55 protein-coding genes (2 of these 55 running past the window's edge) are annotated in these 56,209 nt (G+C 60.2%); 27 read left to right on the top strand and 28 right to left on the bottom strand.

Going from position 1 to position 56,209, the window contains the following annotated elements; genetic code table 11:
- The 5 genes from BLP99_RS08995 to BLP99_RS08975 form a co-directional block, all read right to left on the bottom strand.
- Positions 1-1,282, bottom strand: the 5' portion of a protein-coding gene (locus BLP99_RS08995) for a UvrD-helicase domain-containing protein (protein WP_092180203.1). It extends 701 nt beyond the left edge of the window; the window shows 1,282 of its 1,983 coding nt (coding positions 1-1,282); the start codon lies at positions 1,280-1,282; its stop codon lies off the left edge, out of view.
- Positions 1,267-3,210 carry an ATP-dependent nuclease gene (locus tag BLP99_RS08990; protein WP_092180201.1) on the bottom strand — a complete coding sequence of 648 codons (1,944 nt, stop codon included), beginning with the start codon at positions 3,208-3,210 and terminating at the stop codon, positions 1,267-1,269. The genes BLP99_RS08995 and BLP99_RS08990 overlap by 16 nt, the downstream gene beginning before the upstream one ends.
- Positions 3,211-3,277: 67 nt before the next feature.
- Complete coding sequence (locus tag BLP99_RS08985; RefSeq protein ID WP_092180199.1) at positions 3,278-3,745, bottom strand: hypothetical protein; 468 nt, start codon at positions 3,743-3,745, stop codon at positions 3,278-3,280.
- Between the two features lie 241 nt (positions 3,746-3,986).
- A complete protein-coding gene (locus BLP99_RS08980; protein WP_092180197.1) occupies positions 3,987-4,352 on the bottom strand; it encodes a DUF6124 family protein in 366 nt (121 codons plus the stop codon).
- Between the two features lie 496 nt (positions 4,353-4,848).
- A complete protein-coding gene (locus BLP99_RS08975; RefSeq protein ID WP_092180195.1) occupies positions 4,849-5,415 on the bottom strand; it encodes a helix-turn-helix domain-containing protein in 567 nt (188 codons plus the stop codon).
- Between the two features lie 150 nt (positions 5,416-5,565).
- Between BLP99_RS08975 and BLP99_RS08970 the strand changes: the two genes are divergently transcribed.
- The 5 genes from BLP99_RS08970 (at position 5,566) to BLP99_RS08950 (ending at position 9,163) form a co-directional block, all read left to right on the top strand.
- Positions 5,566-6,348: an aldolase gene (locus BLP99_RS08970; RefSeq protein WP_092180193.1), complete on the top strand. Its 783-nt coding sequence runs from the start codon at positions 5,566-5,568 to the stop codon at positions 6,346-6,348.
- A gap of 19 nt (positions 6,349-6,367) precedes the next feature.
- A complete protein-coding gene (locus BLP99_RS08965; RefSeq protein WP_092180191.1) occupies positions 6,368-7,255 on the top strand; it encodes a dihydrodipicolinate synthase family protein in 888 nt (295 codons plus the stop codon).
- A 77-nt stretch (positions 7,256-7,332) separates the two neighbouring features.
- Complete coding sequence (locus BLP99_RS08960) at positions 7,333-7,593, top strand: DUF2024 family protein (protein WP_072388213.1); 261 nt, start codon at positions 7,333-7,335, stop codon at positions 7,591-7,593.
- A gap of 1 nt (position 7,594) precedes the next feature.
- Positions 7,595-7,861: a Rho-binding antiterminator gene (locus tag BLP99_RS08955; RefSeq protein WP_072388215.1), complete on the top strand. Its 267-nt coding sequence runs from the start codon at positions 7,595-7,597 to the stop codon at positions 7,859-7,861.
- A gap of 216 nt (positions 7,862-8,077) precedes the next feature.
- The gene (locus BLP99_RS08950; protein ID WP_072388217.1) at positions 8,078-9,163 is read left to right on the top strand and encodes a sensor domain-containing diguanylate cyclase; all 1,086 of its coding nucleotides are present in this window, start codon (positions 8,078-8,080) and stop codon (positions 9,161-9,163) included.
- On the opposite strand, the gene BLP99_RS08945 is transcribed toward BLP99_RS08950, so the two are convergent.
- Genes BLP99_RS08945 through BLP99_RS08935 form a run of 3 tightly spaced genes read right to left on the bottom strand, consistent with a single transcriptional unit; the run spans position 9,147 to position 14,708 of the window.
- Positions 9,147-11,516 (bottom strand): TonB-dependent receptor, encoded by a 2,370-nt coding sequence (locus BLP99_RS08945; protein WP_092180189.1) that lies wholly within the window; start codon positions 11,514-11,516, stop codon positions 9,147-9,149. The two genes, BLP99_RS08950 and BLP99_RS08945, sit on opposite strands and share 17 nt — an antisense overlap.
- Before the next feature lies 1 nt (position 11,517).
- On the bottom strand, positions 11,518-13,920 hold the full coding sequence (locus BLP99_RS08940) for a hybrid sensor histidine kinase/response regulator (RefSeq protein WP_083714526.1): 2,403 nt from the start codon (positions 13,918-13,920) through the stop codon (positions 11,518-11,520).
- A complete protein-coding gene (locus BLP99_RS08935; protein ID WP_072430852.1) occupies positions 13,920-14,708 on the bottom strand; it encodes a response regulator transcription factor in 789 nt (262 codons plus the stop codon). The genes BLP99_RS08940 and BLP99_RS08935 overlap by 1 nt, the downstream gene beginning before the upstream one ends.
- Positions 14,709-14,919: 211 nt before the next feature.
- On the opposite strand from BLP99_RS08935, the gene BLP99_RS08930 reads away from it, so the two are divergent.
- Positions 14,920-16,065, top strand: coding sequence for a hypothetical protein (locus tag BLP99_RS08930; RefSeq protein ID WP_143007940.1), 1,146 nt, complete (start codon positions 14,920-14,922; stop codon positions 16,063-16,065).
- 16 nt (positions 16,066-16,081) lie between these two features.
- Here the strand turns inward: BLP99_RS08930 and BLP99_RS08925 are convergent, their stop codons facing one another.
- Entirely contained in the window at positions 16,082-16,627 is a 546-nt protein-coding gene (locus tag BLP99_RS08925; RefSeq protein ID WP_092180185.1) for a DUF4256 domain-containing protein, read from the bottom strand.
- 59 nt (positions 16,628-16,686) lie between these two features.
- Positions 16,687-17,889, bottom strand: a complete 1,203-nt coding sequence (locus BLP99_RS08920; protein ID WP_072388224.1) for a hypothetical protein — start codon at positions 17,887-17,889, stop codon at positions 16,687-16,689.
- A 149-nt stretch (positions 17,890-18,038) separates the two neighbouring features.
- On the opposite strand from BLP99_RS08920, the gene BLP99_RS08915 reads away from it, so the two are divergent.
- Entirely contained in the window at positions 18,039-18,443 is a 405-nt protein-coding gene (locus BLP99_RS08915; RefSeq protein ID WP_072458669.1) for a DUF488 domain-containing protein, read from the top strand.
- Positions 18,444-18,524: 81 nt separating this feature from the next.
- On the opposite strand, the gene BLP99_RS08910 is transcribed toward BLP99_RS08915, so the two are convergent.
- On the bottom strand, positions 18,525-18,896 hold the full coding sequence (locus BLP99_RS08910) for a PH domain-containing protein (protein WP_072388228.1): 372 nt from the start codon (positions 18,894-18,896) through the stop codon (positions 18,525-18,527).
- 175 nt (positions 18,897-19,071) lie between these two features.
- Here BLP99_RS08910 and BLP99_RS08905 point away from each other — a divergent pair, with 175 nt between their 5' ends.
- Both BLP99_RS08905 and BLP99_RS08900 read left to right on the top strand, forming a co-directional pair.
- Positions 19,072-20,067, top strand: a complete 996-nt coding sequence (locus tag BLP99_RS08905; RefSeq protein ID WP_072430793.1) for a TRAP transporter substrate-binding protein — start codon at positions 19,072-19,074, stop codon at positions 20,065-20,067.
- A gap of 252 nt (positions 20,068-20,319) precedes the next feature.
- Positions 20,320-22,227, top strand: a complete 1,908-nt coding sequence (locus tag BLP99_RS08900; protein ID WP_092180183.1) for an alkaline phosphatase D family protein — start codon at positions 20,320-20,322, stop codon at positions 22,225-22,227.
- A 184-nt stretch (positions 22,228-22,411) separates the two neighbouring features.
- Here the strand turns inward: BLP99_RS08900 and BLP99_RS08895 are convergent, their stop codons facing one another.
- Complete coding sequence (locus tag BLP99_RS08895) at positions 22,412-23,146, bottom strand: YiaD family glycine zipper/OmpA-like lipoprotein (protein WP_072388234.1); 735 nt, start codon at positions 23,144-23,146, stop codon at positions 22,412-22,414.
- 142 nt (positions 23,147-23,288) lie between these two features.
- A complete protein-coding gene (locus BLP99_RS08890) occupies positions 23,289-23,741 on the bottom strand; it encodes a winged helix-turn-helix transcriptional regulator (protein ID WP_092180181.1) in 453 nt (150 codons plus the stop codon).
- Between the two features lie 104 nt (positions 23,742-23,845).
- On the opposite strand from BLP99_RS08890, the gene BLP99_RS08885 reads away from it, so the two are divergent.
- Positions 23,846-25,078, top strand: a complete 1,233-nt coding sequence (locus tag BLP99_RS08885; RefSeq protein WP_092180179.1) for an MFS transporter — start codon at positions 23,846-23,848, stop codon at positions 25,076-25,078.
- Here BLP99_RS08885 and BLP99_RS08880 read toward each other — a convergent pair.
- The gene (locus BLP99_RS08880) at positions 25,044-26,219 is read right to left on the bottom strand and encodes an aspartate aminotransferase family protein (protein WP_092180243.1); all 1,176 of its coding nucleotides are present in this window, start codon (positions 26,217-26,219) and stop codon (positions 25,044-25,046) included. The genes BLP99_RS08885 and BLP99_RS08880 overlap by 35 nt on opposite strands.
- 99 nt (positions 26,220-26,318) lie before the next feature.
- Between BLP99_RS08880 and BLP99_RS08875 the strand changes: the two genes are divergently transcribed.
- The 5 genes from BLP99_RS08875 (at position 26,319) to BLP99_RS08855 (ending at position 30,373) form a co-directional block, all read left to right on the top strand.
- Positions 26,319-27,245 (top strand): LysR family transcriptional regulator, encoded by a 927-nt coding sequence (locus BLP99_RS08875; protein WP_092180177.1) that lies wholly within the window; start codon positions 26,319-26,321, stop codon positions 27,243-27,245.
- Between the two features lie 66 nt (positions 27,246-27,311).
- Positions 27,312-27,929: a hypothetical protein gene (locus tag BLP99_RS08870; RefSeq protein ID WP_072388242.1), complete on the top strand. Its 618-nt coding sequence runs from the start codon at positions 27,312-27,314 to the stop codon at positions 27,927-27,929.
- Complete coding sequence (locus tag BLP99_RS08865; protein WP_092180175.1) at positions 27,922-28,662, top strand: hypothetical protein; 741 nt, start codon at positions 27,922-27,924, stop codon at positions 28,660-28,662. Before BLP99_RS08870 ends, BLP99_RS08865 begins: the two co-directional genes overlap by 8 nt.
- A gap of 124 nt (positions 28,663-28,786) precedes the next feature.
- Entirely contained in the window at positions 28,787-29,530 is a 744-nt protein-coding gene (locus tag BLP99_RS08860; RefSeq protein ID WP_092180241.1) for a DUF72 domain-containing protein, read from the top strand.
- 138 nt (positions 29,531-29,668) lie between these two features.
- Complete coding sequence (locus tag BLP99_RS08855) at positions 29,669-30,373, top strand: hypothetical protein (protein WP_072388246.1); 705 nt, start codon at positions 29,669-29,671, stop codon at positions 30,371-30,373.
- A 178-nt stretch (positions 30,374-30,551) separates the two neighbouring features.
- Here BLP99_RS08855 and cyoE read toward each other — a convergent pair whose 3' ends face one another.
- The 7 genes from cyoE to hmpA form a co-directional block, all read right to left on the bottom strand.
- On the bottom strand, positions 30,552-31,439 hold the full coding sequence (gene cyoE / locus BLP99_RS08850; RefSeq protein ID WP_003178131.1) for a heme o synthase: 888 nt from the start codon (positions 31,437-31,439) through the stop codon (positions 30,552-30,554).
- Positions 31,440-31,450: 11 nt separating this feature from the next.
- On the bottom strand, positions 31,451-31,786 hold the full coding sequence (gene cyoD / locus BLP99_RS08845; RefSeq protein WP_072388248.1) for a cytochrome o ubiquinol oxidase subunit IV: 336 nt from the start codon (positions 31,784-31,786) through the stop codon (positions 31,451-31,453).
- Entirely contained in the window at positions 31,787-32,413 is a 627-nt protein-coding gene (locus BLP99_RS08840; protein ID WP_072388250.1) for a cytochrome o ubiquinol oxidase subunit III, read from the bottom strand.
- A 3-nt stretch (positions 32,414-32,416) separates the two neighbouring features.
- A complete protein-coding gene (gene cyoB / locus BLP99_RS08835; protein ID WP_072388252.1) occupies positions 32,417-34,447 on the bottom strand; it encodes a cytochrome o ubiquinol oxidase subunit I in 2,031 nt (676 codons plus the stop codon).
- Positions 34,448-34,450: 3 nt separating this feature from the next.
- A complete protein-coding gene (gene cyoA / locus BLP99_RS08830) occupies positions 34,451-35,398 on the bottom strand; it encodes a ubiquinol oxidase subunit II (RefSeq protein WP_072388254.1) in 948 nt (315 codons plus the stop codon).
- Positions 35,399-36,192: 794 nt separating this feature from the next.
- A complete protein-coding gene (locus BLP99_RS08820; RefSeq protein ID WP_072388256.1) occupies positions 36,193-36,702 on the bottom strand; it encodes a disulfide bond formation protein B in 510 nt (169 codons plus the stop codon).
- Positions 36,703-37,031: 329 nt separating this feature from the next.
- Positions 37,032-38,213 carry an NO-inducible flavohemoprotein gene (hmpA, locus tag BLP99_RS08815; RefSeq protein WP_072388258.1) on the bottom strand — a complete coding sequence of 394 codons (1,182 nt, stop codon included), beginning with the start codon at positions 38,211-38,213 and terminating at the stop codon, positions 37,032-37,034.
- A gap of 151 nt (positions 38,214-38,364) precedes the next feature.
- Here hmpA and norR point away from each other — a divergent pair, with 151 nt between their 5' ends.
- The 5 genes from norR to BLP99_RS08790 all read left to right on the top strand — a co-directional run bounded on the left by norR (position 38,365) and on the right by BLP99_RS08790 (position 43,491).
- Positions 38,365-39,921 carry a nitric oxide reductase transcriptional regulator NorR gene (gene norR, locus BLP99_RS08810; RefSeq protein ID WP_072430787.1) on the top strand — a complete coding sequence of 519 codons (1,557 nt, stop codon included), beginning with the start codon at positions 38,365-38,367 and terminating at the stop codon, positions 39,919-39,921.
- A gap of 237 nt (positions 39,922-40,158) precedes the next feature.
- The gene (locus tag BLP99_RS08805) at positions 40,159-41,061 is read left to right on the top strand and encodes a chemotaxis protein CheV (RefSeq protein WP_072388262.1); all 903 of its coding nucleotides are present in this window, start codon (positions 40,159-40,161) and stop codon (positions 41,059-41,061) included.
- Between the two features lie 148 nt (positions 41,062-41,209).
- Complete coding sequence (locus BLP99_RS08800; RefSeq protein WP_072388264.1) at positions 41,210-41,545, top strand: hypothetical protein; 336 nt, start codon at positions 41,210-41,212, stop codon at positions 41,543-41,545.
- Positions 41,546-41,622: 77 nt separating this feature from the next.
- Positions 41,623-42,372 carry a YkgJ family cysteine cluster protein gene (locus BLP99_RS08795; RefSeq protein ID WP_072388747.1) on the top strand — a complete coding sequence of 250 codons (750 nt, stop codon included), beginning with the start codon at positions 41,623-41,625 and terminating at the stop codon, positions 42,370-42,372.
- A 147-nt stretch (positions 42,373-42,519) separates the two neighbouring features.
- Positions 42,520-43,491, top strand: coding sequence for a 2-hydroxyacid dehydrogenase (locus tag BLP99_RS08790; RefSeq protein WP_072388266.1), 972 nt, complete (start codon positions 42,520-42,522; stop codon positions 43,489-43,491).
- A 76-nt stretch (positions 43,492-43,567) separates the two neighbouring features.
- On the opposite strand, the gene BLP99_RS08785 is transcribed toward BLP99_RS08790, so the two are convergent.
- Positions 43,568-44,470, bottom strand: coding sequence for a DMT family transporter (locus BLP99_RS08785; RefSeq protein WP_072388268.1), 903 nt, complete (start codon positions 44,468-44,470; stop codon positions 43,568-43,570).
- 135 nt (positions 44,471-44,605) lie between these two features.
- Between BLP99_RS08785 and BLP99_RS08780 the strand changes: the two genes are divergently transcribed.
- From BLP99_RS08780 to fecA, 4 genes are all read left to right on the top strand, one after another.
- Positions 44,606-45,493, top strand: coding sequence for an AraC family transcriptional regulator (locus tag BLP99_RS08780; protein ID WP_072388270.1), 888 nt, complete (start codon positions 44,606-44,608; stop codon positions 45,491-45,493).
- Between the two features lie 116 nt (positions 45,494-45,609).
- A complete protein-coding gene (locus BLP99_RS08775; protein WP_072388272.1) occupies positions 45,610-46,098 on the top strand; it encodes a sigma-70 family RNA polymerase sigma factor in 489 nt (162 codons plus the stop codon).
- Between the two features lie 4 nt (positions 46,099-46,102).
- Positions 46,103-47,050: a FecR domain-containing protein gene (locus BLP99_RS08770; protein WP_076405530.1), complete on the top strand. Its 948-nt coding sequence runs from the start codon at positions 46,103-46,105 to the stop codon at positions 47,048-47,050.
- A gap of 151 nt (positions 47,051-47,201) precedes the next feature.
- On the top strand, positions 47,202-49,541 hold the full coding sequence (gene fecA / locus BLP99_RS08765) for a TonB-dependent Fe(3+) dicitrate receptor FecA (RefSeq protein WP_092180172.1): 2,340 nt from the start codon (positions 47,202-47,204) through the stop codon (positions 49,539-49,541).
- A 97-nt stretch (positions 49,542-49,638) separates the two neighbouring features.
- On the opposite strand, the gene BLP99_RS08760 is transcribed toward fecA, so the two are convergent.
- Complete coding sequence (locus BLP99_RS08760) at positions 49,639-50,046, bottom strand: HPF/RaiA family ribosome-associated protein (RefSeq protein ID WP_092180170.1); 408 nt, start codon at positions 50,044-50,046, stop codon at positions 49,639-49,641.
- A gap of 495 nt (positions 50,047-50,541) precedes the next feature.
- On the opposite strand from BLP99_RS08760, the gene BLP99_RS08755 reads away from it, so the two are divergent.
- On the top strand, positions 50,542-50,859 hold the full coding sequence (locus BLP99_RS08755; protein WP_072388280.1) for a DUF3509 domain-containing protein: 318 nt from the start codon (positions 50,542-50,544) through the stop codon (positions 50,857-50,859).
- A gap of 39 nt (positions 50,860-50,898) precedes the next feature.
- Here the strand turns inward: BLP99_RS08755 and BLP99_RS08750 are convergent, their stop codons facing one another.
- A complete protein-coding gene (locus BLP99_RS08750; RefSeq protein WP_072388282.1) occupies positions 50,899-51,399 on the bottom strand; it encodes a phosphate-starvation-inducible protein PsiE in 501 nt (166 codons plus the stop codon).
- Between the two features lie 301 nt (positions 51,400-51,700).
- Here BLP99_RS08750 and BLP99_RS08745 point away from each other — a divergent pair, with 301 nt between their 5' ends.
- A complete protein-coding gene (locus tag BLP99_RS08745) occupies positions 51,701-51,961 on the top strand; it encodes a YebG family protein (protein WP_072388283.1) in 261 nt (86 codons plus the stop codon).
- Between the two features lie 87 nt (positions 51,962-52,048).
- Here BLP99_RS08745 and BLP99_RS08740 read toward each other — a convergent pair whose 3' ends face one another.
- Positions 52,049-53,068 carry a Glu/Leu/Phe/Val dehydrogenase family protein gene (locus tag BLP99_RS08740; protein WP_092180168.1) on the bottom strand — a complete coding sequence of 340 codons (1,020 nt, stop codon included), beginning with the start codon at positions 53,066-53,068 and terminating at the stop codon, positions 52,049-52,051.
- A gap of 185 nt (positions 53,069-53,253) precedes the next feature.
- Here BLP99_RS08740 and BLP99_RS08735 point away from each other — a divergent pair, with 185 nt between their 5' ends.
- Entirely contained in the window at positions 53,254-54,057 is an 804-nt protein-coding gene (locus BLP99_RS08735; RefSeq protein WP_072388285.1) for a SirB1 family protein, read from the top strand.
- Positions 54,058-54,151: 94 nt separating this feature from the next.
- On the opposite strand, the gene maiA is transcribed toward BLP99_RS08735, so the two are convergent.
- The 3 genes in view from maiA to hmgA are tightly spaced (at most 11 nt apart) and all read right to left on the bottom strand, a layout consistent with a single transcriptional unit that may run on beyond the window.
- The gene (gene maiA, locus BLP99_RS08730) at positions 54,152-54,787 is read right to left on the bottom strand and encodes a maleylacetoacetate isomerase (protein ID WP_072388286.1); all 636 of its coding nucleotides are present in this window, start codon (positions 54,785-54,787) and stop codon (positions 54,152-54,154) included.
- Between the two features lie 11 nt (positions 54,788-54,798).
- Positions 54,799-56,103, bottom strand: a complete 1,305-nt coding sequence (fahA, locus tag BLP99_RS08725; protein WP_092180166.1) for a fumarylacetoacetase — start codon at positions 56,101-56,103, stop codon at positions 54,799-54,801.
- Between the two features lie 3 nt (positions 56,104-56,106).
- On the bottom strand, positions 56,107-56,209 hold the 3' end of the coding sequence (gene hmgA / locus BLP99_RS08720; protein WP_072430781.1) for a homogentisate 1,2-dioxygenase. 1,202 nt of this gene lie beyond the right edge of the window; only the last 103 of its 1,305 coding nucleotides appear in the window; its start codon lies beyond the right edge, outside the window; its stop codon occupies positions 56,107-56,109.

Genomic DNA, 56,209 nt, shown 5'->3' with positions numbered 1-56,209 from the left:
TTGACTCAAACAAACTAATCAAGAGACAAACATCACTGTACTGAAGTGCAGCCAGATACTCTTCCAGCCTATCATTTATTGAAATACTGAATCGTTCGTTAAACACATCAAACAAAACACCAAAGCCTGCCTTTCTGGAAATCGCCTTATTAGTAAGAATAAGAGTCTTCTGGTTTTCAGCTTGCGAAGCGGCCTCTATTAGTCGATTTACCTTTTCAAAGTATTCCGCTTTTATAGCCGCATCGCTAAATGGGCCGGGCCTATCATTGCAAATTGCATAGTAGAGCTTAACAGTACCCTGCCTCTCACTAGGGAGTTCCTCAACCCCATCGATTACTTTTAAAGCCACCTCTTGAGTTAAATCATCAATTCTGAGCTTATTAATAAACTCGACAACCTGAGCTGAGCAACGATAATTATCAGGCTTATTTATCTTACGCAGATCTTTCCGCGCTATATATTTCTCGACATCTCCAACACCATCTTCGTAGATACCCTGCATTGAATCTCCAAAAAGTCCTAACGTCTTATCGGGCCTATTTTTCACAGCATTGACAAAAGCTTCGATTACGCCAGGATTTGTATCTTGATACTCATCGATAAATATATAATCATACTTATCAAACAGAATACGAAGTAACTTTGGTTTTTTCAAAAGAAGACATGATATCGTTATCAAGCCATCATGGCCAAAGCTCAGCTCGTCGAAGCGATTGAAGGGCGACTCGTTATAGAATATTTCATAATGCGGAACTGCCTTTATTCGACCGAGTATAAAAAAATTAAAATCATTAATTTGCGCATTCAACTCTTCGATATGGCTTACAGAGTCCTTATCGAACACACGCTTCCCTGGACACTTTAAAATTTTCTCTCCTTTTATTGCAAAAAGTGAGTCAGCAAATTTTTCATATGCCTTCTTGTATCTTTTATGCTCAGCGTCGCCCTCAGGAATAAAAAACTCCTGCACCATTCGTATTCTGAATATTTCAAAAATCACGGATTGTATATCTAAGGTATAATTTTTTATTAAACCACTCAAAAAAGAATGAATTGTGGAGATTTTATGTTGACCGCCGACCCGCTTCGCAATTTCTTCTGAGGCCAGGTTAGTATGAGTAATACAGACCGCTGATCGGTCTGGAAACTTTTCCGTTATGTGAGATAAAACCACTTTTAAAGACTCAGTCTTCCCGCTCCCCGCGCCCCCCTGCAATACAAAGTCGATACCACTATTAACGCAGTGAAGGACTTCTGATATAGGACTCATTTCGCCAACCATTTTATCCCCTCCTCAATATATAAAGGTGTCTTCCACTGAACCGTTTCACTAGCCAGTGCTAAAAACAATAACGAGGAGGCAAATGCCGACTTTTTCTCCAACACCTTATCTACAAGCTCATAAGGAGTTCCCACATCGTTTATTAAGTCTACGTTTTTCAATCCCTGCAAATGCTCTATGTTATTTTTTATCAAATCCAAATTAATATTTACAAATGCATCTTCAAAACTTCGCCCATGATACCCATTTTCAGTTTTTTGATAGGCTATAAACGGACTAAAATCAGCTACCTGCAGGCTGTGATTTTTAAGATCCTCAAACCATGCCTGAAACTTTTCAACCTCAGTGAAATCCGGAGAGTTTAGATAATGCCTTATGGTTGCGTTGCTCGTGTGAGTGCCTTCGCTTACACAACAAGCAACATACCCGCCTTTCCTGCCGCCCTCTCCTTCTTTGTAAATGGTAGTATCAATATCAGTTATGATAAGAGCTTTAATCCCGATAAACTCTATAAAGTGTTTAAATGATTTTGCATTGGCCCCAGCTTCCAAGATTGTAATATTCTGGGAAGACAGTGGAACTTTCAATTCATCAGCGCCATGCAGCTCATCAAAACGACTTACAAAATAATCCCACAGAACCCTTTCCGTCAGCCCTTCTATAAAGACTACTTTACTTGCAAAAAACAGCTCACACGCACTAAGAGTTAGGTACTGCGTTATGAAATTGAAAGAGTCAGTATCACGACCATATTTCCTCTCAAGCTCGGAATAGAAATTCTTAATCTCGACTTCACCATTGGAAACTTTGAAATATCTTATATCTTCAAAGTTACACTGAGATACAATATGTGATGAGTGAGTAGTTATTACCGTCTGAAGATTATCGATCTCTGACAAAATTGATTTTATTTTGGTCGAAAAAACATATTGAATTTGCGGATGTGTATGCGCCTCTGGCTCCTCAATAAAAAGTAAATTTATTTGACACTTACTCTTATTAAATGACTCTTTCCTTATCTCGATAGCCAGTAACAAATAAAGAATATTCATATGACCCAACCCGTTATAGGTCTCGGGTAGAAAGCTACCATCCCCCCCATACACTACTTGCGAACAATTATCTAACACCTCTTTAGACTCTAGATTAGAGACAACCTTAATATTGTCAATAGCAAGAAATTTTTTTGCCCCGGCCAAAAATGGATTAAAAAATTCCTCGTACTTTTTTTCAAGCCCCTCATCCATCCCAATCAATAGCTCATTAATTGGATCGAAGTGCTCTTGATCATCATTTGCCTTATTAAAATACTGGGTGGTTAGCTTTGATAGAATTTTTTTCCCTCCTTCAGAACTAGCAACATCTCTTCGTGCATGGATAATTTCAAAATTTATTAGTGCTCGAACCAAGCTTATGTCTTTTTGCACAAGAGCCTGTCTATTTTTCGTTACATCTTCGTCCTCCAAGAACGCATACACTCTATTAACCAAGTACTTATACAAATTCTTTTTTATATAGCGCTCTTTGCAGCTAGTTACCAATTCAAGATCTCGGACAAGCCGCTCAGCATCTATAGAACATTCAAAAAGTATCTTTACTATATTATTACCATCATCTAAGTCGAGAATAAAATCTGAGATTTGCCTCAGATCATCCTCCCCATTGAATTCAATTTCGAGAGTCATTTGGATTGCCAAATTATCGACCTTCCCTCCATACTGTATTGCTAGTATTTGTTTCCGGAAGCCTATCGGAAAATCGTCGAATGTGAACTTTATGGAAGGCTCGTAAAATCGTTCAAAAAGAACCAAAAAAGAAGTTTTACCGCTATTATTTCGCCCTATCAGCAATGATAAATCACGACGCATTTCTAAAATAGCATCTGTTAACATCCTAAAATTTTTGACACCAATTTTAATAATTCTCATCACATCAATCCATGAATAGAAATAAATACTACAAACTTAATCAAACAAAACCACTATTAGCCGCCACTTATGGCTCACTCAAACCAGATTTTTTAATTCTAGTGCATGTTGGTAACTCAACATAGATCACCTGTTTATCTCGACCGACCAACAAACCGGCGATGAGGAAGATCACACCTAGGAAGAAGCCAACGAATCCTAGAAAGCCACTCACCAAGGTGCCGCCAATCGCGGTTCCAACAGTTTCCGAGCCTGAGTGAGCGCCATTAATGGCTATATGGCTACCAGTAAAAACAATACCAGCCGAGGGGAGCATGAATGCAGCGATGCCCGAAGTAACCAAAAGTCGACGCCATGCCTTGCCAGCAGTGGGGGCGGAGACAGCTATTGCAAGTGCAAGAATCCATGTTACGAAGAAAATAATCTCGCCAGCCCCTCCACCAACTCTCGGTGATGCCGCCCCGGTAATGGCCACAACTGTCGAAACAAGAATGGTTAATATCAACCCCGCGACCAACTCTGCAAGAATCTTCATCCTGAACTCCTGTCTGCACCGCGCCGAATATGACCGACTGAGGTATAGCAGCAAAACGCCACTGCTGCCCTGCGGAAATTTGTCACAGCTAGCTTGCAGGAGAAAAGCTCGCATGCATGGAGAATTCAGACCTCTTGGGGCCTCGGGTTTGCTGGGGCGCTAAGCCTCTCTCGGATACAAAAAAAGGCCTTGCTGGGGCAAGACCTTTTTTTCAATCCAGGCAGCACGTAATACTGTTGTCCTACCTCACCTCAACAATATCCAACGCCCGATTCGCCAACAGCTCACTCACCTCAATCACCTGCAAAATCCCCAACGCAACCCGCCGCCTCGAACCATCCAAATCAAACGCCAAATCATTGATCATGGCATTAGCCGAAGCCAGATTCTCACTGAGATTCGCAAGCAAACACTCAGAATCAACCTCCGGATCAATCCGAAAAATGGAGTCCGACTTGTCAGACGTTTCGCTCTTAGGCTTGGGCTTCAAGTAGTAATCCAACGCACGGGTAGCCGCGTCGTCGAGCTTTTTGTTGCGAGCAGACTGGGCACGGGATGTAGGTTCGTCTGTATCTGTAACTGGAGGATTCGGTGTAACTTTGACCATGGTCTTAACTCTCTGGTTGAGGCCACGACCCGTTCGCTGCTAAACGAATTGGGAGGCAGCTGTACGCAGGTTAGCAGACCGACGAGTTAAGAAATCGGCGCGTCCGAGGACGCCCTGCGCACAGCCACCATCAAGTGCAGGAATGGGGATTCCTGTCTGATGACGCGTTGTGCGACTTAACTCGGCGAGCTGCTAAACCCGATCACTGACCATCAGTGACAGGTCCAAAACTACCGACGCAACCCCAGGCGCACAAGCCGGCGGATTCTGGCGTAGTTGTAGGCAAAGGCGCAAGGCGCTGTGGCTTGGCGGGCCTTCGTCGCTGGTGTCTGTCGGTCTTTACTGACAGGCGCCACTCGATGGCCCGAGCAGATGCTCGATGCCGTTCAATGAGGCTGTCGGAAGATTTGTGGCGGGGCGGTCATTGGAGGGGGCTGCTGCGCAGCCCAGCGGGAGCAAGCTCCCTCGCCACGTTGGTTACCTGCGATTGGAGCCACTAGTCGCCCTCGCCCTTCTCCGCCGACTCATCGCTGTGCACCACCACCAGCAACTGCGCCTGAACATCCCCCACCGAACGCAACCGATGAGGCTTCTGCGCATTGAAATGCAGCGCATCACCACGGTTCAGCAGCACGCGCTCGTTCATGAAGTCCACTTCCACCTGGCCCTCGTGCACGAACAGGAACTCCTCTCCGGTGTGTTCCTTGAACGCGTGATGCGCGGTGAATTCGGCCGCTGGATAGAGGATGAAGGGCAGCAGGCTGCGCTCGGACACTTGGTGGGCCAATACCGCGTATTCGGAGCTGCCGCTGCTCGCCGCCAGGGATTGGCGGTCTTCGCTGCGCACCAGGCTGTAGCTGTCGAGGGAGACGGTTTCTTCGGAGAACAGCTCCTCGACTTTGACGCTCAGGGCCTTGGCGAGCTTGAGCGCCGTGGCGATGGAGGGCGTGCTCAAGCCCCGTTCCACCTTGGACAGGTAGCTCTTGGTCATCCCGGTTTTTTCGGCCAGGACGTCCAGTGTCATGCCGAGTTTTTTCCTGAGCAATTTCAAGCGAATGGACATAGGTAACCAACATTTCCAGAGAAACGGACAATCTGCGATTGCAAATGACACTTTGTGTCATATAGTCTATTTAGTGTCATTAGCACCTTCCTTTCACAGCTTCCATGACGCGGATCAAGAACGGTCAAAGAACGAATCAGGAGAACGGATATGAGCAAGACACTGGCGACGCCCAAGGACCAGTTGGTCCAGCATGCTGTTAACCAGATGCAGAAAACACTGCCGGATAATACGTGGACTGTACGACAAAAGCTGGCCCTGACCTGCCGCATCCTGTTCGAGAACGGTCACGACTCAGGGCTGGCGGGGCAGATTACCGCGCGCGGGCCACAACCGGGCACCTATTACACCCAGCAATTGGGCCTGGGCTTCGATGAAATCACCGCTGGCAACCTGTTGCTGGTCAATGAAGACCTCGAGGTGTTGGAGGGCCATGGCATGCCCAACCCGGCCAATCGCTTTCACACCTGGGTCTACCGCGCCCGGCCGGATGTGAATTGCATCATTCACACCCACCCGACCCACATCGCCGCGCTGTCGATGCTGGAAGTGCCGCTGCAGATTTCCCACATGGACCTCTGCCCGCTGTACGACGACTGCGCCTTCCTGGAGGGCTGGCCGGGTGTGCCGGTGGGCAACGAGGAAGGCGAGTTGATCGCCGGTGCCCTGGGTAACAAGCGCGCCATCCTGCTTTCCCACCACGGCCAGTTGTCCACCGGTGCCACCGTGGAAGAAGCCTGCAACATCGCCCAACTGATCGAACGCGCCGCGAAGCTGCAATTGCTGGCCATGGCCGCCGGCGAGGTGAAACCGATCCTGCCTCACCTGGGCCGCGAAGCCCACGACTGGATCTCCCGGCCCAAGCGCCACGCGGCCGCCTTCAACTACTACGCCCGGCAGACCCTGCGTCAACACGCCGATTGCCTGAACTGAACCCACCTGGAGCGAAGCCATGTCTACCCCCAACATCCACGGCATCATCGGCTACACCATCACGCCCTTCTCCACCGACGGCCAGGGCTTGGACCTGGACGCACTGGGCCGGTCCATCGACCGTCTGATCGACAGCGGCGTGCACGCCATCGCGCCCCTGGGCAGCACCGGCGAGGGCGCCTACCTGAGCGACGCCGAGTGGGACCAGGTCAGCGAGTTCAGCATCGCCCGCGTCGCCGGCCGGGTGCCCACCGTGGTCAGCGTGTCTGACTTGACCACCGCCAAGGCGGTACGCCGCGCACGCTTTGCCCAGGCGAAGGGCGCCGATGTGGTGATGGTGTTGCCGGCTTCATACTGGAAATTGAGCGAGGCGGAAATCCTCGCGCACTACCAGGCCGTCGGCGCCAGCATCGACCTGCCCATCATGCTCTACAACAACCCCGCCACCAGCGGCATCGACATGTCGGTGGAGCTCATCCTGCGGATTTTCAACGCGGTGGATAACGTCACCATGGTCAAGGAAAGCACCGGCGACATTCAGCGCATGCACAAGCTGCAATTATTGGGCGAAGGCCAGGTGCCGTTCTACAACGGTTGCAACCCCCTGGCGCTGGAAGCCTTCGCGGCCGGCGCCAAGGGCTGGTGCACCGCCGCGCCGAACCTGATCCCGCAGCTCAACCTCGACCTGTACGCCGCCGTCCTGGCCAACGACCTGAGCCAAGCCCAGGCGTTGTTCTATCGTCAATTGCCACTGCTGGACTTCATCCTCAAGGGCGGGTTGCCCGCCACCATCAAGGCCGGTTTGCGAACTCTTGGCCTGGAGGTCGGCGATCCGCGTCTGCCGGTTTTTCCATTGGATGAGGCGCGTAACCAGCAACTGCAGGCGATGTTGAAACAACTGCTCTGATTCGCTCTGACTTCGCGACGGACAGGTGGCGCCCCAACCTGTCCGCTCGCTCCATTGGCTGTCACCGGGAGAACACCATGACCCTCAAAGTCTATGACACCCACGTACGCACCCAAGACGGGCGCTACCTGCATTTCGATGTGCTGATAGACCGTAACGACCAGGCATTCGCCCAAGCCTGCGCGCGACGTTTCCTCGCCGAACAGGGTATCGAAGACCAGGACATCATCTTGAACGACTGCCGCTTCTGCCATGTCGAGCCGGGCAACCCCGCAGTAGACGAGGCCATCGCCCGGCAAGGTTTCTTCATCCTCAAGCTGCAAGGTTGCGAGGCCTGACATGAGCACCTATCGACCGCTGGACTGCGACCTGCATGACTACCTGGAAATTGCCTGCCTGTACGGCTACACGCTGGAGATCGAACTGACTGACGGCCAACGCCTGACAGCGCGTGCGATCACCACGCGTACCGCCCCCACGCGAGAGGAATTTCTCGAGGTGGAAACTGCCGATGGGCACCAGGAGATTCGCCTCGATCGGTTGCTGGCGATTACGCCGCAGGATCGCAGCGCTCGGTTTGGTCGGGTTGTGCTGGCGAGTGGGTGACGGGGCCACTCGCTGTACAGATGATGCAGGGAGCGGGCCTGGCGATGGTCAGCCGGCTCCGCCCTTCGATCAACACGCTCCCTTCCCGCAACAAAATTTTCGACTCGTCCCTTCCCGCAAAGCTGTCATCCGCTCCAGCAAAGTCCTGCGCGTATTGCCGCCTCGATAATGCCTTCTTCACTCTCTGGCGTTACAACCAAGCACCGTGTACCTCCCATGAACCTACGCACCTTCGTTCGTCGCTACTGCCTCGACTCCAGGCTCGTCACGAATGCCCTGATCCGCCTGCACAAGGCACTGTCTGCCCTGGTGAGTTCTCTGGCGCAGCAGGGTTTCGATTCCCAGAGATGGCCAGCGACCCGTGATGAAGACGCGCCGGACCGGCGCATTGGCTCCATCTGCCCGGAGCTGGCCGCGACGGTGTTCAGCCACGGGCGGGAGGGGGTCGCCCTTGTCGATCCGTACGGTCGGGTCATCGACGTGAACGAGGCTTTCACGCGCCTGACCGGCTACGGGCAAGACGAGGTCAGGGGCCGGGAGTTGAACGCTCATCGCATGGTGCGTCGGCTCGCGGCGTTTTATGCGCCGATGAAGAATGCGCTGGATTTCCACGGGCATTGGTCGGGTGAAATCCAAAGCAGCCATAAGGACGGTCGGGAGATGACATCGCGCATCAGCATCAGTGCCGTGCATGACCGTCACGGGAATGTTCAGCACTATGTGGCGCTGCTCAGCGATATGACGCAGGTGAAGCAACGCCTTCAGTTACTGGAGCGCGATGCCCGTTATGACGCGCTCACGCAGTTGCCCAATCGGTTGCTGTTGGCCGAGCGGATGCGTCAGGCGTTGGGCAAGGCGCGGATTCACCAGCACCAGGTGGCCATCGCGTTCATTGATCTGGATGGGTTCAAGGCGCTCAACGACAGTTATGGGCATGACTGGGGTGATCGGGTATTGCAGATTGTCGCGGCGCGGATCAATGCGACGCTGCGGGAGGGCGATACGTTGGCGCGGCTCGGTGGCGATGAATTCGTGGCGGGGCTGGTGGGTTTGCAAGAGGTGGAGGACAGCGAGCCTTTGCTCAAGCGGATGCTGGCGGCGGCCAATGCGCCCATCTTGATCGGTGCGCAAACAGTGGAGATTGCCGCGAGTATCGGCGTGGCGTTCTTTCCTGAGCATGGGCAGGAAGTCGATGCGTTGATCAGCAAGGCGGACCAGGCCATGTACCTGTCGAAAAAAGCCGGGGGCAATCGCCTGGCGTTTTGTCCGACCCGCTTCATTTCGGTCAATAGCGAAGCCTGACGGTGGTGCCCAGGGTTCGTTCGCTGCCGGTCATGGCGCCGTAGTCACCCGCGCCCAGCAGCGAGTACACGGCAGTGATGTAGTGGCGGTCGAACAGGTTGCGTGCCCAGCCTTCCACTTCCCAGGCACGGTCCTGGCTGCGCAGGCCCAGGCGCAGGTTGGTGAGGCCGTAGCTGGGCTGATAACTGCCTTCGCCCCCTTCGAGGGTGCCGTAGTAGCCGGTGCGAAAGCTGTAGTCGACGCCGCTGTAGACTTCCAGCCCGTACGGCAACGGATGACGATGGTCCAGGCCGCTGCTGAGGTTCCATTCCGGCGCGTTGTAGAGGCGGTCGCCGCTGAGGTCGCAAGTCCATTGGCCCGAGGCCGGCGGGCACGGGGCGTTGGGAAAACTGCGGTAGCGCGCATCGCTCCAGGCCAGGCCAAGGCGCCCGGTGAGCCGGGGAGCCAGTTGCCAGGCCGAATCCAGCTCGACACCGCGCAGGCGGACCTTGCCGACGTTGATCAGATTGTCCCTCAACGGTGGCGCGAGCACGGAGGTCGGCGGGCTGTAGGTGAGCGCCTGGTAGTTGTCGACATCGGTCTGGTAGACCGCCAGGTCGAGCATCGCCCGCTCATCCCACAAGCGTGTCTTGATGCCCAGTTCCAGGGACGTGGCGCGCTCCGGCTCGAAGGTGGGCTCGGCGAACGGGCCGACCACGTCGAAGTTGATGCCGCCGGCCTTGTAGCCGCGAGACCAGCTGGCATAGCCCATCACCGCATCGCTGAAGCGATAGCTGGCGCTGAGCAGGCCGGAGAGGTTGTCCTCTTCGATCGAGTCCTCACGGTAGTAACTGCCCCCCAGGGCGATGTCGCGCAGCAACTGGCCGCCGGCCTGGAACGTCGGCGGCAAACCGTCCAGCGAAGCGAGGTTGCTGACGTCGCGGGACACCCAACCGTCCTTGCGCTCCTGGCTGTAGCGCAGGCCGCCGGTGAGCTCGAGAGGGTCGACGGGGCGCCAGGAAACCTGGCCGAAAATTGCCCGGCTGTCGCCCTTCTGCTCGCCGTCGTAATGCTGCCGGGCACCTTCCAGCAACTGCGCCGGCACCTGGCTCGGATCGGTGAAGGTGATGCCATAGAGTTTCTGCAACAGCGCCAGTTGGTCGCCCACGAACCAGGGTGCGGCATCCTTGCCGAACGCCACGTCGATCTCGCGATCGAGCTGCTGGCGCAAGTAATAGAGCCCAGCGACATAGTCGACGGACGAGCCGGCCGTGCCGGACAGTCGCCATTCCTGGCTGAACTGCCGATGCCCCAGCTGCGCCTCGGACTGCGCCACCGCCAACGCGGTGCTGTCGCCGTCCCGCGTGGCGCGGTAGTCCCAGTCACGATAAGCCGTGATGCTGGTCAAGCGCATCGCCTCGTCCAGGTCCCAGTTCAGCTCAAGGGAAACACCGTCCTGCAGGGTTTGCGGACGCCCCGGCGCGTCAATGCGCACCTCGCGCCGGTAAGGGTCGGGCTCCGCCAGCGGATAGCCGAGGAACCGGGCGCGCTTGCGGGTCTGTGGGCTGTAGTGATTGACCAGCAGCACGTTGCCGGCCTCGTTCTGCTCGGCATAGTCGGCGATCAGACGCGCGCTGAAGGCCTCGGTGGGCGTCCATAGCAATTGCCCGCGCAGGCCTTGGCTGTCGGCGTCGCCGAGGCGGGCGCCGTCTTCGAGGTTTTCCACCTGCCCATCCACCGAGCGTTCGAAAACGTTGAGCCGCCCGGCCAACACCTCGTCGCGCAGCGCTCCGGAAATCGTCCCGCGGTATTCGCCCAGGCCATGCTCGCCGTGGCTGGCTTCCAGGCTGGCCTCGGATTGGAACGTCGGTGGGCGGGTGACGATGTTCAGCGCCCCCGCCGTGGTGTTCTTGCCGAACAAAGTACCTTGGGGCCCACGCAGCACTTCGATGCGCTCGATGTCCATCAGCTCGGTGAAGGCCATGCCCTGGCGCGCCAGGTAGACGCCATCGACGTAGGTGCCGACGCTGCCCTCCAGACCGTCGTTATAGGCGGTCGCGCCAAACCCGCGCAGGCCGAAGCCGGCATAACGCGCATCGTGCCCGGACACCACCAGCCCGGGCACCCGTTGCTGGATGTCCTGGAGGGTGTGCAGGCCGGCTTCGTCCAGTTGCTCGCCATAGAGGACATTAATGGGGATCGGCACGTCCTGCGGGTTTTCCTCTCGGCGCCGAGCGGTCACCGTGGTTTCGTCGAGCACCAGTGAGCTGGGCGACGCGGGGGTGGATGGCTGCGCTGGCCCGGCGTTGACCGATGCCCAGGGCAATGCCGCCAAGCTGCCGAGCAAGAGCAGCCTGCAACGCGGACCCGGCATGCTATCGCTCCCAGGCCATGGCGCGAGGCACCGTGTCCAAGCCCGCCAGTGTCTTGACCCACGCCAGCAACTCGCGGCTGTCGGCGGGCTTGAGCAGGACCGCATCGAAGACCAGATCCGGCGGATAGCCCTGCGGCCTGCGCGCAGGCACCGCCGAGTAGAGCATCACTGGCAGACCGCGCCAATGCTCGCGTACCCGTTGCAGCAGTTCCCAGCCATCCATGCCAGGCATCATCTGGTCGCTGATCAACAGATCGACCGGCTGCTGCGCCAGGCAGGCCAAGGCGTCCTCGCCGTTGGCCGCGATGCTCACGTCGAAACCGTAGCCGGCCAACAGGTCATACAGCCATTCGCTGTTCTGCTCGATATCGTCCACCAGCAGGACCTGCTTGCCCTGGCCATCCAGCGGCGCGGCATTGTTATCGACGATGCCGTTTTCAAGCTCGTCTTCCTGGGCGCATTTCAACTGCAAACGAAAGCTGAAGCGGCTGCCGCCCTGCCCCGTGGCCTGGGGTTGCAAACGGCTGCCCATGCGCTCCAGCAGTTGGGTGACGATGGACAGGCCCAGCCCGCTGCCTTCGAAGCGTTGCGCATTGCGGCCGCGGCGAAACGGTTGCAGCAGCTGTTCGAATTCCTGTGGATCGATGCCGATACCGCTGTCGATCACGCTGAACGTCAGCTCGACAGTCTCCGGGCCGGCTCCTGGACAAGCATTCACTTCAAAGCGGATCTGGCCATCACGGGTGAATTTCGCCGCGTTCGCCAGCAGGTTCATGAGGATCTGCCGGAGGCGTTTGAAATCGGCCTCCACCAGCGCCGGCAGGTCATCCGCCAGGACGGCTTCAAAGGTATTGCCCTGCCGCGCGGCGAGGAAGGCCGCCTCATCGGCGACCTCCCTGAGGAACCCGTACAGATAGCCGGGCGCGAGGGTCAGTTGCATCTGCTCCAGCTCGCCGCGGGAGAACTCGAGCATCTCGTCGATCAGCTCCAGTTGCTGGCGGGCATTGCGCTCGATGCTGGCCGGGTATTCCCGGTTGGGCCCGCCGTGCAACAGCCGTGCGTAGTCGATGATGCGCACCAGCGGCGAACGCAGGTCGTGGCTGATGCGGGCCATCAACGCACTGCGGGCCGCCAGGGATTCGCGCAACTGGGCGGTGCGTAGCGCCACGGTGCTTTCCAGGCGCTCATGCTCGGCCTGGCGCTGTTGTTCGAGGCTCGACAGCGCATGCTTCTCCCGGTGACGGCTGCGGCTGACTTCCATGATCAGCGTGCACACCAGCAACGCCACGCCCGGCAGAGTCGAGGACAGGCTGTTCTTGCTTTGCGGCGATTGCCAGGGCAACTGTTCCTGGGGGAAGAAATACCGCATCAGCAATTGCGAAAACAGCAGTGCCGGAACCAGCCACGCCATCCAGCTGTAGCTGAGCCGCCTGCGCCAGGCCATGAACAACGTGGCCAGGAGCACGCCGTAGAAACTCAACAGGGAGGCCTGGATCATCTGCGCCCCCTGGATCGGATCGACCTTCAGCCACCAGACCCGGCCAAGGGCACATCCCAGCAGCGGTACCCAATAACTCCAGCCAATGAAGGCGGGCAGCCGGGCCACCTGCAGCAGCACGCGCATGTAGGCGAGGAACAGCACGAAGGAGATCACGCTGGCGCAGGTCAGCAGTTCCCGCGTCCAGCCCAGCGCCGAGGGCCAGTAGACGAGGTAGCCGTTCAAGATACAGGTCAGCAGGATATAGCTCAGGACCGCGCCCGCATTCACGCTCAGCAACCGGGAACGCAGGATCCAGCCGACGATGAGGCCGAACGGGACCACCAGCAGGACGATGCCCAGGGTGAGGCCGTCGCTCAGGTACGTCTGCTGCTGACTGCGCAGCAATGCCGGTTCGGACCATAGCTGCGGCTCCAGCAGCATCTGGAAGTGGCTGGTGACCCGGATCAACAACGTGGTGCCCTGCCCTGCCGCCAGCGACACCGCAAACGCCGGCTGACGCGCCGCTGGTTGGGGCCATTCGGCCAACGGATGGGCACTGCCGGCATGGGCTTCGCGCCAGCGCCCCTCTGAAGGCTGGTAGACACGGATGTCTTCCAGGCGCGGCGCTCCGATCACCAACAGGCGCGAACAGGCCGTATCGTTCGGATTGGTCAGTTGCACTTTGAGCCAGAACGCCGAGCGGCTATAGCCTTGCGCCGGCCAATCCGGAGTCGCGATGCTGAATCGCGTTTCGGGCAACCGGGCAACTTCATCCACGCTCAACCTGGCCTGCTCGTCCTCGAAAACCTGCATCGAGGGCATCAGGTCCAGGCGTTCAACCTGGCAGAAGCCCATGGGTGCCGCACGCAAACGGTCGGCGCACAACAACGCCAGCGCCAGCAGCACAAACCGTAGAAGCCGCATCAGGTGCGCCCGGCCGACTCTGTATCAGCGATGCCCAGGGTCTGCTGGCGAAACTGGCTGGGGGTCATGCCGATTCGCTGGCGGAAGGCCGTGGTGAAGTTGCAGGCATTGCGAAACCCCACCAGTTCGGCGACGTCTTGCACACTCATGGCGCTTTCGCCGAGCAACTCCTGGCCGCGACGCAGCCGCGCATCGCGAATATAGGCGAACACGGTCAGGCCCAGATGCTCGCGAAAAATCCGTGAAAGGCGTTTCTCATGGGTGCCGACCTTGTGCGCCAGTTGCACCAGGGAAGGGATGTCGTCGAGGTGATTTTCGATCAGCCGCATCGCCGCGCGCAGGACGATCTCGTCACCCTCGGGCTCCGGCTCCGCCGGGCTGTGCTGGTTGGTCGGCGGTGCGCGCCAGGTCAATTGCAGGTGGATCCTGATACGCGCCAGCACTTCCTCGGGGGCGCAGGATTTGGGAATGTAATCGACCCCGCCGACGGTCAGCCCCTCCAGGCGCTCGACGGTGCTGTTGGCCGAAGACAGGAAAAGAATGGGGGTCTGGCGGGTCGCCGGTGCCTCGCGCAACAGTCTGCACAGGCTGAAACCATCCATCTGCGGCATGTGCACGTCCAGCACGATCAGGTCCGGACGCAACGCCAAGGCTCGCTGGTAGCCCTGGTGGGCGTCGCTGGCCAGGGATATGCGCCAGGGTTGCGCCTTGAGCAGGACGAGGGTTGCCCGGAGGTCCTCGGGCTCATCGTCGATAAGCAGGATATGCGGCAGCGGCCCGGATGACACAGCCGCATCCCCAGCCGCCCGCCTTTCATATCGTCCGTCGTCCATACGCTGCGTTCTCTTATCGTGCCTTTGCCAGGCCTGTGCCGAAAAAGCAGAGGCATCGCAAAGGCAATCGATGGATCGGTAAAAATCGTTATACCGATAGCGGCAGGTCAGGTGAAGACTTGAAGGCGTAGCGCACGGACGACATTGTTTCCTCAAGGTCGTTTGCATGAAAAAAGGCCTTGCCGGGCAAGACCTTTTTTATGCAAACGACATCCGTGGTGAACATCGGACAGGACATGGCGGGAGGCGTCGAAGATTTGTTGTCGAAACGCAGCCCAGCAATATAGCATCGAGCCATCATTCGAAAGGACGCCTGGACCATGCACGGATCGCTACACGACTCCACACCCCCAACCGCTCCGGCGGTCCCATCGTGAGCGCCCTGGACTCCAGCACCATCGGGCAGTTGAGCACGTTCCTGATCATCTCGCTGTCCTTGCTTGCCGTCCTTGGAATCGCAAAGGCCTTGAGCAAAGCCAATCGGAAAACAAATCCCGACTCTCAGGTTTTCCTCTACGGCACCCTTGCGGTTTCATTGCTGATCATCGTCTCGGCAACGCTGATCTGGGACAAGAGTAATCTTCCCGCATGGCTCCAAGGTATCGGCAGTATCTACGCGATCATTGTGGCGATACTCGTCTCCCGGCACGAAAGTAGAAACTCCGAAGCGCGAAGCCGACAGGAGAGAGCCGACGACCACAAACGCGAAGCCCAGCGGCTGATCGAGGAGAAAGTAGAGGCCACCCGAGCCATCTACCAGATGGTGCTTCGGGCGTTCATGTGTTTTAGCTACGTACGTGAAAACGCCTATGACAAAAGCCTGACGTGCAAGGATATCGGCCCCCGCAAGGGGAAGCCGGAGCTCAAGATCAATGCCGGAAAAAAATGGATTTCGCTCGGGTTCAAGGCATCCGACATCCGGGTACAGCTCCGACAGCTTGAAGCGTTCACGCAGCAATTGGAAAAGATATCGCCCTTCGATCACAGAGACGCTGTCCTGGCCTTGCTGACGTCTGAGTTCTGTGCCTCGATCAAGGTATTGTTTGCCGATCTAGCGACGGGCTGGAACATCAAAAGCACGCTTGCGCCCCCCGATGCCAATGCCGATACAACGATCAAGTATCCACCTTGCGAAAGAAACGCCACCTACACCGAAACCGAGAAGCTCATTGGGCTGAGCGAGTTTCTCGCCCACGGCATATTCCACCTGTATTTGGACGAGCCGGAATGCAATCGCATCGAGGAGGTTTTTCTCCAGTGGGAGAAACGGGCAGATGAGATTTTTGCCAGCGGCGGTTCCACCACAGCCTGATGCAGAGGCCAATGAGCTATAGGCTCAACATCCCCCGGAACCCTCTCGCCGCGTAATACGACTGAACCCCGTTGTGGTAGATGAACACCCGTCCATAACGGCAGTCCCCGAATATCGCCCCACCCAGCGCACGTACTTCGGGGGGCGTCGCCAGCCAACTGGAGGTTTTCAAGTCAAACGCCTCCAGCGCCTGGAGTTCGCGGTACTGCTCCTCGGTCAATAGCGCCACGCCCATCTCGGTCGCCATGTCCAGGGCATTGCCCTGGGGCTTGTTTTCCTTGCGCGCATCCAGGGCCGCGCGATCATAGCAGAGGCTTCGACGGCCGGTGGGGGTCTCCCTGGCGCAGTCGCAGAAGGTCACGCGCCCGGTGTGCGGGTCGTGGCCAATGACGTCGGGCTCGCCTCCGGTGGCTTCCATGGCGTGGAGGGATTTCAACGCGGCGCGGTTGCCTTCGAGGCGGGCCAGGACGTCGGACCATTGAAGGCCAGGGTGGCGCTGGGGATTGCGTTCGAAGCGGGTCTTCAGGGTGTCGAGAAGGTCATTGTGTTCTTGTTTTTTCATGAGGCTAAAGTCCCAGGCTCTGTACGAGAAGCCTAGTGCGATGTTTGAGAAGCACCACACTAGAACAAGGCGCCACTGAACACCGGGGCATTATGGAACCGCGTATGGCCTGCCACTGCGTTCGTATACTGCTCGACCAGGTCGTATTCCCCCAGGTCCACCATTTCGATCGAATTGGGCACGGTGACCGACTTGGTCATGGGCTGGATGACCAGGCCCTTGACCACGGGTGGGCCCGGATTGATCAAGGCGTCGAGAATTTTCCTGACCATGGTGGTCTTGGCGAACACATCCGTGGTGGACGTGCTGGCCAGATTCCCGTTTGTGCCCAGCAGGCCGATCAGGCAGTAGAAAACCCAGCAGGGCGACATCTGCCAGCCGTACTGGGCTTCGTTCAGGGATGCATCCACGCTGCCTTTGCACTCGACGATGATGTACTCCTCAACCACGCCGCTGAGCAGATTGCGCTTGACCCAGATCTGGTCGATGCCGTTATTGCGCCCCGATGAAGCCTTGCCGATCTTCATCTGGTACTCATTGCCGAGCACGGTGATCAGAAGCTTGGCGGCGGCATATTCGCCGCGGGTTTCACTGGCGAAATGGATGGCTTTGGAGTTTTCCAGGTTCTGGAAGTGGTTCTGGATCCGGTCGCCTGACTTGCGGTCATGCACCGAGAACTTATGGGAAATGCCTCCGTAGGCTTGCAACCAGTTGTACACCTTCGCCTGTGCGGCAGGATCCATGCCCAGCAGGTTCCAATAGTTCAGCGCGGTCGGGTCGGGCACAGGCTGGAACAGCGCGGCCCGGCGCTCGATGACCTGCTGGGCGGCAAAGGTCGAGACGGGATTGGTCGTTCCGAATACCTGCTCGACATCGGGGTGGTAATAACTGCCCTTGGTGAATTGCTTGTCCCGTGCGACCGCTTCCTTGATCTTCACGGCGTCCAGGGTGTCCAGCAGGACCAGCTGATCGGCCCTGTGGGGGTTGTTGTAGTCCGACGTGAGGCCATGCCGGTTGGTGATCTGGTTCAGTACGTGCCGCCACTCCTGGCCCAGGCTGTCCACTTTCGTGATACCCAGGCTGCCGATGGGCGTGAACGGATAGCTGCCTGTCGTCAGGGTCAGGGGCTTGGAATCGAACTCGGTATCGGAAGTGAAGAACAAGGTGGTTTTCTTGCCATCGCGCTTTTCCTTGGGCGCCAACTCCATGATCTTCACGTTCAATGGCTCGGTCAGGCTCGTGTAGTCATTCAATTGATTCATCGGTATCCCTCCCCGTCATCCCGGCGCGAATAATTCACTCTAGGCGGCGGAATTCGGGACGTCCAGGGATCGGAAAACAGTCCTTCAGGGGTGCGGCATTGCCTTGGAGGACCTATGCTGACGCGTGTCCCTTTGACAGGCCGCCCGTCATGATCCAATGCAAACGCGCCTATGATGCCCCGGCTCCCGAGGACGGCAAACGCGTGCTGGTGGACCGCCTGTGGCCACGCAACTGCCGCAAGGATGAACTGCACCTCGATGAGTGGCTTGCGGACGTCGCGCCCACCCATCAATTGCGCAGGGCGTTCAAGGCTGGGGACCTTTCCTTTGCCCAGTTCAAGGCCGCGTATCGCCAGGAACTGAATGCCCGGCCGCAGCATTGGTGGGCGCTGGTGGACATCGCCCGCAGCGGCAATCTCACGCTGGTCCATGCCGCCAGGTCCACAGTGGAGAACAACGCCGTGGTGCTGGCCGAATGGCTGGAGGATGAGTTGGAGAAACGGGCAGAGATGAGCTCGCCGGCCTGTTATCTATCGGAGTTTCCCGGAGACTGAGACGCCCAGGCAGGGCGGCTGGGCTGGCGTCTTCGCGGGCGAGCCCGCTCCCACCGGGACGGATCCGGGAGAGCAGTTTTTTCAGCCCAGGAGATGCTTGGAGATCAACCTGGATATCTCAACGATGCCGGTCTTGCCGGTGAATTCGAATTTCACCTTGCCCAGGGATGAAAAGTAGATCTCAAGCTCCGAGTCCAGGTCGAAGGTGCCGGACGTTTCGATCGAGTAGGCGACGATGTTCTTGTAAGGCAGGGAAGTGAAGTCTTTCTTGCTGCCGGTAATGCCTTGCACGTTCACCGCGATGATGCGTTTGTTGGTGAACACCACGCCGTCGCGCATGGACTTGTAGGCGTCGATGACCTGTTCGCCTTCCAGCAGCAGGGCCGTGACGCGTTCGGCGTATTCGTCGTTCTGCTTGAGCTTGAAGAAGCCTTTGTTATTGAAGTCGATCATGGGTTCGATCCTTGTGGGGTTGGAAAGCGTTCCAGGCTTCCTGGGCCGGTGCTGGCTGGATTCTGCTTCAGTCGACATCCGGATCACAAGGACATGCGTTTTTTCTCCTAGACTTGCCGTTGTCCCGGCTGCGGAATGAGCCCGGGCCGTCCATGAACGCAGAGGGAACCTGGCAATGCTCAATGTTTTTTGGAAAACACTCGTCTTTGGCCTGGCTGTCGGTCTGTTGGGCACGGCCATGGCGGCTGACCCCATTGTGATCAAGTTTTCCCATGTGGTGGCCGAGCAGACGCCCAAGGGCCAGGGCGCGCTGATGTTCAAGAAACTGGTGGAAGAACGCTTGCCGGGCAGGGTGAAAGTCGAGGTGTACCCCAATTCCACGCTGTACGGCGATGACAAGGAAATGGAGGCGTTGCTCCTGGGGGAGGTGCAGATCATCGCCCGGTCCCTGGCCAAGTTCGAGCAGTACACCAAGTCGGTGCAGCTGTTCGACTTGCCATTCCTGTTTGACGACATCGCCGCCGTGGACCGTTTCCAGCAGAGCCCTGAAGGCCAGAAGCTGCTCAAGTCCATGGAAAAGAAGAACGTTACCGGCCTGGCCTATTGGCACAACGGCATGAAGCAGTTGTCGGCCAACAGGCCCCTGCGGGTGCCCGAGGATGCACGGGGACTGACGTTCCGGATACAGACCTCCGCCGTACTGGACGAACAGTTCAAGGCGGTAGGCGCCAAGGCTCAGCCGATGATTTTTTCGGTGGTGTACCAGGGGTTGCGTACCGGTCTGGTCAACGGCACGGAAAACACCTATTCGAATTTCTACAACCAGAAGCTCAATGAAGTGCAGAAGTACGTCACCGAGTCCAACCATGGCATCCTCGACTACATGTTGATCACCACTTCGGACTTCTGGAACGGCCTGCCGCCGGATATCCGCAGCGAACTGGACAGGATCGTGGTGGAGTCCACCGCTCATGCGAACAAGGAAGCGGAACGGTTCAACCAGCAGGACAGGCAGCAGGTCCTGGATGCCAAGACCACCGAGATCATCACCCTCACCCCACAGGAGCGCAGCGCCTGGCGTGACAGGATGAAGCCGGTGTGGACGAAGTTCGAAAAAGAGATCGGAGCGGACTTGATCAAGGCGGCCGAGGCGTCCAACACCACTCAGTGACGCGACCGGGCCACGACAGCGTCCTTGGGCGAGCCATCTGAAGAGAGGTTCCGCGCTCGGCGTGGGCAGGCCTCCCATGAGGCTTGGCGGCACCTGCCGCAAGCGGAACGCGGAGCGTACCTGGCAGTGGTCCCACGCGGCGCGTGGGCACGGTGGAGTCCGCGACATTTGCGCCAGGCTGGCCTCTCCCCAGTTTTGAGGCCCATTGCGTTATGATCCCCGCCTCCACCCGAACCTGAGCTCTACCCGCGAATGCTGCCGTCCAGTCCCGACACGTCCCCTGCCCTGCCTCCTGTCCTGGTCGGCCCGCTGCTGCGGCGGTTGGAACCCACGCGGCTGGTGATGTGGCTGGTGGGAACACGTCCGTTGGCATTGACGCTGCGTGTGGATGGCCTGGGCGACCTTGCGCTGGGTGCATCGCGCTGCACGGTGGTGCCGGTGGGACAGCAAGCGTTCGTGCACCTGATCGATGTGCGCCTCCAAGCCCCCCTGCCCCAGGACGTGGCGATCGAATACGACCTGCTGGTGGATGGATCGCCCATCGCCGAATGGGCGCCGCATCTGCTGTACGGCCAGGCGCAATGCCCGAGTTTCGTGCTGCATTCGCGCATCGGGCAGCTGGTCCATGGCTCGTGCCGCAAACCGCATCATTACGCCAACGACGGCTTGCTGTGTGTCGACCGACTGTTGGAGCAGGCCACGGAACAGCGGCCGGCGCTGTTGATGATGAGCGGCGACCAGGTCTACGCCGATGACGTCGCCGGGCCGATGTTGCGGGCCATTCATGCGCTGATCGAGCGCCTGGGACTGTTCGAGGAATGCCTGGACGGCGCGGTGGTGGAAGACAGCGCCAAGCTCTATCGACACCCGGCCAGCTATTATCATCGCGCCGATCTGCTGCCGGCGCTGGAGAGCAACGAAACCCTGCGCGAGCGCTTCTTCGGCGGCGCGCGCAAGCCGATCTTCACCAGCAGCAGCGCCGATAATCACCTGGTGACGTTCGCCGAAGTCATGGCGATGTATCTGCTGGTCTGGTCACCGGTGCCATGGACCCTGGTCGACCCGCAGCCACCGGAGCTGACCGCCGAACGGCGCCAGCGCTACGACCTGGAACAGCAACGCATCGATGGCTTCAAGGCCGGACTGGGCGGTGTGGCACGGGTGTTCGCACACCTGTCGTGCCTGATGATCTTCGACGATCACGACATCACCGACGACTGGAACCTGTCCGCACAATGGGAGGAAACGGCCTACGGCCATCCGTTCTCCAAGCGCATCATCGGCAACGCGCTGATCGCCTACCTGCTCTGCCAGGGCTGGGGCAACAACCCGGACGCGTTCGAGGAGGTGATCCGGCACACCGTGGCCCTGGGCGAGACCGCCCGGGACCGCTACCTCGACAGCGAGCCCCAGGACAAACTGATCGACAGGCTGCTGGGTTTCCAGCAGTGGCATTACGTGCTGCCCAGCAGCCCGGCCCTGGTGGTCCTCGACACCCGCACCCGCCGCTGGCGCAGCGAGCGCAACCTCAGGCACCCCTCGGGCTTGCTGGATTGGGAGGCCCTGAGCGAACTGCAGCAGGAGTTGCTGGACCATCCCTCGGCCATCATCGTCTCGCCGGCACCGATCTTCGGGGTGAAGCTGATCGAAACCGTGCAGCGGGTGTTCAGCTGGTGCGGCTATCCGCTGCTGGTGGACGCCGAGAACTGGATGGCCCATCGCGGGGCGGCCCAGGTGATCCTGAATATTTTCCGACACTCACGCACACCCGGTAACTACGTGGTGCTGTCGGGGGATGTGCATTATTCCTTCGTCTATGAAGTGCTGATTCCGCACCGCAAGGGCGGCCCGCGGATCTGGCAGGTCACCAGCAGCGGCATCAAGAATGAATTTCCGCCGAGGCTGCTGGAATGGTTCGACCGCCTGAACCGCTGGCTCTACTCGCCTCGCTCGCCCCTGAACTGGTTCACCCAGCGCCGACGCATGCGCATCATTCCCCACACCCCGGAACATGCCGAGGCCGGGGAGCGCTTGTGGAACTCGGCGGGGATTGGCCAGGTGTTCTTCAACGAACAGGGGCAACCGGCCCGGATCTACCAGCACAACGCCAACGGCGCACCGCCGACGCGGATGCTGACACCACAATCGCCTCCGGACTGAGGCTGGAAAGCGTCGCCTCCCGGTCCGCGTCGGCATCGGTGCCGTCGATAAATCCGCTTTCGCGGGCAAGACCGCGCCCACAGGTTGGGTGATGAGCACAGCTCGGGACCGGATGGAAACGAGACCATGAAAAAAACGGGGGGCCATGTTTGCATGGCCCCCCGTTTTCATCCACTGCCGGCAATCAAGGGTATTGCTGGTAAGTCTGCCCCTGCTGTTGCGGAGCCTGGTACTGCTGGCCAGGGATCGCCTTGAGGTTCACCTCGACGCGACGGTTCTGGGCACGGCCGTTGACGTCGGCGTTGCTGGCGACCGGGTTGTCCGGGCCGGCGCCACGAGCACTCAGGTTGGCACTGCTCACCCCTTGGGAAGTGAGGTAGGTGGCGACGCTTTGCGCACGACGCTGGGACAGGTCCATGTTGTGCTGGCGGCTACCGGTGCTGTCGGTATAGCCCACGATCTCGATCTGGTTCTGGTTGAACTCCTTGAGGGAGTTGGCCAGGTTATTCAGCGGCTGGTAGAAGCTGGGCGCGATGTTGGCCGAATCGGTGGCGAAGGTGATGTTGCCCGGCATGATCAACTTGATCTGGTCACCCTGGCGCTGCACTTCCACGCCGGTATTGGCCATGCTGGCCCGCAGTTTCTTTTCCTGCTGGTCGGCGTAGTACCCGTAGCCGGCGGCGGAAGCACCCACGACTGCGGCGCCGATCAGCGCCCCTTTGCCACGGTTATCGTGACCGATGGCTGCACCGGCCAAGGCACCGGCCAGGGCGCCGAGGCCGCCGTACTTGGCCGTCTTGCTCATCCCTGAGGACTCAGTGGAAGCCTGGCCCTGGTTGTCATAAGGATTAGGCGACGCGCAGCCGGACAACAGGGCCACGGCGGTAGCGACAACGATCAAGCGACGCGAGGTGAACATGGGGACAAGCTCCTGGTTTTTCAGTCTGATGTGCCAGGGCATGGGCAATCGACTCTGGCTGGCGTTGGAACGCGGCAAAGGTTGAAAATTCCGTGCAGTGGCGAAGGTTTACCAAGAACTTACAAATCGAAACGGCCCCCCTTCAAGCCTTGGCCACGCGACGGCGATGGCAATCGCCCGCCTCGAGTTTCCTGCCATCGAGCGAACGAACCTCGAGCAACGCCACCGGCTCGTCCCGCTCATTGTCCAGCAGCACCGAGTACGTTTCCCCGGCCTTAAACAAATGTCGCTCACCCCACTGGCGCAGGGAAACCACGATGGGGAATACCTCGCGCCCCTTTTGCGTCAGTACATATTCCTTGTAGGCGCTGCCATCGGAGGCAGGCCTCGTCTCCAGCACCCCCACCTCCACCAGCGCCTTGAGGCGCGAAGCGAGGATGTTCTTCGCCAGCCCGAGGTTCTTCTGGAATTCACTGAACCTGCGCACGTCGTCGAATGCGTCGCGAACGATCAGCAGCGACCAGCGATCCCCAATGACCTCCACCGCCCGGGCCACCGGACACTCATGGCTGCCTGACCCTGCCTGCTGCGTCATCTGAATCACTCCCGCCGGAAAAACTGGTTGCAGATTAAAACCTGAACAGTTAGAAATCAAACAAGTGGTTTCAAATCAAAACCTGAATCTGCCAAGGAAGCACCATGACGTCACATGATTCCACCTTCCCCCAGTCGGACCGGACAACCGCTCCCGGGCTCACCCGGGGGCTGACGCTGCTGTTCTCCCTGGCCTGCGCCCTGGCCGTTGCGAATGTCTACTTCGTCCAGCCGTTGCTCGACTCCATCACCCAGGACCTGCGGATCGCCCCTGGCTTGGCCGGCACCGTGGTGACCGCTACCCAGGCCGGCTACGCCGTGGGCCTGGTGTTCATCGTTGCCTTGGGGGACCGGGTCAACCGCAAGCACTTGATGGTCTGCCAGACGCTGCTATCGGCCGTGGCGCTCGCTGTCGCCGGCTGCGCCAGGCAATGGCCGGTGCTGTTGGGTGCGATGGTCATGGTGGGGATGCTGGCGGTGCTGGTCCAGGTCATCGTCGCCTATGTCGCCGCCCTTGCCTCGCCGCAACAGCGCGGCCGGGCCGTGGGGTCGGTCACCAGCGGCGTGGTGGTGGGCATTCTGCTGGCCCGTCTGGTGTCGGGGGGCATTGCCGACCTGGCGGGATGGCGCACGGCGTATTTCGTTTCGGCGGGACTGATGCTGACCCTGTGCGTCGTGCTCGCCAGGGCGGTCCCGGCGATCAGCACACCCAGGCCCGACATGTCCTATGTGAGGTTGATCGGCTCGTTGTTCGCACTGCTCGTCACGGAGCGCACCCTGCGGACCCGGGGCCTGCTGGCCTTGTTGATCTTCGCCGCATTCAGTGTGTTATGGACCGCGATGGTGTTGCCTCTCAGCGCTGCGCCGCTGTCGTTGTCCCATACCCAGATCGGCCTGTTCGGCCTGGCCGGCGTGGCCGGTGCCCTGGCCGCCTCGAACGCCGGACGCTGGGCCGACCGGGGACTGAGCCGACGCACCACGGGCATTGCCCTGGCCTTGCTGACGCTGTCGTGGCTGCCCACGGCCTTCCTCCAGGTGTCATGGCTGGCATTGATTGCCGGGGTGATCATGCTGGATTTCGCCGTTCAGGCCGTGCACGTGACCAACCAGAGCCTCATCTTCGCCGCCCGCCCCGATGCACAGAGTCGCCTGGTGGGCGCGTACATGTGCTTCTACTCCCTCGGCAGCGCAGTGGGCGCCAGCGCCGCGACCCAGGTCTATGCCCAATGGGGCTGGGGCGCGGTCTGCCTGTTGGGCGCGCTGATCAGTGCGACGGCCCTCGCCTGGTGGGCCTGGACTGACCTCAGGCCTGCGCGAGCACCCGGCTCACGCCCCTGACGATCATTTCCACTTCCCGCTCGTCGACCGTCAACGGCGGCAGCAGGCGGATGACCTTGCCCCGGGTGACGTTGATCAGCAGGCCGTGGTCCCGGGCGGCGCAGAGGGCCAGGTCGCGGACCGGCTGCTTGAGTTCGATGCCGATCATCAGGCCCCGACCGCGAATCGCCAGCACGTTCGGGTTGTCCGCCAGTTCCGCCCGCAACCGGGTCAGCAACCGATCGCCCTGGACGCCGGCATTGTCCACCAGGCCTTGCTCTTCGATGATATCCAGCACCGTGCAACCGACCCGACAGGCCAGGGGGTTGCCACCAAAGGTACTGCCATGGCTGCCGGGGGTGAACAGTTCGGCCGCCTTGCCCCGGGCCAGGCAGGCTCCGATGGGCACTCCATTGCCCAGGCCCTTCGCGAGGGTCATGACGTCCGGCACGATGCCCTCGTGCTGGAACGCGAACCACTGGCCGGTACGGCCGATGCCCGTCTGGATCTCATCGAGCATCAACAACCAGGCCCGGCGGCTGCACAACTGCCGCAACGCCTTGAGGTAGCCCGGCGGCGCGAGCTGCACACCGCTTTCGCCCTGGACCGGCTCCACCAGTATCGCGACGATGCGTTCGCCGTGGGCTTGCTGGAGTGTTTCCAGGGCCTGTAGATCACCGAACGGCACCTTGATGAAATCCCCCGGCAAGCGGTTGAAACCCAACCGTACCGCCGGCCCATCGCTGGCGGACAGCGTGCCTAGCGTGCGCCCATGGAAAGCGTTCTCCATGACCACCACCAGCGGCTGCTCGATGCCTTTGTGCCAGCCATACAGGCGCGCCAGTTTCAACGCGGTTTCGTTGGCCTCGGCCCCCGAGTTGTTGAAAAACACCCGCTCCAGGCCGCAGAGCTGCGTGAGCCTGAGCGCCAGCCGCTGCTGCCAGTCGATGCTGTACAGGTTGGAGGTGTGCAGCAGCAGGCCGGCCTGCTCGCTGATGGCAGCCACCAGCCGGGGATGGGAGTGCCCGACATTGGTCACCGCCACGCCGGCCACGGCGTCGAGGTACTCGCGACCGTCCTGGTCCCACAGGCGCGTACCCAACCCGTGGGAAAAATTCAGCGCCAGGGGTTGGTAGGTGCTCATCAGACAGTCGGCAGTCATGACATCGGGCTCCATCAGGGTGGTTTTTTCCAGTATGGTTAGCCACCCTCGATGGATAAATGCCGCTTTACTTCATTCATTTAAAAGCAGGAATTGATAATGGACCTGTTCCAGGCCATGAACGTCTACGTCAAGGTGGTGGAGGCCGGCAGCCTGACCGCCGCGGCCCAGGCGTGCGAGATGTCCACTACCATGGTGGGCAATCACCTTCGCGCACTGGAGCAACGTCTCGGTGTGCGGCTGATCAATCGTACGACCCGTCGCCAGCGACTGACCGAATTCGGCTCGACCTACTATCAGCGTTGCCTGGAAGTGCTGGGGCTGGTGGCCGATTCCGAGCGCCTGGCCGAGCAGACCCAAGGCGAGCCCACTGGCACCCTGCGCATCACGGCGCCGCTGACCTTCGGCACCGAACGCCTCGCCCCGGCGCTGGCGCAGTTCAGCCAGCGCTGCCCCCAGGTCAAGCTGGACGTGGTACTGACCAACCAGCGCCTGGACCTGCTCGACCATGGCTTCGACGTCGCCATTCGCCTAGGCCTGCCGGATCCCAAGCTGATCGCCCGACCGTTGATGGACTACACCCTGACCATCTGCGCCTCCAGGGCCTACCTGGCACGCCGTGGCACCCCGCGACAACCGGCCGACCTGCAACAGCACGACTGCCTGTCCTTCGCCTACTCCGCCGGGGACGAGTGGCGCTTCGCCCAGGACCACTGGCCCATCAACGGTCCGGAGGGGGAAATCAAGGTGCCGGTCAACGGACCGATGCTGATCAACAGCTCCTCGGGCCTGCACCGCGCCGCCCTGGCCGGCATGGGCGTGGTGATGCTGCCCGATGCGCTGGTGGAACAGGACTTGAAGGACGGGCATCTGGTGGCTCTGCTGCAGGACTACCAACTGCCCCATCGGCCGATGAACCTGATTTACGCCCAGGACCGCTACCGCTTGCCCAAGCTGCGCAGTTTCGTGGAGTTTGCGTTGGAGAAATGGGCAAGATTTGCTGACGAGACGAAAAGTAGCCTTTAAAGGCTACTATTGAAGAAGTAGCCTTTAAAGGCTACGTTACGGCATCCCATGACAGGATTAAGTGCAATGAAGCTAGAGGCGGTCTTGACCGGCGACCTGATCCACTCGCAAAGCGCAGGGGATACGCTCGCCTACATCTCTGGCTTGAAAGCCGTGCTCAAGCAATTGGAAAAACGCTACAAGGCAAAAGCGGAAACCTTTCGCGGCGACGGTTTCCAGCTTTCGCTGGATCGGCCCGAACAGGCTCTTCACTGCGCCATTGCTCTGCGGGCAGCCCTGGTTGCAGCCAGCCCCGAAGGAGAGCGCTGGGATGCGCGGATCGCCGTAGGCATCGGTTCCGCGCAGCAATCGCAGACCTACCGCGAAGCCTTCGTCTTGTCCGGCCAAGGACTCGACAATATGAAGAAAAACACCCTGGCGATATTCAGCAACCATCAGGCATTCCAGGAACGTACAGAACTGCTGACAGAGTTCGTCGCCGCCATCCTTGAGCAGTGGACGGCTGTCGAAGCTCAAACCTATGCCATTCACCTGATCGAAGCCACCGACCAACAGAGCATTGCCGACGCCCTGGGTAAATCCCGCATCACCGTCAACAAAGCGTTGCAACGTGCCCAGGCACGTTTGCTGGATAAATACCTGGCGTATATCAGCCGGCTGATCGGAGAGCTGTCCGATGGTTGATGCATCGGCCTTGCTGGTCATCCTGTTGTTGGTACACGTACTACTGGGTTTCTGGATACCGCGCTACAGCAGCTTCCAACCGCCCCACCGCTTTAGCCAAAAGGTCATCATCAACCTGTTGATTGCAGGCATCTATTTCGTCGCGTTTACCTTGGTGATGATCCTGTTGCGCGATGATGACGCCTTCGCCTGGAAGGCCGGGCTGCTCATGGCGATTGCCAGATTCCTGACCCTTATCCTGACTCCGAATTCACCCAAATCACCGACCCTGGCTTTGCTGTCCAGGGAAGCCGTCCTGATAATCAGCCTGGTTGCGGTCTGGCTGGTTTGCGAGAACAACATTGCCAAGCTCCAGGTTTCCCTGGCCAAGCTGCTCACCCTGCCAGTGCTTGCTGTCGGACTTGCCTATGTCACCATGCTGCGTCCCGCTTCCGCCTTGATAAGCACGATACTCAGCCCGTGGATCAAGGAGATCGACAAAAGCGGCTCCCTGGCAAACGCCGGGACATTGATCGGTTATCTGGAACGGCTGCTGATTCTGACGTTTGTATTGCTCGAACAATGGGAGGCGGTCGGTTTCCTCCTGACGGCGAAAAGCATTCTGCGCTTCAATGAAATCCAGAACGCCAAGGTTCGTTCCCTGAGTGAGTACGTATTGCTGGGAACCCTGCTGAGCTTCAGCCTGAGCATCGCAGTGGGACTGCTCGTGACGTACATCCTGAAACCGCATTGAACATTTGTAGCCTTCTGAGGCTACTTTGGGCGATGTAGCCTCAGAAGGCTACATTGCAAAAGTTTGCAGCTTTGAGGCAAGTGCAACGGTCATAGATTGACCCTTGCAACCCGAGGCTCCGCCCTTGCCGACTGCTTTTCCCTCTCGCTCATGCCTTTACCTGGGCTGCGCCGGCTGGTCGCTGCCCCGGGAGCAATGGCCAGAATTCCCCGAGGGCGGTACGCATTTGCAGCGCTACAGCGCCCGCTTCCCGGCCGTGGAGATCAACAGTTCGTTCTACCGGCCGCACCGCCCCGCCACCTATGCCAAATGGGCGGACAGTGTCGCGGCGCACTTCCGGTTCTCGGTCAAGGTGCCCAAACAGATCACCCATGAACGGCGACTGCACGATTGCGAAGGGCTGCTGGATGAGTTTCTCGGGCAGTGTTCGCAGTTGGGAGAAAAGCTGGGCTGCCTGTTGATCCAGCTACCACCGTCCCTGGCATTCGAAGCTTCGGTGGCCCGCGCGTTCTTCACTGCCCTGCGCGACCGTTACCAGGGCTTGGCGGTGCTCGAACCCCGGCACCCGAGCTGGCTCGCGGCGCATGTCAGCACGCTGCTGTATGAGCAATGCATCGGCCGCGTCGCCGCCGACCCATCGCCTTTGCCCGATTGCGATCGGCCCGGTGGCTGGCCTGGCGTCCGCTATTACCGGCTGCATGGCTCGCCGCGAATCTATTACTCCGGTTATGAACAGACCTGGCTGGAGCAGCTTGCCCGGCAATTGAAGCACGAGCCCGACACACCGACCTGGTGCATTTTCGACAACACCGCCGCCGGCGCCGCGGTGCCCGATGCATTGCGACTGCAAGCGCTCATGGAGCGTTGAATTGCACCCGGGGTAACAAAAAACGACCTGCCGCCGGTTCAACCGTGACAACATCGCCCGCCTCCAATAGATTAGGCGGCCGAAAAAAGCCGTATGCCTTTCTCGCCTCATCCCGCTAACAGAAGTAGTGAAATTTCAATGTCCGATTCCAACACCGCTGAATCCGTAGTCACCCTGTCGTCCAAAGCGGAATACGAAAACTCCATCAATCTTTCACAGCATCTGCCCCAGGCCAAAAGCATCAGCGAGATGGTGCTGGACGCCTTCCAGTCGAATCGCGAAAGCGACCAGATCCGCGAACTGCGCAGCGCCATCCGCCAGGCTCACGATGCATTCGACGATGACAAGGCCTATGAACTGATGGGTCAGCTCAAGCAGCTCAAGGACGCCGAAGCCGCCGATTTCGCCGCCCTGGAAGACTTGAGCAGTCGCTTCCCCATCAGCCGCATCCTTTCCAGCTACAAGGACGATCCGGCCTTCCAGGAACTGGTCTACGGCCTGGCCCTGAAGGTGCTGAACCAGACTCACCAGGCCATCAGCAATCCGGGTGGCGGCAAAGGCAAGGCCTCGCGGGCCAAGAAGGAAGCGGAAGTGTTCGTCATCAGCAAGGACGGCATCAGCGTCACCCTGCCCTTGCGCACCCCACGCTCCAAGCCGAACGTCGACCGCGAAGCCTACGAGTTCCTGGGCTTCAGCTTCGTCGGCGAGGGCGACGACGCCGAGCTGGAAAACGAAACCTTCCTGGACAGCGACGGCACCGAACAACCGGCCACCCGCAAGAGCATCGTCACTGCCCTGCAGCAGCAAAAGGCATTCGACGGCTACAGCATCACCCAGCAATAAATCTCACTGTGGGAGCGAGCTTGCTCGCGATGAGGCCGTCACCTTCAACACTCATGAAAGCTGAGCCACCGCTATCGCGAGCGGCTCGCGCCCACAGGAACATCGACCGCCCGCAACGCCCATGAAAAAAGCCCCGCGCTTCTCTCGAAGGCGGGGCTTTTCGTATAGCGCCTGAAGCTTAAGGTGCGTAAGTGAGCAGCAGCTCGCTCGGCACTTTGAAGTCCAGGGACATCATGACGCTCAGGGCGGTGATGGTGAAGATCGAGAACACGAACAGCTTGCGTGCCCAGACCGTGTCATCCACCGCCTTGTAGCCGGTCCAGGCCATGTACAGCCAGTACATGCCCATGGCAGCGGCGACGGCGAGGTAGCTCATGCCGGCGTAGCCGCTGAAGGTCAGCATCAGGGTCGCCACCAGGAACGCCAGGATGTAGAGCAGGATGTGCTTCTTGGCCACGCGGATGCCGCGCTTGACCGGCAGCACCGGAATCGACGCTGCCAGGTAGTCATTGAAGCGGAAGATCGCGATGGCATAGGAATGCGGCATCTGCCACAGGCTGAACATCACCAGCAGCGTCAGCGCAGCCATGTCGAAGCTGTTGCTGACCGCCACATAGCCGATCACCGGCGGCATCGCCCCCGACAGACTGCCCACCAGCGTGCCGTGCACCGACTTGCGCTTGAGGTACAGGCTGTAGAGGCCGACGTAGATGACGAAACCGATCACCGCGAACAGCGCCGCCAACGGGTTGGCCACCCAATACAGCAACGCCACCCCGGCCACGCCCAGCACCGTGGCGAACGCCAGGGCCAGTTGCACCGGGATCAGCCCCTGGACCAGGGCACGGTTCTTGGTGCGCTCCATCTTGATGTCGATGTCACGGTCGATGCAGTTGTTGAACACGCAACCGGACGCCACCACCAGGGAGGTGCCGATCATCGCCGCCAGGAAGATGGCCAGATCGACATGCCCCTTGGAGGCCAGGAAAAAACCGCCTGCCACAGAAAGCACGTTACCGAAAATGATCCCCGGCTTGGTGATTTGGATAAAGTGCTTCAGGGACATCCGGAATTTCCTCAGTGCGCCATCATGTTGGTGTGGATGCTGAACATGATCCACAACGACAGGCCAACCAGCAGGACGATCACCAGCGCGGCGAAGATGAACGCAATCACGTTGTTACGCTGGGCGGCGGAACGATCCAGATGGAGGAAGTACACCAGGTGCACCAGGACCTGGACCACGGCGAAGATCAGGATGATCCACAGGGTCAGGCTCTTGGGCAGCGACGGGTACATCACCAGGCCGAACGGGATGACGGTCAGGATCACCGACAGGATGAAACCGATGGCATAGGACTTGACGCTGCCGTGGCCGGCGTCGTGGCCATCATGGGAATGTGCGTTAGCCATTTACAGGGTCCCCATCAGATAAACAACGGTGAATACGCAGATCCACACCACGTCCAGGAAGTGCCAGAACAGGCTCAGGCAGCTCAGGCGGGTCTTGTTGGTGGCGGTCAGGCCATTCTTCTGGACCTGGTACATCATGATCGCCATCCAGATCAGACCGCTGGTCACGTGCAGGCCGTGGGTACCGACCAGGGTGAAGAACCCGGAGAGGAAGCCGCTGCGGCTAGGACCGAAGCCTTCGGAGATCAACACGTGGAACTCGTTGATCTCCATGCCGATAAAGCCCGCACCGAACAGGAAGGTCATGCCCAGCCAGCCCAGTACCTGGTTTTTCTTGCCCTTGTACAACGCCAGCATGGCGAAGCCGTAGGTAATCGAGCTGAACAGCAGCAGAGCGGTCTCGCCCAGTACGTAGGGCAGCTCGAAGATGTCGTGGCCCGACGGGCCACCGGCGACGTTGTTCACCAGCACCGCGTAGGCCGCGAAGATCGACGCGAACAGAATGCAGTCGGTCATCAGGTAGAGCCAGAAACCGAATACGGTCATCTCGCCCGAGTCATGGTGATGGTCATCATGCCCATGGTCATGACCATGGGCGTGTCCAACATTGGTCACTAAGTTCGACATGGTTTAAGCCTGTTCCAACGAGGTTTCAACACGGGTGGCGGTGGCTGGGACTTTCCCGGCCGCTACCAGACGTTTGTGCTGCTCGGCTTCGATGCGCTCGATGACATCCACCGGCACCATGTAGCCCTGATCGTCACGGGCGGCATGGATGGCGAAATACACCACGGTGCCGACCAGGCTGGCGATGGCCAGCCACCAGATGTGCCAGATCATCGCGAAACCGAACACGGTCAACAGGCCGCCCATGACCACGCCGGTGGCGGTGTTGTTCGGCATGTGGATCGGCGAGTACTTGGCCGGAACCTGGTACGCGGTACCGTTTTCCTTGGCTTCGGTGAACGGGTCGATGGTGTCGGCTTTCGGCAGCACGGCAAAGTTGTAGAACGGGGGTGGCGAAGAAGTCGACCACTCCAGGGTATGGGCATTCCACGGGTCGCCGTGTTCGCACATGTTTTCCGGCTTGTTGCGGTCACGCACGCTGACGTACAGCTGGATCAGCTGGCAGGCGATACCGACGGCGATCAACACCGCACCGAACATGGCGACGTACAGGTACGGCACCCACTCAGGGTTGGTGGTGGTGTTCAGGCGACGGGTCATGCCCATGAAGCCCAGTGCATAGAGCGGCATGAACGCGACGAAGAAGCCGGTGATCCAGAACCAGAACGCGCCCTTGCCCCAGCCTTCGTGCAGCTTGAAGCCGAACGCTTTCGGGAAGTAGAAGGCGAAGCCGGCGATGTAGCCGAACACCGCGCCGCCGATGATCACGTTGTGGAAGTGCGCGATCACGAACAGGCTGTTGTGCAGGACGAAGTCAGCACCCGGGATGGCCAGCAGTACGCCGGTCATGCCGCCGATGGCGAAGGTCACCATGAAGCCCAGGGTCCACATTACATGGCTGGTGAAACGCAGGCGGCCCTGATAGATGGTGAACAGCCAGTTGAACAGCTTCACCCCGGTCGGGATGGAGATCAGCATGGTCGCCAGGCCGAAGAAGGCGTTGACGCTGGCACCCGACCCCATGGTGAAGAAGTGGTGCAGCCAGACCATGAAGCCCAGTACCGAGATCGCGCCCGAAGCGTAGATCATCGAGTGGTGGCCGAACAGTTTCTTGCCGGAGAAGGTCGAGATGACTTCGGAGAAGATACCGAACGCCGGCAGGATCAGGATGTACACCTCAGGGTGACCCCAGGCCCAGAACAGGTTCACGTACATCATCGGATTTCCACCCAGTTCATTGGTGAAAATGTGGAAATCCATGTAACGGTCAAGCGTCAGCAGTGCCAGGGTAGCGGTCAGGATCGGGAAGGAAGCGACGATCAGAACGTTGGCCCAGGTGCAGGTCCAGGTGAAGATCGGCATGTCCATCAGCTTCATGCCTGGAGTACGCATCTTCAGCACGGTGGCCAGGAAGTTGACCCCCGTGAGCGTTGTCCCCAATCCGGATAGCTGTAGCGCCCAGATGTAGTAGTCCACCCCCACGCCCGGACTGTACTGCAGCCCCGACAACGGCGGATAGGCAACCCAACCGGTCTTGGCGAATTCGCCGACGCCCAGGGAAACGTTGATCAGCACAACGCCGGACACCAGCAGCCAGAAGCTCAGGGAGTTCAGGAACGGGAAGGCAACGTCGCGCGCGCCGATCTGCAGCGGCACGGCCAGGTTCATCAGGCCGGTGAAGAACGGCATCGCCATGAAGATGATCATGATCACACCGTGGGCGGTGAAGATCTGGTCATAGTGTTCAGGCGGCAGGTAGCCAGGCGAACCCTCGGTGGCCATGGCCAGCTGGGTACGCATCATGATGGCGTCGGCAAAGCCGCGCAGCAGCATGACCATGGCGACGATGATGTACATCACGCCGATTTTCTTGTGGTCGACCGAGGTCAGCCACTCGGTCCACAGGTAGGTCCACTTCTTGAAGTAAGTGATCCCGGCGAACAGCGCCAGACCACCGAGCGCGATGATGGCGAGGGTCACCATGACAATCGGCTCGTGGAATGGGATCGCTTCCCAACTTAATTTACCTAACATCGTTTACTCCTCTGCCCCGGCAGCTGAATGCGAACTCATGTCCATCCCTTCCATGTTGTGCGCCACTTCCTTCTCTTTCTTCTCGTGGTGCATTGGCTTGCCCGGGTTCATCCCTTCATATTTATCGATGATGGTCTGGAACAGGTTCGGCGTGACCGACGAGTAGAGTTCGACTGGGTTGTTCTGGCTCGGTTTGGAAAGGGCTTCGTATTCAGCTTTTTCAAGCTGTTTAGGTGCCTTCTTCACATCGTTGACCCAGGCGTCGAATTCTTCCTGGGTCGTGGCGATTGCTTTGAACTTCATGCCGGTGAAACCCGCGCCGCTGTAGTTGGCCGAGATACCTTCGAGTTCAGTGTTCTGGTTGGCGATCAGGTGCAGCTTGGTCTGCATGCCGGCCATCGCATAGATCTGGCCGCCCAGGCCCGGGATGAAGAACGAGTTCATCACGGTGTCGGAAGTGACCTTGAAGTTGATCGGCGTGTGGGCCGGGAAGACGATCTTGTTGACTGTGGCGATGCCCTGTTCCGGATAGATGAACAGCCACTTCCAGTCCATCGAAACCACTTCGATGGTGACCGGCTTGACGTCGGAATCCAGCGGACGATAAGGGTCCAGGGCATGGGTCGACTTGTAGGTGATGTAGCCCAGGGCAATGATGATCAGGACCGGAATGGTCCATACGGCCACTTCGATCTTGGTGGAGTGCGACCACTTCGGCGTGTACACGGCCTTGGTGTTGGAGGCGCGGTACTTCCAGGCGAACAGGAACGTCATGACGATGACCGGCACGACGACCAGCAACATCAGCAGCGTGGCGGTGATGATCAGGTTTCGTTCATCCAGGCCGACCTGGCCCTTGGGATCGAGCAGGGTCATGTTGCAGCCTCCCAGCAACAACGTGCCGAGCAGCGGCAACAAGCCTAGTAATCGGGGGTACCTGTTTTTACTCATCTCACGACCTCTAAAGCAGCTTGCGCAATGCAGTTGGGTTTTGATCGCCAACACTTCAACCTGCCAAGGGTTGGCATTTTCTTGGATTTGAATAAGGGCTGCCCGTCGAGCGTCAGACGCTGTTCGACACATCCTGGGCCAGCAGTGAGTTCTTATTCGAATTCGTCGGTAAAAGGCCTTGTTACAGCCCAATTCCATTTGGTGCGGGTAGTTGGAAGGCACCGACACCTGGGATCGCATGGGGCGCTGGCGCCCTTCGACCACCTCTCGCGCTCAAGCCTGAGCCGGGCCGGATATTCGGTGCGGGCGATTGTAGTGAGCTGAAGCGCTGTAGACCATGTCTCATCCCGAAATAATTTTTATCCGAACCGGCAACAATCTATGGCGGATTCTGCAACAGACGCCCATGTTATCGAAAACAGTTCTCAACAAGAACCCCAAAAAACGTAGGTCTACTAAGCCCGATTTAGACAGGCCGCAAGGGGTTCACAGACTTTTCAGGCCACGCAAGCGCCCAGTTTTCGGGGCCTTTGCCCCATGGCGCGATATTGTTAAAAATGCCTGCCCTACACAGGGAAGCGATGGCGAAAGCAGGGCACTCGAGGCCTTTTTTTGTTACAGGACAAGGCGACTATTGGCGTCGTGGAAGACGTGTCAGAGGCAGGATGTGTGACAACGTGTCGCAGATTGTCGCAGAGCATTCTTGTCCGGGATCAAGGCCATCGCCGTGGACGACTGAAACGAAAAACGCCCCGGCTCTTCGGATGAAAAACCGGGGCGTTTACGTCAGCCATTCAGCGAAGCGATTTGCGATTGCGCAACACCAGCAGCGGCACCAGCACCACGATCAGCACGAAGGCCACCAGGGCCCATTGCGCCAGGGACAAGCCCAGGATCGGCGGATAGGGCGTGGAGCAGAAACCGTCGACCTGGAACCCCAGCGGGAAGATCTTCGCCAGCGGCAGGTCGTCGACGATCGGCTGCAGCACATCGACTCCGCAGCTCACCGCCGGAAAGAACTGGGTATAGACGTGATGCCCCGCCACTCCCGCACCGGCCAGGGCGCAAAGCACCACGATGCCTTCAAGGATTGTCAGGCTGCGACGTGTGCGCATGGCCGCGCCGATGAAGGCGAAGATCGCGATCAGCAACAGCGCGTAGCGCTGCAGGATACACAGCGGGCACGGTGCTTCGCCGAGGGCCACCTGCATGTACAGCGCGCCGCCGATCAGCGCCAGGCAGATCAGGCCCAACAGCACCAGATAGCGCCGCTCGCGGCCCAACCGCATCATTTCCTCACTCATTGGGTTTCCCTTTGTCATACATGGATCGACGCACAGCCTTGCGAACTCGGCGCGCTGTCGGATGGCCGAAGTCTACACGCTGGCCATGACAGTGAACGAGCGGTTGTCGTCGACTTTCAAGGGAATAGACAGGAAGAACGTTAAGCGCCGATTAATTGCCTGGAAGCAGGCCTGCCGGTGGGCGTCGAGCTGATCGTCGTGATCGCAAGCAGGCTCGTCCCCACACGTTGGTTCGAGTTGTTCACGAAGTCGCGTCCAACACGAATCTTCCTGTGGGAACGAGCCTGTTCACAAAGCGCGCAACCCGGTTTCCCGGGCCGGCCGATGACTTATTCCAGGGCCGCAGCCGGTCCGAAGAACTCGTAACGGCTCTGCCCGGCCGGCACACCCAGGTTCTTGAGGTGGCGCTTGACCGCCGCCATGAAGCCCTTGGGTCCGAGGAAGTAGGCGTCCAGATCCCGCTGTTCCGGCAACCACCTGGCCAGTTGTTCCTGGCTCAACAAACCCACGGTGTCAGCCGCCGGGCTCGAACCGTCGTCTTCGTCATAGCAATAGAACCGCTTGAGTTGCGGGTGCCGACGGGCAAGGTCGTCGATCCAGTCGCGGAAAGCATGGACACGACCGTTGCGCGCGCAGTGGATGAAATGCACCGGCCGTTCGGTTTGCAGCGCCGCCTGCAGCATCGCCAGGGTCGGCGTGATGCCGACGCCGCCGCTGATCAGCACCAGGGGCTTGTCGCTGGCGGTCAGGTAGAAATCCCCGGACGGCGGGAACAGCTGGATGCGGCTGCCGACAGGGAAGTCGTCGTGCAGGTAGTTCGACACCCGCCCACCGGCCTCGCGCTTGACACTGATCCGATACTGGCCGTTGTCGGCCAGGGCCGACAGCGAATAGTTGCGCCGTACCTCTTCACCGTCCAGCACCAGCTTCATACCGATGTACTGGCCCGGCTCGGCCACCAGGATCGGCCCCTTGTCCACGGGCTCGAAGTAGAACGAGGTGATCTCATCACTCTCCTGCACCCTGGCCGCCAGTATGAATTCACGCTCGCCCCGCCAGCCGCCCGGTGCCGCGGCTTTCTGGTCGTACATGCCGGCTTCGGCACCGATCAGGATATCGGCCAGCTGGTTATAGGCCGCGCCCCACGCGGCAATCACCTCGGGAGTGGCGATTTCCTCGCCCAGCACCTCGGCAATGGCCCGCAACAGACAGGCGCCAACGATCGGGTAATGCTCTGGCAGGATCTGCAAGGCCACATGCTTGTTGACGATTTTCGCCACCAGGTCACCCAACTGGTCGAGCTGGTCGATGTGCCGCGCATACATCAATACGCCGTTGGCCAGGGCGCGGGGCTGGTCGCCGCTGGCCTGGTGAGCCTGGTTGAACAGGGGACGCACCTGGGGATATTCGGACAGCATCATGCGGTAGAAATGGGTAATGAGCGCTTCACCACCGCTTTCCAGCAATGGAACAGTGGAACGGATGATGGCGCGTTCTTCTTGGCTGAGCATTGGGTGACTCCATGCAAGGACTTGATAACAACTGCCTTGTCCTATCAGATTTCATGCCATGATTAATTTCGTTATTTTTCAATAACTTAAAATCAGAGTAGTCATAAAGACACAAGACTCGATATAGTCTTTGGGACTACATGGAGTCTTTATGACCGCGACCTCTCTGCTGACAGCCTTGTTGCCACTGGTGGCGGACCTGTCCCGGGAACTGCCTGAAGGCGAGCGCTATCGCCGCCTGCTGGGAGCCCTGCGCGCCTTGTTGCCCTGCGACGCAGCCGCACTGTTGCGCCTGGACGGAGACTGCCTGGTGCCCCTGGCGGTGGACGGCTTGAGCACCGACACCTTGGGCCGACGCTTCCGGGTCAGCGAGCACCCGCGCTTCGAAGCGCTGCTGGCCAATCCGCACCCGACCCGGTTCGCCACCGACAGTGACCTGCCCGATCCGTACGACGGGCTGGTCGAAGGCCTCGACGATCATCTGGAAGTCCACGATTGCATGGGCTGTCCGCTGTTCGTCGATGAACGACCGTGGGGACTGCTGACCCTCGACTCACTGGATCCGGGCCGCTTCGAGCCGATCGACCTGAGCGCCTTGCAGGCCTTCGCCAGCCTCGCCGCCGCCACGGTCAGCGCGGCCGAACGCATCGAGCGCCTGGCCTTGAAAGCCGAAGACGAACACCGCCGCGCCGAGGTCTATCGCCAGGCCAGCGGCCATCAGCACCGGGACATGGTCGGCCAGAGCAAGGCCCATAAACGCCTGGTGGAAGAAATCAACCTGGTGGGCAGCAGCGACCTGACGGTACTGATCACCGGCGAAACCGGCGTCGGCAAGGAACTGGTCGCCCAGGCCATCCATGCCGCCTCGAAGCGCGCCGAGCAGCCGATGATCAGCCTCAACTGCGCCGCCCTGCCGGACACCCTGGTGGAAAGCGAACTCTTCGGTCACGTGCGCGGCGCCTTCACCGGGGCCACCGGTGATCGGCGTGGCAAGTTCGAACTGGCCGACGGTGGCACGCTGTTCCTCGATGAAGTGGGCGAGCTGTCCCTCACCGTCCAGGCCAAGCTGCTGCGAGTGCTGCAGAGCGGCCAGTTGCAGCGCCTGGGCTCGGACAAGGAACACCGGGTCGATGTGCGCCTGATCGCCGCCACCAACCGTGACCTCGCCGAGGAGGTGCGCAACGGTCGCTATCGGGCCGACTTCTATCATCGCCTGAGCGTCTACCCCCTGCAGGTACCGGCCCTGCGCGATCGCGGTCGCGATGTGCTGTTGCTCAGCGGCTTTTTCCTGGAGCAGAACCGTTCGCGCATGGGCCTTGGCAGCCTGCGCCTGAGCAGCGACGCCCAAGCCGCGCTGTTGGCCTATGACTGGCCAGGTAACGTGCGCGAACTGGAACACCTGATCGGTCGCAGCGCCCTCAAAGCCCTGGGCCGCTGCCCGGTGCGGCCGAAAATCCTCAGCCTCGGCGCCCAGGACCTGGATTTGCCCCAGACCGGCGAACCGCTTTCAGCCTCGGCCACGGCCAGCCCGACGCCCGCCACGGAACCGGCCACCGGAGATCTGCGCGAAGCGGTGGACGATTTCCAGCGCCGGTTGATCACCGCCAGCCTGGAGCGCCACCGGCACAACTGGGCCAGCGCCGCCCGGGAACTGGGCCTGGACCGCGCGAACCTGGGGCGGATGGCCCGGCGACTGGGGCTCAAGTAGCTCCCCTTCCCCCTGCTCGGACCCAAAACAAGAGTGGGCACCTTGTGGCCAGGGGATTTATTCCCTGGCCACAGATCAATCCCGCGTCACAGGATAAGCGTGCGCAGGCCGCTGACTTGAAATTGGCTGACGACAGCTTTCGTCCTAAAGCCTGCCCCCAACAAGTCGATAACCCAATATCAAAAGCTGTTTTGGCGATCTTCATGCTCGCCCCACCTTTTTACACAGAAGGTTTTTATGTCTTCCAACAAAGCCCGCGCAGATTCACTTTCGCTTCTGCTGTTTACCTTGCGCAGCGGCAAGCTGATGGCAATCAACCTGCTCAAGGTCAGTGAAATCATCCCCTGCCCGCCACTGACCAAACTGCCGGAGTCGCACCCCCATGTAAAAGGCATCGCGACCCTGCGTGGCACATCGCTGTCGGTGATTGATCTGAGCCGCGCCATTGGCGAGCGCCCCCTGGAAGATCCCGATGGCGGCTGCCTGATCGTCACCGATGTCAGCCGGTCCAAGCAGGGCCTGCATGTGCAGGCAGTGAGCAAGATCGTGCATTGCCTGACCACCGATATCAAACCGCCGCCCTACGGCTCCGGCGGCGTGCGGGCGTTCATCACCGGCGTGACGTCGGTGGACGGCACACTGGTGCAAGTACTGGATATCGAAAAAGTCATCCATGGCATCGCCCCGGCGCAGATCGAGACGGCGCCCACCGAATTGAGCATGGAAGACGCCGAGGTATTGGGTAACGCGCGGATCCTGGTGGTGGATGACAGCCAGGTCGCCCTGCAACAATCGGTGCACACCCTGCGTAACCTGGGCCTGCAATGCCACACCGCCCGCAGCGCCAAGGAAGCCATCGAGTGCCTGTTGGAACTGCAGGGCACCGCACAGGAAATCAACCTGATCGTCTCGGACATCGAGATGTCGGAAATGGACGGCTACGCCCTCACCCGGACCTTGCGCGAAACCCCGGACTTCGCCCATCTCTACGTGCTGCTGCACACCTCCCTCGACAGCGCCATGAACAGCGAGAAAGCCCGGCTGGCCGGTGCCAACGGCGTGCTCACCAAGTTCTCTTCGCCGGAACTGACCAAGTGCCTGATCACGGCGGCCAAAGCCGTTGCCGAACAAGGACGCTGAGGACAAAGACGTCGTTACCCGCTGATGGGCACCGCCTGTGGCGTGCCCCCGGACGGCCCCCCAGTCACGCCTGGAATCACGTCGCCGTGTCACGCGCTCGCCGTTGTGGGCTTATAGTGCAGGCTCCCCTGGCGCTCTGGAGTCGAACATGAACAGTACCGCACGAACCGCTCTTTACCTGGTCGCCCTGACCTCCCTTGCCTTTCACGCCCACGCCTCGAGCCCCAGCGCCTGGGCAGCTCATGACAAAGAGGTGCTTGCCAGTTGCCTGAAAGCCAGCGGCCTGAAGGACGCGGCGCCCGTGGGCAGCGCCGCGCAATTCGATGACCGGGTGGGCTACACCGCGCTGTTGCTGCAAGGCCACTATCCGCAGAAACACATGAAAGGCGCGAACGGCACCGAACTGTGCCTCTACCACAAGCAAGCCAAGGTCGCCTACGTCACCGAATGGGATTCGATTCGTCCAGCCACGACCTCGCACTGAGTGGCGCATAATTTGCTATGCAGGGCTTGGCACGGCGTATTTCTGTCGCCGCTTTCAGCCTCGCATCCGGGCAATCGATGAACACGACATTTTCCTGCGTAGGGTGTGGCAAATGCTGCACCGATCACCACGTCCCCCTGACACTCGACGAGGCCCGAATGTGGGCTGATGACGGCGGCCAGGTGATCGTCCTGGTGGAAGCCTTCCTGCCCAATGGCCTGGGCCTGCCGGCGGGGCAACGCGAGCATGCCGAACGGCGTTCGGCGGTGGTTCGCACCGGCAGCACCGAAGCGTTCGTGGCGATCACCTTCGCCGCCTACAACGCTGGCCGTTGCAGGAACCTCGACGAAGAAAACCTGTGCCGCATCTATGAGCGCCGGCCATTGGTTTGCCGCATCTATCCCATGGAAATCAACCCGCACATTCCCCTCGACATCGCCGTCAAGGAATGCCCGCCGCAATCGTGGGAAACCGGACCGCAGTTGATCCTGGGAGGCGAACTGGTGGACCAGGAACTGGCACGGCTGATCGAGCGTTCGCGCCAGGCCGATCGCGACGAGATCCGGATCAAGGAGCGGGTCTGCGCTCGCCTGGGCATCCATGTCACCGCGCTCAAGGGCGACGGGTTCACCGCCTACCTGCCGGACATGGCGGCGTTCGCCTCGGCGATCGACCAGGTGCGCTCCCAGCCCCTGGAGCAACAGGCCAACGAGTGGCAGCTTCACCTGTCCGGTGCCGATGTGGCCGACCAGGTCCAGGCCAGCGGTGCATGCGTCGCCACGGAAACGCCGGCCAACTACGCCTTTATTTCGCTGCGGGCGGCATAGCGGCAGATCGTGACGAACCCTCCCGTGGGAGCGGCCTGGTCCGCTCTCACACGGTGTCTTCATGGCTTGCGATCACTTCCCCTCTCGCCTAACCCTCGGCAAGAATGTTAGCGTGCTTGGTATTCTCTGCCAGACGAGCCTTGCACGATGAAAAAAACCGTACTTGCCTTCAGCCGTATCACGCCCCAGATGGTCGAGCGCCTGCGACAGGATTTCGACGTGATCGTGCCCAACCCGTCGAACGGCGACATCAATGCCCAGTTCAACGAAGCCCTGCCCCAGGCGCACGGACTGATCGGCGTGGGACGCAAGCTTGGCCGCGAACAACTGCAAGACGCCGCGAACCTGCAAGTGGTGTCCAGTGTGTCGGTGGGCTACGACAACTACGACCTGGCCTACTTCAATGAGCGCGGGATCATGCTTACCAACACGCCCGACGTGCTCACCGAAAGCACCGCCGACCTGGCGTTCGCCCTGCTGATGAGCAGCGCCCGGCGCGTCGCCGAACTGGACGCCTGGACCAAGGCCGGTCAATGGCAGGCCACCGTCGGCCCGCAACTGTTCGGCAGCGATGTGCACGGCAAGACGCTGGGCATCGTCGGCATGGGCAACATCGGCGCGGCCATCGCCCGGCGTGGCCGCCTGGGCTTCAACATGCCGATCCTCTACAGCGGCAACAGCCGCAAGACCGAACTGGAAAACCAGTTGGGCGCGCAATTTCGCGAACTCGATCAGTTGCTGGCCGAAGCGGACTTCGTCTGCCTCGTGGTGCCCTTGAGCGAGAAGACCCGTCATCTGATCGGCCAGCGCGAACTGTCGCTGATGAAGCCGAGCGCCATCCTCGTCAACATCTCCCGCGGCCCCGTGGTGGATGAACCGGCGCTGATCGAAGCCTTGCAGAACAACCGCATCCGCGGCGCCGGGCTGGATGTCTACGAAAAAGAGCCCCTGGCCGAGTCGCCGCTGTTCCAGCTGAAAAACGCCGTGACCTTGCCCCACATCGGTTCCGCCACCCATGAAACCCGTGAAGCCATGGCCAACCTTGCGGTGGAGAACCTGCGAAGCGCCTTGATGGGCGAACGGCCCAAGAACCTGGTCAACCCGCAAGTCTGGAAATAAGACTCGCCGGGTATCATGAGCCCTGTGGCGAGGGAGTTTGCGCCCTCGCCACGGGATATTCGCCAGCCACTGCGCCTCAGCGCGCACCCAGCGCGACTTTCGCGGCCACCGGCCGCGGTTTGCGGAACACCAGCACGTTCCCCAGCATCACCAGCACCAGCCCGACCAACGCCGGTGCCGTCCATTGGTAGCCCTCGGCGAACGCCGAGACATTCAGCGCCACCACCGGAAACAGGACCGTGCAATACGCTGCCCGCTCCGGCCCCATGCGCCCCACCAGCGTCAGGTACGCGGTGAAGCCGATCACCGATCCCGGGATCACCAGGTACATCAACGAGCCGATATAACGAGTATTCCATTCCACCTCGAAGGGGATGTCGTTGAACAGGCACCACACAGCCAGCATCGCCGCGCCATAGGCCATCCCCCAGGCATTGGTCGTCAGCGGCTTGAGCCCGGCTTTCTGTTGCAGGCTCGACAGCATGTTGCCGGCCGAGAAACACAAGGTCCCCAGCAGCGCCAGCGCCAACCCGAGCAACGTCTGTGGGCTGGCCTGGTGGCCGGCCAGTTCCGGCCAGAACAGCAGCCCCAACCCCGCCAGCCCGAGGGCACCGCCCAACAGCACGTTACGCGCGATACGCTGGCCGAAGAACACGCGTGCGTTCAAGGCATTCCACAGCGTGGCGGTGGAGAACACCACGGCCACCAGGCCGCTGGGAATCCACTGGGTGGCGGTGAGGAAGCACATGAAGTTGATGCAGAACAGACACAGGCCCTGGGCCAGGCAAATCAGATGGCCACGGCGATTCATGACCTGCAGGCGCCGGCTGAGCAAGAGCATTGCGAACAGGATCAAGGCCGCGAGGCCGAAGCGATAGACAATCGACACCGCAATGGCGACGACGCCCAGTTGCAGTTTCAACGCGATCCAGGTGGTGCCCCAGATCAGTACGGTGAGCAAGTACAGCGAGAGGTTCATGACGGCGGCTCCTGACATTGGCCACCAGTGTCACGCCATGGGCCGACGGCCAGTTGCGTAAACTTGCGGTTTTGTCGGTGGGCGGGCTGGCAGGGAGCGGCCTACGGAGTAGGATGCAGGCTGGAGAGAACGAACATGTCCACACTGCAAACCCTGCAAGTCTTTCAAGCCCTCAACAGCTCGCCCAACGCTCGCCTGGAATACAGCGCCGAGCTGGGGGATGGCATGGCGGCCGCCTTGTGGAGCAATCATCACGACGCGCGGGACTACGAGGCACCGACCCACCACACACTGTCGTGCTACATCGCCGGCGGTACCGGTACCTTTCGCCGCGAACGCCCCGACACCACCGGGGCTCCCGACAAGCTCTGCGTCCTGCCGGCCGGCCATGAATCGGCCTGGGTCATCAACGGCGACATCCGCCTCGCCCACCTGTATTTCAGCCCCGAGCAATTCGCCCTCGGTTGTGTCACGTTGCTGGACCGCGAACCCCGGCAACTCCAACTGCACGAAGCGACCTTTCTCGACGACCCGCAACAAGCCCAGCGTTTTCGCCAGTTGATCGGCCTGGACTGGAACGAACCTGCCGAACGCCTGCTTTGCACCAGCCTGGCCCATGACCTGCTCGGTCATTTGCTGCTGAGCCAAGTCAGCCCGCGCCAGGGGCTACGCCTCAAGGGCGGGCTGGCCGCTCACCAGCGACGCTTGCTGGTGGACTACATCGACAGCCACCTGGCCGATGGCATCAGCCTCGGGCAACTGGCGGCATTGTGTACGCTGTCCGAATACCACTTTGCCCGGATGTTTCGCGAGAGCTTCGGGCTGCCCCCCCATCAATACGTGCTTGCGCGGCGTCTTGCCCGGGCGCGTCACCTGCTACGCACCACCTCACACCCCTTGGGCGATGTCGCCCTGGCCTGTGGGTTCGCCAGCGCCAGTCATTTCACCCACCGTTTCCGCCAGGCCCTGGCCGCCACGCCTGGAGAGTATCGACAGGCCTTCCTGCGCCAAACGCCCACGTGACCCGGTTCAACGAAAGAACCCGATACTCATCCCGATTGCCGTAGCCCCCGTCGCGCCACTACAATGCGAACAATTCTTGTTCTCTAACGTAGTCGATCGCTGTCGGAGTGTCCCCGTTGCCGCCCGCCCCCACCGTCGAAGTGCTTTATACCGCCCATCACAACTGGCTCAACGGCTGGCTGCGACGCAGGCTCGGCTGCCCCGACAGCGCCGCCGACCTGGCACAGGATACGTTCATTCGGGTACTGACCGCTCGCGATCCACAGCCGATCCTCGAACCGCGGGCCTTTCTCACCACCATCGCCAAACGCGTGCTGTTCAACCATTACCGCCGCCAGGACCTGGAGCGCGCCTACCTCGAGGCCGTGGCTCAATTGCCCGAGCAGGTGGCGCCGTCGGAGGAGGATCGGGCGATCATTCTGCAAACCCTGCTGGAACTCGATCAGTTGCTCGACGGCCTGCCGCGTGCGGTCAAGCGTGCCTTTTTGCTGGCCCAGGTCGATGGACTGACCTACAACGAAATCGCCCGCGAACTGGGCATCTCCCTGGCAACGGTCAAACGCCATTTGAACAAGGCAGCGATGCGCTGCTATTTCGCGCTGTGACCCCATGAACACGCCCCCCAACGTGAGCACACGCGTCGCCGAGCAGGCGGTCCACTGGTTACTGGAAATGCAGCAGGGGCCACTCACCCCACGTCAGCAACAGGCCTGGGAACAATGGCTCGACGCCCACAGCGAACATCGCCGCGCCTGGGAGCACATACAACGCGTCAACCAACGACTGCGCAGCGTGTCGTCCCCCTTGGCCCACGCCGCCCTCAATGCCCCCAAGCGCAGCACCCGGCGCCAGGCGCTCAAGCTGCTATCGATACTGGGCGCCGGTTCGGCCCTGGCCTGGGGCCTGCGCGAACGCCAGGTGCTGCCCCCGCTGCTGGCAGACTATCGCAGCCCGGTGGGCGAGCGTCGTCGCCTGACCCTGGATGACGGCAGCCAGTTGCAGCTCAACACTGGCAGCGCCGTGGACGTTCGCTTCGACGCCCAACGCCGCGTGATCCGCCTTCTGGAAGGGGAACTGCAGTTGGCCAGCGCCCGGGACCCTCGTCCGCTGCACATCGTGACCGCCCATGGCCTGCTGGACAGTCATGGCGCGCGGTTCAACGTCCGTGAGTTTGCCGACCACACCCAGGTGGCGGTGTTCGAAGGGCAAATGCAAGTCCATGACCGGCATGGCGCCTCACTCTTGTTGACGGCCTCGCGGCAAGTGGGCCTGGGCGTCAACGGCCCCGGCCCGGTCACGGCACTGGACGCCAACAGTGGTGCCTGGACCGAGGGCATGCTGGTGGCGTCCCACATGCGCCTGGCGGATTTCCTCGACGAACTCAGCCGCTACCGGCGCGGCCAGTTGCACTGTGACGACGCGGTCGCCAACCTGCTGATTTCCGGAAGCTACCCACTGGACAATAGCGAACGCATTCTCGATCTGCTGGAAGTCAGCCTGCCGGTGACCGTGCGACGGTTTACCCGCTACTGGGTCAGCGTCGAAGCTCGCAGCTGAAACATGAGCATGACGAGGGCCGGGCATCGCCCATCGAACAAACCCGATCGCGCCCTGTTTAAAAAAATAATGTTCCGGTGAGCCGTTTTCGACACCTCGGGTGACAGAGAAGTAAAGCCACTTTGACGCAACCTTCTCAGGACCCTCCTTCATGCAGCCATTGCCTACCCGTCTCACCCCGATCACTCGCATCCTGCGCCGACTGCTGCTGGGAGCAAGCCTGGGCCTCGTTGCGTTACCGCCGGCGCAGGCAGCCGAACCCAAGGCCTACCACATCGCGCCGTCCTCGCTGGAAGAGGCCCTCAATCAGTTCGGTCGGGAAGCGGGGGTCTTGATTTCCTTCGGCTCGCAAGTGACCAGCGGGTTGAAAAGCCGCGGCCTGGAAGGCAGCTACAACCCCGAACAGGCCCTGGATGCGTTGCTTGAAGGTACGGGCCTGCAAGCCCGTCCCGAAGGCGACAACGCCTTCAGCCTGCAACCGGTCAGCGACGCGGTGCTGGACCTGGGGACCACCACCGTGGTGGGCGACTGGCTCGGCGATGCCGCGCAGGCCAACGTGTTCGAGCATCCCGGCGCCCGTGACGTCATCCGTCGCGAAACCTTCGAGCGGCAGGGCGCGACCCAGGCCCGCGATGTGCTCAATCGTATTCCCGGGGTCAACGCCCCCGAGAACAACGGCACTGGCAGCCACGATATGGCGCTGAACTTCGGCATCCGGGGCCTCAATCCACGCCTGGCCTCACGTTCCACGGTGCTGATGGACGGTATCCCGGTGCCCTTCGCCCCGTACGGCCAGCCGCAACTGTCGTTCGCCCCGGTCAGCATGGGAAACATGGACGCCGTGGATGTGGTGCGCGGTGGCGGTGCGGTGCGCTATGGCCCACAGAACGTCGGCGGCGTGGTCAACTTCGTGACTCGGGCCATTCCCGATGCACCGACGGTCAAGGGTGGCTTGCAGACCGAGACGAGCCCGTCCTCCAGCCACGACGGCTTCAAGACATCTTCCAACCTGTTGGCCGGCGGCACCGCCGCCAATGGCCTGGGCGGTGCGCTGCTGTATTCCGGAACCCGTGGTGGCGACTGGCGCGAACACAGCGACACGCAGATCGACGACCTGATCCTCAAAGGCAACTACCAGCTGGACGAAGCCAACAGTTTCAACGCCATGGCCCAGTACTACGAGGGTGAAGCCAATATGCCCGGCGGTCTGAATGTCGCCGACTACGATGCCGATCCGTACCAGTCCACTCGGCCGAACGACCGGTTCTGGGGCCGCCGCACATTGGTCAACTTCGGCTATCGCTACCAGCAAGACCGCCGGGAATTCACCGCCAGTACATTCTTCACCAAGACCTTGCGCAGCGGTTACCTGGATCAAGGCTCGTTCCTCTCCCTGTCGCCTCGCGAATATTGGGTGCGCGGCCTGGAAACCCGCTTCGCCCAGGGCTTCGACCTCGGCCCGACCCGCCACGAAGTCGGGGTCGGCTACCGTTACATCAATGAAGCCGGCCACGAGTTGCGCTATCGCACCCCTATCGCCAGCAACGAGTTGCCGACGACCGACAGCCGAAACGACCGAGACACCCGTGGCGGCACGCAAGCCAACGCGTTTTTCATCGATGACCGGATCGACATCGGCAAGTGGACCATCACGCCGGGTATTCGCTACGAGATGATCGAATCGCAGCAAACCAACAACCTGACGAACGTGAAGTACAAAGGCGACTACAACACCGCCCTCCCGGCGCTGAACGTGCTCTATCACCTGACCGACGATTGGAACCTGTACGCCAACACCGAAGGCTCCTTCGGCAGCGTGCAGTACAGCCAGATGCCCAACCGCGTCAGCAGCGGCGAAGTGAAGCCGGAGAAAGCCCGCACCTGGGAGATCGGCACACGCTATGACAATGGCAATCTGAAGGCAGAGATCGGCGCATTCCTGATCAACTTCGATAACCAGTATGAAAGCAACCAGACCAACGACTCGGTGATCGCCCGCGGCGAAACCCGTCACCAGGGTCTGGAAACCAGCATCAACTATGCCCTCGATGGCCTGAGCCCGGTGCTGGCCGGTTTCGATGTCTACGCCACCTACGCCTTCGTCGACGCCACGATCCGCGAAGACGGGCCGAACAAGGGCAACCGCGTGCCGTTTTCCTCGAAACACAAGGGCACCCTGGGGATCGGTTACACCGAAGGCCCATGGAAGCTCAACCTGGACAGTACCTACCAGAGTGCGCAGTTCGCCGACAACGCCAACACCCGCGCCGAAAGCGCTGATGGCAGCACCGGCAATATTCCCGGCTACATGCTCTTGAGCAGCCGTGCCGCCTACGACTTCGGCCCGCAGTTGTCGGACCTGAATGTCGCCGTGGGGGTGAAGAATATTTTCAATACCCAGTACTTCACCCGCTCCTTCGACGACAACAACCGGGGCAAGTACGTAGGGGAACCGCGCACGTTGTATGTGCAGACCTCCGTGGCATTCTGATCGGCACGCAACCCGCGTCCTGTCCATGACACCACAGAAAACGAAACGGGCCTGCAATTGCAGGCCCGTTTAGCAGGTCAGTGGGTTTGAATCAGGCTCAGCCGTTCATGGCAGCCCGCTCGTTTTCCAGGAATTCTTCCTCCAGCATCGCGTCGGCCAGTGCCACGGACTCGGTCTTGACTGCCGCGGCGCGCTTGCCGCGCAGCTTGCCGAACAGATGTTCCAGGGCATTTTCAAGCTTGGTGGCCGCGCCTTCGATCGCCGCATCCAGCGAACCGGCCTTGTGCGTCACGGAGATCGGCTGATGGCCCTTTGGCCGAGCTTCGATCTGGCAGCGCATGTCATGGGGACCAGGCTTGTCGCCGTTCTCATCCCCCAGGTGGACCTCGACCCGAGTCAGGTCTTCTTCGTAACGTTCGAGCGTGCTTTCAATGGTTGTACGTACCCACTCCTCCAGTCGGATGCTGCTTTGAATATGGTTATCGCTGTTGACTTGGATTTGCATAGTTCATCCCTTATTTCGGCTAGCTCGCCAGGGGCCTGTCGACGTTGGCGTAACGGCCCCTTGAATACAGAGTCGGGCTGTGGGAGGAACAATTCAACCCCTGGAGAAAGATAAATATTCATTTGCAAATAAAGGCGGACAACACGCAAAAGCGCTGTTAAGGTCGGGAATTGCCCTGCCTCGCCTCCTCTGGCAAACCCTCTCCTTCCTGCACCTTCAACGACCATTGCGCCCCGAAACGGGCAGCCGTTGCAGCGCCGTTCCAGAGCGCTGTGGATCGATACGCCTGGAACCATTGTCCGAAGGTTTTTCCGGCATGTCCCTTGCTACCTCTCAACCAGGCACCGCAGGGGAATGACTGTCAAATGGCCACCTGCCGACGCCTTGCAACAGAGGATGAAATACGAACATGGAATGGCCGATGGTCCGGTATTGCGAACTAATCCTGATCACGGCCGGTCAACAACTGCACGTTCAATCAGGCGGTGACGCATCATGGACAACCCTTTTCAGATCATTACCGACGCTTTTGCGCCGCACTATCAAATCAATCTGAGCATCCAGGGACTGGACGGCAGCATCATGCTGACCTTATCCAAGGCCGGTCGGATCGTCGCCAAGCGCATGATCAGCGCCCAGCAACGCAACGATCCGGAACGCCTGAAACGCCTGGTGCAAAGCATCCAGTTCGGCATCGCCATCGAGCAGGGCCACAGTGCCGTGGCGATCCTCGAAGCCATGACCGGCGGTGACAACGTCAAGCTGCCACCGCGGCAGGCACAAAGCCTGGGCGCCCCTGCCGCCAGCCTCTGAGACGGCGCGAGGGGCCCGCGGCGACTTCTCGTTGAGCCCCTAGATCTCGCCTTTCTCCACTTCGGCATGCTCGCTGGAACCCGCACCGACCTTACGGTGCGGGTGTTCGATCTTCACCGAAGGAAATTGCGAGGAAGCGTAGCGCACCACCAGGATAGAGAACGCCAGCAGCAGGATGCCGCCACACAGGTAGATGATCCCGAGGTCCGGCGGGCTGTGATGGGAAACGTTGGAAATCAGCAGGCGGGTCAGCGCGGTAATGGCCACGTAGATCAGAAACCGTACCGGCATGTGGTTGGTCTTGAAATAGATCCCCACCATCGCCCCCAATTCCAGGTAGATGAACAGCAGCAGGATGTCATCGATCTTGATGTGCCCCTCTTCGATCATCTGCAAAAATTCCATCACCGCCGCCCAAGCGGTCACCGCTCCGATGGCGAACAACGCCAGGTAATGAAACGTCTCGACGAACAGGTTGCCCAGGGATTCGGCCAGTTGATGCACGTTCTGCCGCAGGTTCTCGGCCCAGTTGATTTTCACGGTGTGGTTTCCTTAGGTCGTTTCGACCGGATGATGCGGATTGGACGTGACGGTTGTTCTGCATGCAGAAAAAAGGCCAGCGACTGTGGGTGAGATGGCAATGGGCCGTGCTTCGACACTTTTGCGCGGCTGGCGAAGACGGGATCTCTGCCACCAGGCTCAGCCCGCCAGGACAAATACCGAAACCGGTCTACATTAAAAAGCCACTATCCAAGGGAAAGGGTTTTCGCTTATCCTCTTGGCTGTATATAAATACAGTAGTCAGAAAGACTAACCAATGTGAAGGCATGTGAGGTGGTGAATGGCCGTCGAAGTGGTATACCGCAGCAGCCGAGATCTGGAGCGCTTGTTCATGGATAAAGCCGAAGCTGACCGTCATGACAAAATGCTGGAGCTCGCCGAATTGCTGGCCGAAGTGTTGCAAAAAGCCGTTCCATCGCTGAGCGAGCAACAGGTAGAGGAAGCCGGCATCTACATGGCGAAGAATCGCGAAGTATTTGCAAGGGCATTCAAGAGCCAGCCGGACGCGCTGTCCGAACTGCTCAATCCTTCCGCCGAATGAACAAAAAAGATCGCAGCCTTCCGGCCGCACCGCATGGCATTGAATGCATGCAGGTGCGGCCGGAAGGCTGCGATCTTTTTTATCGGTTCACTTGTACAGCAAGCGCTCCGCCAGTTCGTCCGCCACCCGCGCCGGCGAGCGCTTTTCGGCCTGGGCGTGGGCGAAGATCTCGGTAAGCCGGGCGCCGATCTTCGACAGGTGAGCCGTAATGGTCGGCAACTCTTCACCGTGGTGTTTCAGGGCGACGTAGATCAGGCCGCCGGAGTTGATCACATAGTCCGGCGCATAAAGAATCCCGCGCCTTTCCAACTGATCGGCCACTTGCAGGTTGCTCAACTGGTTGTGGGCCGAGCCGGCGACGGCCGAGCAGCGCAGTTGCGCCACGCTGTGGCTGTTGAGCACACCGCCCAGGCCACAGGGCGCGAGAATGTCGCAAGGGGTACTGAGCAGCGCGTCGTTGGCGATAGGATGGGCATCCAGTTGCTCCATTGCCAGTTGCACCTTGCCGGGGTCGATGTCGCTGACCAGCAGTTCGGCGCCCGCCGCGTGCAGTTGTTCGGCCAGGGCATATCCCACGTTGCCCAGGCCCTGGATGGCCACCCGCAGGCTTTCCAGGTTATCGCTGCCCAGGCGCGCCATGGCCGTGGCGCGGATGCCGGCGAACACCCCCATCGCCGCATGGGGCGCGGGGTCTCCCGAGGCCGTGGTGCTGGTGACATGGCGAGTCTGCTGGGCGATGCAATCCATGTCGGCCACCGACGTGCCGCTGTCGATGGCGGTGATGTAGCGACCATCCAGTTGCTCGATGCAGCGGCCGAAGGCTTCGAACAATGCGGCCCGGCTTTCGACATGGGCCGGGCGCATGATCACCGCCACCCCGCCGCCCACCGGAAGTCCGGCCAGGGCAGCCTTGTAGCTCATGCCCTGGGCCAGGCGTACCGCGTCGACCACGGCACTTTCGTCGTCGGGGTAGGACAGATAACGACACCCTCCCAGGGCCGGCCCAGGACGGCTGCAGTGGATGGCAATGACCGCCTTCAACCCGGTCGTCGGGTCTACGCTCAAGTGCAGCGATTCAAGGCGGGAGCTTTGCATGAGAGCAAACATCGAAAGGCTCCCGAATCACTTTTGTTTGTTTCGCCAGTATAGGCGTGTAGTCGAAAATTGCTGGAGCACGCCGGAATAAGCCGCAGCCGTAGTCAGTCTTTTCGGACATAACCATTACGACGACTGTCCGAGACTGGACGAAACCCCATGGCGGGGCTAAAACGAGGCAAAGCCCGGAGACTGTGATGAAACCGCGCCAAGCTTTTTTTGAATGCCTGCACCGCTCGCCACCGGCCCTGTTCGAAGCGGCGTTGTGGATTGCCGCCGAACATGACCGTGACGTGGACGTGCCGGCCCTGCTCAGTGATTTCAAGGACCTGCAACGGCGTGTCAGCCAGAACCTGCCGATGCTCCCTGTCGCGGAGCTGGGCCAGCCCCTGCTGCGCTGCCTCAACGACCTGGGTTTTGCCCAGGATGACTTCACCCCGCTGCGCCCGCGCGCCGCGTTGCTCGACAAGGTATTGGCGCGCAAGCGCGGGCAACCCCTGGCCCTGGCCTTGATTGCCCTGGAGTTGGCGCGAGGCCTGGAAATTCCGATGGTCGGCGTCAACTTCCCTGGCCATTTCCTGTTGCGCGTGCCCGGCGCCGACCATTTGCTCGACCCCTGCGGCGGCCGCCGGCTCTACCCCAATGACTGTCGGGAACTGCTGCAACGCCAATACGGTGCAAACATGCCGCTCAAGGCCGAGCACCTGGTCACCGCCGAACCGATGCAGATGCTCCAGCGTCTGTCGCGCAACCTTCGGCAATTGCATCTGACGAACGACGAATACATCGATGCCTTGATCGACGCCGAACGGGTACTGGAAATGGGGAATGCCAGCGCCGCCGACTACCTGGCCCGCGCCAGCCTGTACCAGCGGCTCGATTGCCCCAACGCCGAACGCTTCGACCTGGAACACGCGTTGATGCTCAGCGACGATCCGATCCAACGGATCCGGTTGACCGAACGGCTGGGGCATTTACCGCCGAATTCGATTGTGCATTGAACCGGTGGACGGCATTCGGCAGGGATGATGGCCCTGTGGCGAGAGAGCTTGCTCCTCGCCACAGCAATCACCTGGTTTTCAGAACAGGAAGCCTTCAGGGTGTATCCGGCTGGTTCGCCGGATGCGCCTGCCGGAAGGCCGGATGGGCAGCCGCCAACGCGGCAACGCGGCGGATCCGTGGGTACGCGTCCAGGGTCACGTTGAACCGCTCGGCCGCATACAGCTGCGGTATCAGGTAAACGTCCGCCAGCCCCGGTAACGGGCCGAAACAATAGCCCTCATCGCCGATCAACTGCTCCACCGCCGCCAGCCCTTGGCCGATCCAGTGAGCGATCCACTCCGTCACCTGCGTTTCATCGTGTTCCCACTGCCGCAGCTTGTTAAGCACGCTGACGTTGTGCAATGGATGGATGTCGCAACCGATCAGTGCCGCGACGCCCCGTTCATGGGCACGAACCGTCAGGTCCGGATTGAGCAGTGGCACCTGTGGATAACGTTCCTCCAGGTACTCGATGATGGCAGGCGACTGCACCAGCAGCGCGCCCTCGTCGGTGCGCAGCGCCGGTACGCGCCCCTGCGGGTTGATCGAAAGATAGGCCGGCTGGCGATGCTCACCGCCCGGTGGGGCGATCAGATTGACCGGCAGGGCCTGGTAATCCAGGCCCTTGAGCGCCAGGGCAATACGCACCCGGTACGACGAGGTGGAGCGGTAGTAGGTGTAGAGTTCCATGCCCTGGTTCCTCAACGCGCCGGCAGGATCTTGCCACGGCACTCGCCGAAACCGATGGACGCGACGCCCTCACGGCTGCAACGGGCCCGCAAGATGATCTCGTCGCCGTCCTCAAGGAATTTGCGCACTTCGCCGCTAGCCAGTTCGACCGGCTTCTTGCCACCCTCGGTGATCTCCAGGAGGCTGCCGAACTGTCCGTTTTCAGGACCCGACAAGGTGCCCGATCCGAACAGGTCGCCGGCCTGCAACTGGCAGCCGTTGACGCTGTGGTGGGCAATCATCTGCGCCACGGTCCAGTACATGTACCGGGTGTTGCTCAGGGTCAGGCGATGGGCCGGCAGGTTCTGCTCGCGCATGGTTTCGGTCAGCAGCAGCACTTCCAGTTCGATATCGAAGGCGCCACCGGCCTGATCGCGCTTGTCCAGCAGATACGGCAACGGTTGCGGATCGCCTTCCGGGCGCGCCGGTTGTGGCCGGCGGAACGGCTCGAGGGCTTCGGCCGTCACGACCCAGGGTGACACGCTGGTGAGGAAACTCTTCGACAGGAACGGTCCCAATGGCTGGTATTCCCAGGCCTGGATATCCCGCGCCGACCAGTCGTTGAGCAGACAGAAACCGCCGATATGCTCGGCAGCGTCACCGATGGCGATAGGCTCGCCCAAGGCGTTGCCCTTGCCGATCCAGATGCCCAGCTCCAGTTCGTAGTCCAGCCGCGCACAGGGGCCGAAGGTCGGCTCGGTCTGGCCGGCCGGCAGGGTCTGGCCCTTGGGACGTCGCACATCGGTGCCGGAAGGGCGGATGGTGGAGGCACGACCGTGGTAGCCGATGGGGACGTACTTGTAGTTGGGCAGCAAGGGATTGTCGGGGCGGAACAGCTTGCCGACATTTTGCGCATGCTCGATGCCGACATAGAAATCGGTGTAATCGTTGATCCTGGCCGGCAAGTGCATCTGGCAATCCGCCGCCAGGGGCAGCAGTCTGGCGCGCTGGGCCAGGATCTGGTCGCGCTGCGGGCTGTCTTCGCCCAACAGCACCAGCAGCCGCTCGCGCAAGGCCACCCGGGCGCCGCGCCCCAGTTCGAAGAAGGCATTCAACTGGCCCTCGCCCATGGCCTCGACCGCTTCGCGGGCCGCGCCCTCGAACAGGCCCGCCTCAAGGGCGGCCTGCAGGTCCAGGACATGATCGCCGATGGCGACGCCGCTGCGCGGGCCGCCATTGCCGGTGCTGAAGATTCCCAATGGCAGGTTCTGCAGGGGAAAATCGGCATGGCCGTTGGCGGAGGCCACCCAGCTACGGGCAGGGGAAACGTGAGTCATGGGTTATCTCCGGGTCGGGTCGAACGTGACGGGCAGCGAGGCCCAGCAGGCATCGTAGTCGGTTTGCAGTTGCGGGCAGTCCAGGGCGAACCGGCTCGGGCGCAGC

Origin of the sequence: Pseudomonas sp. NFACC32-1 (assembly GCF_900101215.1) — a bacterium.
Taxonomy (GTDB): Bacteria; Pseudomonadota; Gammaproteobacteria; order Pseudomonadales; family Pseudomonadaceae; genus Aquipseudomonas.
Note: the sequence above shows the minus strand (reverse complement) of the source record. Positions and strands in the feature narration are given on the sequence as shown.

What these genes read in the sequence shown, in the direction of transcription:
- BLP99_RS08990 (WP_092180201.1), bottom strand. Translation starts at nt 3,210, where the DNA reads ATGAGAATTATTAAAATTGGTGTCAAAAATTTTAGGATGTTAACAGAT.
- BLP99_RS08985 (WP_092180199.1), bottom strand. Translation starts at nt 3,745, where the DNA reads ATGAAGATTCTTGCAGAGTTGGTCGCGGGGTTGATATTAACCATTCTT.
- BLP99_RS08980 (WP_092180197.1), bottom strand. Translation starts at nt 4,352, where the DNA reads ATGGTCAAAGTTACACCGAATCCTCCAGTTACAGATACAGACGAACCT.
- BLP99_RS08975 (WP_092180195.1), bottom strand. Translation starts at nt 5,415, where the DNA reads ATGTCCATTCGCTTGAAATTGCTCAGGAAAAAACTCGGCATGACACTG.
- BLP99_RS08970 (WP_092180193.1), top strand. Translation starts at nt 5,566, where the DNA reads ATGAGCAAGACACTGGCGACGCCCAAGGACCAGTTGGTCCAGCATGCT.
- BLP99_RS08965 (WP_092180191.1), top strand. Translation starts at nt 6,368, where the DNA reads ATGTCTACCCCCAACATCCACGGCATCATCGGCTACACCATCACGCCC.
- BLP99_RS08960 (WP_072388213.1), top strand. Translation starts at nt 7,333, where the DNA reads ATGACCCTCAAAGTCTATGACACCCACGTACGCACCCAAGACGGGCGC.
- BLP99_RS08955 (WP_072388215.1), top strand. Translation starts at nt 7,595, where the DNA reads ATGAGCACCTATCGACCGCTGGACTGCGACCTGCATGACTACCTGGAA.
- BLP99_RS08950 (WP_072388217.1), top strand. Translation starts at nt 8,078, where the DNA reads ATGAACCTACGCACCTTCGTTCGTCGCTACTGCCTCGACTCCAGGCTC.
- BLP99_RS08945 (WP_092180189.1), bottom strand. Translation starts at nt 11,516, where the DNA reads ATGCCGGGTCCGCGTTGCAGGCTGCTCTTGCTCGGCAGCTTGGCGGCA.
- BLP99_RS08940 (WP_083714526.1), bottom strand. Translation starts at nt 13,920, where the DNA reads ATGCGGCTTCTACGGTTTGTGCTGCTGGCGCTGGCGTTGTTGTGCGCC.
- BLP99_RS08930 (WP_143007940.1), top strand. Translation starts at nt 14,920, where the DNA reads ATGAAAAAAGGCCTTGCCGGGCAAGACCTTTTTTATGCAAACGACATC.
- BLP99_RS08925 (WP_092180185.1), bottom strand. Translation starts at nt 16,627, where the DNA reads ATGAAAAAACAAGAACACAATGACCTTCTCGACACCCTGAAGACCCGC.
- BLP99_RS08920 (WP_072388224.1), bottom strand. Translation starts at nt 17,889, where the DNA reads ATGAATCAATTGAATGACTACACGAGCCTGACCGAGCCATTGAACGTG.
- BLP99_RS08915 (WP_072458669.1), top strand. Translation starts at nt 18,039, where the DNA reads ATGATCCAATGCAAACGCGCCTATGATGCCCCGGCTCCCGAGGACGGC.
- BLP99_RS08910 (WP_072388228.1), bottom strand. Translation starts at nt 18,896, where the DNA reads ATGATCGACTTCAATAACAAAGGCTTCTTCAAGCTCAAGCAGAACGAC.
- BLP99_RS08905 (WP_072430793.1), top strand. Translation starts at nt 19,072, where the DNA reads ATGCTCAATGTTTTTTGGAAAACACTCGTCTTTGGCCTGGCTGTCGGT.
- BLP99_RS08900 (WP_092180183.1), top strand. Translation starts at nt 20,320, where the DNA reads ATGCTGCCGTCCAGTCCCGACACGTCCCCTGCCCTGCCTCCTGTCCTG.
- BLP99_RS08895 (WP_072388234.1), bottom strand. Translation starts at nt 23,146, where the DNA reads ATGTTCACCTCGCGTCGCTTGATCGTTGTCGCTACCGCCGTGGCCCTG.
- BLP99_RS08890 (WP_092180181.1), bottom strand. Translation starts at nt 23,741, where the DNA reads ATGACGCAGCAGGCAGGGTCAGGCAGCCATGAGTGTCCGGTGGCCCGG.
- BLP99_RS08885 (WP_092180179.1), top strand. Translation starts at nt 23,846, where the DNA reads ATGACGTCACATGATTCCACCTTCCCCCAGTCGGACCGGACAACCGCT.
- BLP99_RS08880 (WP_092180243.1), bottom strand. Translation starts at nt 26,219, where the DNA reads ATGACTGCCGACTGTCTGATGAGCACCTACCAACCCCTGGCGCTGAAT.
- BLP99_RS08875 (WP_092180177.1), top strand. Translation starts at nt 26,319, where the DNA reads ATGGACCTGTTCCAGGCCATGAACGTCTACGTCAAGGTGGTGGAGGCC.
- BLP99_RS08870 (WP_072388242.1), top strand. Translation starts at nt 27,312, where the DNA reads ATGAAGCTAGAGGCGGTCTTGACCGGCGACCTGATCCACTCGCAAAGC.
- BLP99_RS08865 (WP_092180175.1), top strand. Translation starts at nt 27,922, where the DNA reads ATGGTTGATGCATCGGCCTTGCTGGTCATCCTGTTGTTGGTACACGTA.
- BLP99_RS08855 (WP_072388246.1), top strand. Translation starts at nt 29,669, where the DNA reads ATGTCCGATTCCAACACCGCTGAATCCGTAGTCACCCTGTCGTCCAAA.
- cyoE (WP_003178131.1), bottom strand. Translation starts at nt 31,439, where the DNA reads ATGTCCCTGAAGCACTTTATCCAAATCACCAAGCCGGGGATCATTTTC.
- cyoD (WP_072388248.1), bottom strand. Translation starts at nt 31,786, where the DNA reads ATGGCTAACGCACATTCCCATGATGGCCACGACGCCGGCCACGGCAGC.
- BLP99_RS08840 (WP_072388250.1), bottom strand. Translation starts at nt 32,413, where the DNA reads ATGTCGAACTTAGTGACCAATGTTGGACACGCCCATGGTCATGACCAT.
- cyoB (WP_072388252.1), bottom strand. Translation starts at nt 34,447, where the DNA reads ATGTTAGGTAAATTAAGTTGGGAAGCGATCCCATTCCACGAGCCGATT.
- cyoA (WP_072388254.1), bottom strand. Translation starts at nt 35,398, where the DNA reads ATGAGTAAAAACAGGTACCCCCGATTACTAGGCTTGTTGCCGCTGCTC.
- BLP99_RS08820 (WP_072388256.1), bottom strand. Translation starts at nt 36,702, where the DNA reads ATGAGTGAGGAAATGATGCGGTTGGGCCGCGAGCGGCGCTATCTGGTG.
- hmpA (WP_072388258.1), bottom strand. Translation starts at nt 38,213, where the DNA reads ATGCTCAGCCAAGAAGAACGCGCCATCATCCGTTCCACTGTTCCATTG.
- norR (WP_072430787.1), top strand. Translation starts at nt 38,365, where the DNA reads ATGACCGCGACCTCTCTGCTGACAGCCTTGTTGCCACTGGTGGCGGAC.
- BLP99_RS08805 (WP_072388262.1), top strand. Translation starts at nt 40,159, where the DNA reads ATGTCTTCCAACAAAGCCCGCGCAGATTCACTTTCGCTTCTGCTGTTT.
- BLP99_RS08800 (WP_072388264.1), top strand. Translation starts at nt 41,210, where the DNA reads ATGAACAGTACCGCACGAACCGCTCTTTACCTGGTCGCCCTGACCTCC.
- BLP99_RS08795 (WP_072388747.1), top strand. Translation starts at nt 41,623, where the DNA reads ATGAACACGACATTTTCCTGCGTAGGGTGTGGCAAATGCTGCACCGAT.
- BLP99_RS08790 (WP_072388266.1), top strand. Translation starts at nt 42,520, where the DNA reads ATGAAAAAAACCGTACTTGCCTTCAGCCGTATCACGCCCCAGATGGTC.
- BLP99_RS08785 (WP_072388268.1), bottom strand. Translation starts at nt 44,470, where the DNA reads ATGAACCTCTCGCTGTACTTGCTCACCGTACTGATCTGGGGCACCACC.
- BLP99_RS08780 (WP_072388270.1), top strand. Translation starts at nt 44,606, where the DNA reads ATGTCCACACTGCAAACCCTGCAAGTCTTTCAAGCCCTCAACAGCTCG.
- BLP99_RS08770 (WP_076405530.1), top strand. Translation starts at nt 46,103, where the DNA reads ATGAACACGCCCCCCAACGTGAGCACACGCGTCGCCGAGCAGGCGGTC.
- fecA (WP_092180172.1), top strand. Translation starts at nt 47,202, where the DNA reads ATGCAGCCATTGCCTACCCGTCTCACCCCGATCACTCGCATCCTGCGC.
- BLP99_RS08760 (WP_092180170.1), bottom strand. Translation starts at nt 50,046, where the DNA reads ATGCAAATCCAAGTCAACAGCGATAACCATATTCAAAGCAGCATCCGA.
- BLP99_RS08755 (WP_072388280.1), top strand. Translation starts at nt 50,542, where the DNA reads ATGGACAACCCTTTTCAGATCATTACCGACGCTTTTGCGCCGCACTAT.
- BLP99_RS08745 (WP_072388283.1), top strand. Translation starts at nt 51,701, where the DNA reads ATGGCCGTCGAAGTGGTATACCGCAGCAGCCGAGATCTGGAGCGCTTG.
- BLP99_RS08740 (WP_092180168.1), bottom strand. Translation starts at nt 53,068, where the DNA reads ATGTTTGCTCTCATGCAAAGCTCCCGCCTTGAATCGCTGCACTTGAGC.
- BLP99_RS08735 (WP_072388285.1), top strand. Translation starts at nt 53,254, where the DNA reads ATGAAACCGCGCCAAGCTTTTTTTGAATGCCTGCACCGCTCGCCACCG.
- maiA (WP_072388286.1), bottom strand. Translation starts at nt 54,787, where the DNA reads ATGGAACTCTACACCTACTACCGCTCCACCTCGTCGTACCGGGTGCGT.
- fahA (WP_092180166.1), bottom strand. Translation starts at nt 56,103, where the DNA reads ATGACTCACGTTTCCCCTGCCCGTAGCTGGGTGGCCTCCGCCAACGGC.